The organism is Streptomyces sp. NPDC037271, from assembly GCF_055603605.1.
Map to the genome: position 1 here is coordinate 24564 of NZ_JBVJVN010000014.1, position 57671 is coordinate 82234.

48 protein-coding genes, 8 tRNA genes, 1 other RNA gene and 1 pseudogene (1 of these 58 only partly in view) are annotated in these 57671 nt (G+C 71.1%); 22 read left to right on the forward strand and 36 right to left on the reverse strand.

The features are described 5' to 3' along the window. Window positions 1–122 precede the first annotated feature (122 nt). The 3 genes from ACZ7G3_RS22970 to ACZ7G3_RS22980 form a co-directional block, all read right to left on the reverse strand. Window positions 123–2405: a DEAD/DEAH box helicase gene (locus ACZ7G3_RS22970; RefSeq protein ID WP_470927985.1), complete on the reverse strand. Its 2283-nt coding sequence runs from the start codon at window positions 2403–2405 to the stop codon at window positions 123–125. A 276-nt stretch (window positions 2406–2681) separates the two neighbouring features. After that, a complete protein-coding gene (locus ACZ7G3_RS22975; RefSeq protein ID WP_470927986.1) occupies window positions 2682–3248 on the reverse strand; it encodes a hypothetical protein in 567 nt (188 codons plus the stop codon). Window positions 3249–3544: 296 nt separating this feature from the next. Then, complete coding sequence (locus ACZ7G3_RS22980; protein ID WP_426523027.1) at window positions 3545–3895, reverse strand: metallopeptidase family protein; 351 nt, start codon at window positions 3893–3895, stop codon at window positions 3545–3547. A 145-nt stretch (window positions 3896–4040) separates the two neighbouring features. Here ACZ7G3_RS22980 and ACZ7G3_RS22985 point away from each other — a divergent pair, with 145 nt between their 5' ends. The 7 genes from ACZ7G3_RS22985 (at window position 4041) to ACZ7G3_RS23015 (ending at window position 10820) form a co-directional block, all read left to right on the forward strand. Beyond that, entirely contained in the window at window positions 4041–5747 is a 1707-nt protein-coding gene (locus ACZ7G3_RS22985; RefSeq protein ID WP_470927988.1) for a metallophosphoesterase family protein, read from the forward strand. Window positions 5748–5827: 80 nt separating this feature from the next. Next, window positions 5828–5900, forward strand: a tRNA-Glu gene (locus ACZ7G3_RS22990). A gap of 36 nt (window positions 5901–5936) precedes the next feature. Next, window positions 5937–6011, forward strand: a tRNA-Asp gene (locus ACZ7G3_RS22995). Window positions 6012–6035: 24 nt separating this feature from the next. Further along, window positions 6036–6109: transfer RNA gene (locus ACZ7G3_RS23000), tRNA-Phe, on the forward strand. 117 nt (window positions 6110–6226) lie between these two features. Beyond that, window positions 6227–10177 (forward strand): ATP-dependent RNA helicase HrpA, encoded by a 3951-nt coding sequence (hrpA, locus tag ACZ7G3_RS23005; protein ID WP_470927990.1) that lies wholly within the window; start codon window positions 6227–6229, stop codon window positions 10175–10177. Window positions 10178–10270: 93 nt separating this feature from the next. Further along, a tRNA-Asp gene (locus ACZ7G3_RS23010) sits at window positions 10271–10345 on the forward strand. Window positions 10346–10625: 280 nt separating this feature from the next. Then, window positions 10626–10820: a DUF6274 family protein gene (locus ACZ7G3_RS23015; protein ID WP_426602021.1), complete on the forward strand. Its 195-nt coding sequence runs from the start codon at window positions 10626–10628 to the stop codon at window positions 10818–10820. Between the two features lie 454 nt (window positions 10821–11274). Here ACZ7G3_RS23015 and bldC read toward each other — a convergent pair whose 3' ends face one another. Then, complete coding sequence (gene bldC / locus ACZ7G3_RS23020; RefSeq protein ID WP_003949541.1) at window positions 11275–11481, reverse strand: developmental transcriptional regulator BldC; 207 nt, start codon at window positions 11479–11481, stop codon at window positions 11275–11277. Window positions 11482–12014: 533 nt separating this feature from the next. Next, on the reverse strand, window positions 12015–12866 hold the full coding sequence (locus ACZ7G3_RS23025) for a DUF8083 family protein (protein ID WP_470927992.1): 852 nt from the start codon (window positions 12864–12866) through the stop codon (window positions 12015–12017). A 241-nt stretch (window positions 12867–13107) separates the two neighbouring features. Between ACZ7G3_RS23025 and ACZ7G3_RS23030 the strand changes: the two genes are divergently transcribed. Both ACZ7G3_RS23030 and ACZ7G3_RS23035 read left to right on the forward strand, forming a co-directional pair. After that, the gene (locus ACZ7G3_RS23030) at window positions 13108–14202 is read left to right on the forward strand and encodes a Leu/Phe/Val dehydrogenase (protein WP_470927994.1); all 1095 of its coding nucleotides are present in this window, start codon (window positions 13108–13110) and stop codon (window positions 14200–14202) included. 421 nt (window positions 14203–14623) lie between these two features. After that, complete coding sequence (locus ACZ7G3_RS23035; RefSeq protein ID WP_398134132.1) at window positions 14624–14875, forward strand: DUF3073 domain-containing protein; 252 nt, start codon at window positions 14624–14626, stop codon at window positions 14873–14875. Window positions 14876–15061: 186 nt separating this feature from the next. On the opposite strand, the gene purM is transcribed toward ACZ7G3_RS23035, so the two are convergent. The 9 genes from purM to purS all read right to left on the reverse strand — a co-directional run bounded on the left by purM (window position 15062) and on the right by purS (window position 24357). Continuing rightward, complete coding sequence (purM, locus tag ACZ7G3_RS23040; RefSeq protein ID WP_470927996.1) at window positions 15062–16144, reverse strand: phosphoribosylformylglycinamidine cyclo-ligase; 1083 nt, start codon at window positions 16142–16144, stop codon at window positions 15062–15064. A gap of 52 nt (window positions 16145–16196) precedes the next feature. Next, on the reverse strand, window positions 16197–17723 hold the full coding sequence (purF, locus tag ACZ7G3_RS23045; RefSeq protein WP_426523020.1) for an amidophosphoribosyltransferase: 1527 nt from the start codon (window positions 17721–17723) through the stop codon (window positions 16197–16199). 62 nt (window positions 17724–17785) lie between these two features. Continuing rightward, a complete protein-coding gene (locus tag ACZ7G3_RS23050; protein WP_470927999.1) occupies window positions 17786–18583 on the reverse strand; it encodes an META domain-containing protein in 798 nt (265 codons plus the stop codon). A 45-nt stretch (window positions 18584–18628) separates the two neighbouring features. Further along, window positions 18629–19426: a maleylpyruvate isomerase family mycothiol-dependent enzyme gene (locus ACZ7G3_RS23055; protein WP_470928001.1), complete on the reverse strand. Its 798-nt coding sequence runs from the start codon at window positions 19424–19426 to the stop codon at window positions 18629–18631. A 9-nt stretch (window positions 19427–19435) separates the two neighbouring features. Next, entirely contained in the window at window positions 19436–20272 is an 837-nt protein-coding gene (locus ACZ7G3_RS23060; protein ID WP_470928002.1) for a M23 family metallopeptidase, read from the reverse strand. A gap of 33 nt (window positions 20273–20305) precedes the next feature. Further along, window positions 20306–20815 (reverse strand): ArsR/SmtB family transcription factor, encoded by a 510-nt coding sequence (locus ACZ7G3_RS23065; RefSeq protein WP_470928004.1) that lies wholly within the window; start codon window positions 20813–20815, stop codon window positions 20306–20308. Between the two features lie 337 nt (window positions 20816–21152). Continuing rightward, window positions 21153–23411: a phosphoribosylformylglycinamidine synthase subunit PurL gene (gene purL / locus ACZ7G3_RS23070; protein WP_470928005.1), complete on the reverse strand. Its 2259-nt coding sequence runs from the start codon at window positions 23409–23411 to the stop codon at window positions 21153–21155. Beyond that, window positions 23408–24088: a phosphoribosylformylglycinamidine synthase subunit PurQ gene (gene purQ, locus ACZ7G3_RS23075; protein WP_426602012.1), complete on the reverse strand. Its 681-nt coding sequence runs from the start codon at window positions 24086–24088 to the stop codon at window positions 23408–23410. The genes purL and purQ overlap by 4 nt, the downstream gene beginning before the upstream one ends. Next, complete coding sequence (purS, locus tag ACZ7G3_RS23080; protein WP_053133538.1) at window positions 24085–24357, reverse strand: phosphoribosylformylglycinamidine synthase subunit PurS; 273 nt, start codon at window positions 24355–24357, stop codon at window positions 24085–24087. Before purS ends, purQ begins: the two co-directional genes overlap by 4 nt. A gap of 340 nt (window positions 24358–24697) precedes the next feature. Between purS and ACZ7G3_RS23085 the strand changes: the two genes are divergently transcribed. The 8 genes from ACZ7G3_RS23085 to ACZ7G3_RS23120 all read left to right on the forward strand — a co-directional run bounded on the left by ACZ7G3_RS23085 (window position 24698) and on the right by ACZ7G3_RS23120 (window position 29781). After that, window positions 24698–25015, forward strand: coding sequence for a histone-like nucleoid-structuring protein Lsr2 (locus ACZ7G3_RS23085; protein WP_398134142.1), 318 nt, complete (start codon window positions 24698–24700; stop codon window positions 25013–25015). A 200-nt stretch (window positions 25016–25215) separates the two neighbouring features. Beyond that, a tRNA-Gly gene (locus ACZ7G3_RS23090) sits at window positions 25216–25287 on the forward strand. Between the two features lie 80 nt (window positions 25288–25367). Then, window positions 25368–25440: transfer RNA gene (locus tag ACZ7G3_RS23095), tRNA-Gly, on the forward strand. A gap of 157 nt (window positions 25441–25597) precedes the next feature. Next, complete coding sequence (locus tag ACZ7G3_RS23100; RefSeq protein ID WP_470928008.1) at window positions 25598–26605, forward strand: ABC transporter ATP-binding protein; 1008 nt, start codon at window positions 25598–25600, stop codon at window positions 26603–26605. After that, window positions 26602–27417, forward strand: a complete 816-nt coding sequence (locus ACZ7G3_RS23105) for an ABC transporter permease (protein WP_470928009.1) — start codon at window positions 26602–26604, stop codon at window positions 27415–27417. The genes ACZ7G3_RS23100 and ACZ7G3_RS23105 overlap by 4 nt, the downstream gene beginning before the upstream one ends. Before the next feature lie 104 nt (window positions 27418–27521). Next, complete coding sequence (locus ACZ7G3_RS23110) at window positions 27522–29039, forward strand: sensor histidine kinase (protein WP_470928011.1); 1518 nt, start codon at window positions 27522–27524, stop codon at window positions 29037–29039. Continuing rightward, window positions 29036–29650: a response regulator gene (locus tag ACZ7G3_RS23115; RefSeq protein WP_426602009.1), complete on the forward strand. Its 615-nt coding sequence runs from the start codon at window positions 29036–29038 to the stop codon at window positions 29648–29650. Before ACZ7G3_RS23110 ends, ACZ7G3_RS23115 begins: the two co-directional genes overlap by 4 nt. A 58-nt stretch (window positions 29651–29708) precedes the next feature. Continuing rightward, window positions 29709–29781, forward strand: a tRNA-Gly gene (locus ACZ7G3_RS23120). 58 nt (window positions 29782–29839) lie between these two features. Here the strand turns inward: ACZ7G3_RS23120 and ACZ7G3_RS23125 are convergent. The 6 genes from ACZ7G3_RS23125 to ffs all read right to left on the reverse strand — a co-directional run bounded on the left by ACZ7G3_RS23125 (window position 29840) and on the right by ffs (window position 39388). After that, window positions 29840–30748, reverse strand: coding sequence for a phosphoribosylaminoimidazolesuccinocarboxamide synthase (locus ACZ7G3_RS23125; RefSeq protein WP_426602008.1), 909 nt, complete (start codon window positions 30746–30748; stop codon window positions 29840–29842). A 279-nt stretch (window positions 30749–31027) separates the two neighbouring features. Further along, window positions 31028–32530 (reverse strand): N,N-dimethylformamidase beta subunit family domain-containing protein, encoded by a 1503-nt coding sequence (locus ACZ7G3_RS23130; protein ID WP_426602007.1) that lies wholly within the window; start codon window positions 32528–32530, stop codon window positions 31028–31030. A 294-nt stretch (window positions 32531–32824) separates the two neighbouring features. Then, window positions 32825–35116: a hypothetical protein gene (locus ACZ7G3_RS23135; RefSeq protein ID WP_470928012.1), complete on the reverse strand. Its 2292-nt coding sequence runs from the start codon at window positions 35114–35116 to the stop codon at window positions 32825–32827. Between the two features lie 298 nt (window positions 35117–35414). Then, window positions 35415–36668: a phosphoribosylamine--glycine ligase gene (gene purD, locus ACZ7G3_RS23140; RefSeq protein ID WP_426602005.1), complete on the reverse strand. Its 1254-nt coding sequence runs from the start codon at window positions 36666–36668 to the stop codon at window positions 35415–35417. Between the two features lie 120 nt (window positions 36669–36788). Beyond that, complete coding sequence (locus ACZ7G3_RS23145) at window positions 36789–39191, reverse strand: DNA polymerase III subunit gamma and tau (protein WP_470928013.1); 2403 nt, start codon at window positions 39189–39191, stop codon at window positions 36789–36791. A 102-nt stretch (window positions 39192–39293) separates the two neighbouring features. Further along, window positions 39294–39388: signal recognition particle sRNA small type (gene ffs, locus ACZ7G3_RS23150), an RNA gene on the reverse strand. 74 nt (window positions 39389–39462) lie between these two features. On the opposite strand from ffs, the gene ACZ7G3_RS23155 reads away from it, so the two are divergent. After that, a tRNA-Ser gene (locus ACZ7G3_RS23155) sits at window positions 39463–39550 on the forward strand. A 79-nt stretch (window positions 39551–39629) separates the two neighbouring features. Here ACZ7G3_RS23155 and ACZ7G3_RS23160 read toward each other — a convergent pair. The 10 genes and pseudogenes from ACZ7G3_RS23160 to ACZ7G3_RS23205 all read right to left on the reverse strand — a co-directional run bounded on the left by ACZ7G3_RS23160 (window position 39630) and on the right by ACZ7G3_RS23205 (window position 46694). Further along, window positions 39630–40866 (reverse strand): annotated as a pseudogene (locus tag ACZ7G3_RS23160) (tyrosine-type recombinase/integrase). 15 nt (window positions 40867–40881) lie between these two features. Beyond that, entirely contained in the window at window positions 40882–41121 is a 240-nt protein-coding gene (locus ACZ7G3_RS23165; RefSeq protein WP_470928014.1) for an excisionase family DNA-binding protein, read from the reverse strand. Continuing rightward, window positions 41114–42418 (reverse strand): replication initiator, encoded by a 1305-nt coding sequence (locus ACZ7G3_RS23170; protein ID WP_470928016.1) that lies wholly within the window; start codon window positions 42416–42418, stop codon window positions 41114–41116. The genes ACZ7G3_RS23165 and ACZ7G3_RS23170 overlap by 8 nt, the downstream gene beginning before the upstream one ends. Before the next feature lie 168 nt (window positions 42419–42586). Continuing rightward, a complete protein-coding gene (locus ACZ7G3_RS23175; protein WP_470928146.1) occupies window positions 42587–42820 on the reverse strand; it encodes a SpdD protein in 234 nt (77 codons plus the stop codon). Window positions 42821–42845: 25 nt separating this feature from the next. After that, window positions 42846–43040, reverse strand: a complete 195-nt coding sequence (locus tag ACZ7G3_RS23180) for a hypothetical protein (protein WP_470928017.1) — start codon at window positions 43038–43040, stop codon at window positions 42846–42848. Between the two features lie 15 nt (window positions 43041–43055). Then, a complete protein-coding gene (locus ACZ7G3_RS23185) occupies window positions 43056–43247 on the reverse strand; it encodes a mobile element transfer protein (RefSeq protein WP_470928019.1) in 192 nt (63 codons plus the stop codon). Window positions 43248–43259: 12 nt separating this feature from the next. Further along, complete coding sequence (locus ACZ7G3_RS23190; protein WP_470928020.1) at window positions 43260–43934, reverse strand: DUF2637 domain-containing protein; 675 nt, start codon at window positions 43932–43934, stop codon at window positions 43260–43262. Window positions 43935–44019: 85 nt separating this feature from the next. Beyond that, window positions 44020–45396: an FtsK/SpoIIIE domain-containing protein gene (locus tag ACZ7G3_RS23195; RefSeq protein WP_470928021.1), complete on the reverse strand. Its 1377-nt coding sequence runs from the start codon at window positions 45394–45396 to the stop codon at window positions 44020–44022. After that, window positions 45396–45752 carry an SCO3933 family regulatory protein gene (locus ACZ7G3_RS23200; protein WP_470928022.1) on the reverse strand — a complete coding sequence of 119 codons (357 nt, stop codon included), beginning with the start codon at window positions 45750–45752 and terminating at the stop codon, window positions 45396–45398. The genes ACZ7G3_RS23195 and ACZ7G3_RS23200 overlap by 1 nt, the downstream gene beginning before the upstream one ends. A 156-nt stretch (window positions 45753–45908) precedes the next feature. Beyond that, entirely contained in the window at window positions 45909–46694 is a 786-nt protein-coding gene (locus ACZ7G3_RS23205) for a GntR family transcriptional regulator (protein WP_470928024.1), read from the reverse strand. Between the two features lie 108 nt (window positions 46695–46802). Between ACZ7G3_RS23205 and ACZ7G3_RS23210 the strand changes: the two genes are divergently transcribed. The 4 genes from ACZ7G3_RS23210 (at window position 46803) to ACZ7G3_RS23225 (ending at window position 49951) form a co-directional block, all read left to right on the forward strand. After that, window positions 46803–47210, forward strand: a complete 408-nt coding sequence (locus tag ACZ7G3_RS23210; RefSeq protein WP_190011612.1) for an NUDIX hydrolase — start codon at window positions 46803–46805, stop codon at window positions 47208–47210. 46 nt (window positions 47211–47256) lie between these two features. Further along, window positions 47257–47685: an ATP-binding protein gene (locus tag ACZ7G3_RS23215; RefSeq protein ID WP_470928026.1), complete on the forward strand. Its 429-nt coding sequence runs from the start codon at window positions 47257–47259 to the stop codon at window positions 47683–47685. Next, window positions 47679–48065, forward strand: coding sequence for a hypothetical protein (locus ACZ7G3_RS23220; RefSeq protein ID WP_470928028.1), 387 nt, complete (start codon window positions 47679–47681; stop codon window positions 48063–48065). The genes ACZ7G3_RS23215 and ACZ7G3_RS23220 overlap by 7 nt, the downstream gene beginning before the upstream one ends. A gap of 476 nt (window positions 48066–48541) precedes the next feature. Then, a complete protein-coding gene (locus ACZ7G3_RS23225; RefSeq protein WP_470928030.1) occupies window positions 48542–49951 on the forward strand; it encodes a Fic family protein in 1410 nt (469 codons plus the stop codon). A 2545-nt stretch (window positions 49952–52496) separates the two neighbouring features. Here ACZ7G3_RS23225 and ACZ7G3_RS23230 read toward each other — a convergent pair. From ACZ7G3_RS23230 to ACZ7G3_RS23255, 6 genes are all read right to left on the reverse strand, one after another. Beyond that, complete coding sequence (locus ACZ7G3_RS23230) at window positions 52497–52733, reverse strand: hypothetical protein (RefSeq protein ID WP_470928032.1); 237 nt, start codon at window positions 52731–52733, stop codon at window positions 52497–52499. Between the two features lie 580 nt (window positions 52734–53313). Continuing rightward, window positions 53314–55128 carry a copper resistance CopC/CopD family protein gene (locus ACZ7G3_RS23235; RefSeq protein ID WP_470928034.1) on the reverse strand — a complete coding sequence of 605 codons (1815 nt, stop codon included), beginning with the start codon at window positions 55126–55128 and terminating at the stop codon, window positions 53314–53316. Between the two features lie 324 nt (window positions 55129–55452). After that, entirely contained in the window at window positions 55453–56271 is an 819-nt protein-coding gene (locus tag ACZ7G3_RS23240) for an SDR family NAD(P)-dependent oxidoreductase (RefSeq protein ID WP_470928036.1), read from the reverse strand. Beyond that, window positions 56268–56759 carry a cupin domain-containing protein gene (locus ACZ7G3_RS23245; RefSeq protein WP_470928038.1) on the reverse strand — a complete coding sequence of 164 codons (492 nt, stop codon included), beginning with the start codon at window positions 56757–56759 and terminating at the stop codon, window positions 56268–56270. The genes ACZ7G3_RS23240 and ACZ7G3_RS23245 overlap by 4 nt, the downstream gene beginning before the upstream one ends. Continuing rightward, window positions 56756–57388: a GNAT family N-acetyltransferase gene (locus ACZ7G3_RS23250; protein WP_470928040.1), complete on the reverse strand. Its 633-nt coding sequence runs from the start codon at window positions 57386–57388 to the stop codon at window positions 56756–56758. The genes ACZ7G3_RS23245 and ACZ7G3_RS23250 overlap by 4 nt, the downstream gene beginning before the upstream one ends. Beyond that, a protein-coding gene (locus ACZ7G3_RS23255; RefSeq protein WP_470928042.1) for a penicillin acylase family protein crosses the window boundary here: on the reverse strand, window positions 57381–57671 show its final stretch. 1806 nt of this gene lie beyond the right edge of the window; 291 of the gene's 2097 nt are visible here — the last part of the coding sequence; its start codon lies off the right edge, out of view — the gene reads right to left on this strand; the stop codon is at window positions 57381–57383. The genes ACZ7G3_RS23250 and ACZ7G3_RS23255 overlap by 8 nt, the downstream gene beginning before the upstream one ends.

Sequence of the window (57671 nt, forward strand, 5' to 3'; positions counted from 1 at the left end):
GGGACGGGACCGCTAGACCCCCCCCGCCCCCCCCCCCCCTCCCCCCCCCCCCCCCCCCCCCCCCCCCCCCCCCCCCCCCCGCGTTCAGACGTTCAGACGTTCAGACGTCCTGTCTTCAGGCGTCAGCCGTTGCGCTTCCAGCGCGGCTTGTCGTCACGGCGGCCGAAGGAGGAACCGCGGTGGTCGTCCCGACGGCCGTACGGGCGGTCGTGGCCGCCGGAGCGGAAGCCGGGGCGGTCGCCCTGGCGGTCGCGGTTGAACGGACGGTCGCTGCCGGGGCGGTCGCCCTGGCGGTCACGGTTGAACGGACGGTCGCTGCCGGGGCGGTCGCCCTGGCGGTCACGGTTGAACGGACGGTCGCTGCCCCGGTGTCCACCGCGGTCGCCGCCGCGGTCGTCACGGCGCTCGAACGAACGGCCACCACGGTCGCCACCGCGGTCGTCACGACGCTCGAACGAACGCCCGCCACGGTCGCCACCACGGTCGTCACGACGCTCGAACGAACGCCCGCCACGGTCGTCACGACGCTCGAACGAACGCCCGCCACGGTCACCGCCACGGTCGTCCCGGCGGAAGCCGCCACGGTCGCCACCGCGGTCGTCCCGGCGGTCGAAGGAACGGCCACCACGGTCGCCACCACGGTCGTCCCGGCGGAAGCCGCCACGGTCACCGCCACGGTCGTCCCGGCGGAAGCCGCCACGGTCGCCACCACGGTCGTCCCGGCGGAAGCCACCACGGTCGCCACCACGGTCGTCCCGGCGGTCGTCACGACGCTCGAAGGAACGGCCACCACGGTCGCCGCGGTCACCACGGTCGTAGGAACGGTCGCGGCCGTAGCCGCCGCTCCGCTCGGTCTTCTCCACGTCCCGCGCGCCCGGCTGCTCGGGCACCGAGACCTCGGCGTCGGCCTCGGACGCGGCGGCGGCCACCTCGGCCAGCACCGTCTCCGGGTCCTCGCCTCGCTCCCGCGCGACCCTGGCGACCAGCCGGTCCGCCTCCTCGCGCAGCTCGGTCGCGCGCCGCTGGGCCCGCTCCAGCTCCTTGTTGAGCTGGGCGACCTCGCGCTCGGCCTGCTGCGCCGCGTTGCCCGCGGACTCGGCCTGGACCTCGGTCATCGACCGGGCGCCGGTGATCTCGGCGACCTCCGGGTCGAAGGCCGCGCCGCCCTGGATGATGTGGCGCGCGGCGTCGACGCCCGCGTCCTCCATCAGACGGAAGATCTGGCGCCGCTGGTGCGGCAGGGAGAGGGAGACGACGGTGCCGGTACGGCCGGCGCGCGCCGTACGGCCGGCGCGGTGCAGGTAGTCCTTGTGGTCACCGGCCGGGTCCACGTTCAGGACCAGGTCGATGCCGTCGACGTGGATGCCTCGGGCGGCGACGTCGGTGGCGACCAGGACGTTGACGTACCCGTCCTTGAAGTCGGCCAGCGTGCGCGTACGAGCGCCCTGGGTCATGCCGCCGTGCAGCGCGTCGGCCTTCGCTCCGGCGTCGCGCAGCTGCTCGGCGACGCGGTCGGCGCCGAGCTGGGTGCGGACGAAGATGATGGTGCGGCCCTTGCGGGAGGCGATGGCCGCGGTGACCGGCGCCTTGTCCTTGGGCTTCACGACCAGGATGTGGTGCGACATGGTCGTCACGGCGCCCTGGGCGGCGTCGACCTCGTGGCTGACCGGGTCCTTCAGGTACCGGTCGACGAGGGTCTTGATCTCGTTTTCCATGGTCGCGGAGAACAGCATCCGCTGACCGCCCGCCGGAACCTGGTCGAGGAGCTCGGTGACCTCGGGCATGAAGCCCAGGTCGGACATCTGGTCCGCCTCGTCGAGGACGGCGATCTCCACGTTCTCCAGGGAGCAGGCGCCGCGCTTGATGATGTCGCGCAGACGGCCCGGGGTGGCGACGAGGACGTCGACGCCGCGCTCCAGGGCGTAGATCTGGTTGCCCATGGAGGTGCCGCCGCACACGACCTTCATCTTCAGCCCGAGGACGTCCCCGTACGGCTGGAGCGCGTCCGCGACCTGCATGGCCAGCTCACGGGTCGGCGTCAGGATGACGGCGCGGGGCTTGTGCTTCTCGGTGCGGCCGCCGGCCAGCGTGGCCAGGGTCGGCAGACCGAAGGAGAGGGTCTTGCCGGAGCCGGTGCGGCCCCGGCCGAGGATGTCCTTGCCGGCCAGGGCGTCCGGGATGGTCGCGGCCTGGATCGGGAAGGGAGCGGTCACGCCGTTCTGCGCGAGCTTGCGCACGATGCCCTCGGGCAGGCCGAGCGAGGCGAAGGTGACCTCGGGAGCGGCGGCCTCTACGGCCTCCGTCCCGGTCTCCTCGACCGCCTCGGCGATGTCGGGGGTGTCGGGGGTGTCGGGGGTGTCGGCGTTCTCGGGCACGACGACGTGATCAGTACTGATGATGGACATGCGAATGCGAAACCTTCCGGAGTCTCTCAGTCGGCACGCGCCCGTCAACTCCGTGAATCGCGATTCGCAATACGACCGCCTCAATGCGGTCCACCACGGCAAGGGAGAGAGTACGCGCCACACGGCGCGCTCTGCGGTGGCGCCGGGCAAATGGGATCAGACGATCTACTACCATACGCACCCCGTACCTCTGAAGGCAAACCGGTTAGCACACGCCCAGCTCAGCGGGGGTGCCGACCCGCGCGTCCGCCGGGCCCCCGGACCGCCCCGGCGGCCCTACACCGGTGCCCCCGCCTCGGGGGCCGGCTCCCGCTGCGCCAGCTGGGTCCCCGGAGGCTCGTGCGCCGACGAGGAGGGCTCCGCCACCGTCGGCTCCGGCGTCGGGGAAGCGGGCGGCTCGGCGGTCGGTGTCGGCTGCGGCTCGACCGTCCGGGTGGGCTCCGCGGGCGGCGGAGCGGTGGGGGCCGGTTCGTCGTCCCCGCCCTTCCCCGGCGGGGGCCCGGCCGGGTGTACGGGCGCCGGGGCCGAGGGCGAGGCGTCCTTGCCCTTGCCGCCCTCGCCCTTGTTCCGGCCCTTGTCCTTGTCCTTGCCCTTGCCGTCGCCCTTGCCCTTCTCCCCCTTCCCCCGCCCGCGCCCCTCGTCGGCCGCCGCCGCGCCGTGCCCGGCGGTGCCGCCCGACACCTCGGGGCCACCCCCGGACACCTCGCCGTCCCGTTCACCGGCGGAGTGCGACGGCCTGACGCCCCCATCGGACACGTCGTCGCCGACGCTCATGCAGCCGGCGGCGGCGGCGACGGCCACGGCCGTGACGGCCAGACGGACGGGTACGTACAAGGGGCGCACGGGCGGCCACCTCCGGGGGTCAAGGAGTCACCGTGCCCAACTCTCTTCACCCACAAGAGGACACGCGCCGCGCGCCGCGGACCTTGACCCGAGCGCGTCACCCGTACCCGGAGGAGTCACCCGTACCCGGAGGAGTCACCCGCGCCCGAGCGCGTCACCCGCGCCCGGAGGCATCCCCCGCACCCGAGAAGCGCGCCCAAGCGGCTCACCCGCACAGGTAAGCGCACCCAAGGGGCTCACCCGTCCCCGGAAGGCCCACCCGGAAGGCGCACTCGGGAAGGCCTACCCCGAGAGGCTCACCCGTACCCCAGGGCGTGCAGCCGCTCGTCGTCGATCCCGAAGTGGTGCGCGATCTCGTGGACCACCGTCACCTCGGTCTCCGCGACGACGTCCTCGCGCGACTCGCAGAACCGCAGCGTCGGCCCCCGGTAGATGGTGATCCGGTCCGGCAGCACACCCGCGTACCACTCCCCGCGCTCCGTCAGCGGCGTCCCCTCGTACAGCCCGAGCAGCTCGGGATCGTCGGCCGGCGGTTCGTCCTCGACGAACACCGCGACGTTGTCCATCAGCCGCGTCAGTTCCGGCGGGATCCGGTCCAGGGCCTCGGCGACCAGTTCCTCGAACTCCTCGCGCGTCATCTCCAGCACAGGCCCATTGTCGGGTACGACCGTGGAGTACGACACAGCCGTTCCGCAGGCGCCCCCTCGCGCTTCACGCCGCGTCACCACCACCGTCCGGCAGCCGGAGGCCGCCGCCCGCATACCCGCCCCGGGCCTTGGGCATACGGGACCAATGGCCCGCGTCCCCGCCGCAGCCCTGCACGCCCTGGCCGAGGTGATGAACCCCATCCGCCCCCTTCGCAACGCCTCACACGCCCTCACCCGCCGCCGCCCCGCCCGCCGGGCGTCCACGGCGGCCGGCCTCACCCCCCGCCCGCGCCCCTGGACCCGCGCCGCCGGTCTCGTCGCCGTCGTCCTGCTCGGCGCCTGGCTGGGCCTGCTGGTCGTGGGCGACGTCCGCGTCCCGGTCGGCCCCATGAACACGACGATGACCCTGCGCCCGTCCGTCGCGGGCGGCACGAAGATCAACGTCTCGCCGCTGGGCGCCCTCCAGCTCGACAGCCACGTCGCCCCGGTCCGCCTCGACGTCAACGTCGACCAGCTCGACCCCGGCCGCGCCCAGGCCCTCGTCGATCACCCCGAACGCCTCTCCGGCCTCCAGGACGAGGTCGCGCAGGACGTCGGACGCGGCACCCTCGACCTCGCCGTCCGCTCCTGCGTCGCCGTCGTCACCGGCGCCACCGCCCTCGGCCTCGCCGTCTACCGACGCCCCCGGCCCGCCCTCGCGGCCGGCGGCCTCGCCCTCACCCTCCTGGTCGCCTCCGGCGGCACCGCGTACGCGACCTGGAACCCCGACTCCGTGCTCGAACCGAGGTTCTCCGGACTGCTCTCCTCCGCGCCCTCCCTCGTCGGCGACGCGCGCAGCATCGTCACGGAGTTCGACGTCTACCAGAAGGAGCTGGCCCGCCTGGTCACGAACGTGACCAAGCTCTACGACGCCACCTCCACGCTCCCCGCCTACCAGCCCGACCCGACCACGCTCCGCGTCCTGCACGTGTCCGACATCCACCTGAACCCGGCGAGCTGGAAGATCATCGCCTCGCTGGTGGAGCAGTACAAGGTCAACGTGATCGTCGACTCCGGCGACACGATGGACCACGGCACCGCGGCGGAGAACGGCTTCCTCGACCCCATCGAGGACCTCGGCGCCCCGTACGTCTGGGTCCGCGGCAACCACGACTCCCGCGTCACCCAGGAGTACCTGAAGGGCCTGAAGAACGTGCACGTCCTGGACGACGGCCGGGCCCGGACCGTCGCCGGCCTGCGCTTCGCCGGCATCGGCGACCCGCAGTTCACCCCCGACCGCTCCAGGCCGGAGGGCGCCGAGGCCTCCCAGGAACTCGCCGGCGCCCGGCTGGCCTCCGCCCTGCGCGACCAGCGCGCGGCCGGTACCCCCGTGGACGTCGCCGTCGCCCACGAGCCGTCGGCGGCCCGCGAGGTGGACGGCGAGGTGCCGCTGGTGCTCGCCGGTCACGTCCACCGCGAGGACATGGAGGTCATGAAGTACGGCACCCGCCTGCGCATCGAGGGCTCCACCGGCGGCAGCGGCCTGCGCGCGGTCGAGGGCGAGTACCCCGACCCGATCCAGGCGTCGATCCTCTACTTCGACCGGGACAGCCGGCGCCTCCAGGCCTGGGACGAGATCAAGCTCGGCGGCCTGGGCCTGTCGACGGCGGAGGTCAGCCGCCACCTGCCCAAGGAGAACCAGCCCGGCGCGACCCCCTCCCCGACGGGCACCGGCCCGTCCCCCACCGGCACGGGCCGCTCCCCCGCCGGCCCGTCCCCCACCGGCACGGGCCGCTCCCCCGCCGGCCCGGGACCCACCGGCAGGGGCCCCACCGGTGCCGCTTCGACCAGCCCGTCCCCCAGCCCGCCGTAAACCGTTTTGGCGATACCTCTCGCCATCCCATATGCTTCTCACGTCCCCGACGCGCTGAGAAGCGCCCAGGCGGGCCGATAGCCCTCATCGTCTAGCGGCCTAGGACGCCGCCCTTTCAAGGCGGTAGCACGGGTTCGAATCCCGTTGGGGGCACGCAGTACGGTGTGCGACACTGTCGTACACGAGCTTGGTCCTGTGGAGCAGTTTGGAGTGCTCGCCACCCTGTCAAGGTGGAGGCCGCGGGTTCAAATCCCGTCAGGACCGCTGAGGTTTCACGTGAAACCTCGCGGCTGGGTAGCTCAGTTGGTACGAGCGATCGCCTGAAAAGCGATAGGTCGCCGGTTCGACCCCGGCCCCAGCCACATGCGACCCCCGTCGAGATCATCGACGGGGGTTTTGTGTTGCGCGAGGGACGGCCGGCTCGACCGGACGGAAATCGTTCGCCACGAAATTGGCGGGGATGAGATCCTGGAATCCGTATGTCTACGCACCCCGCCCCCGCCCTCGGCGCCCTCGCACCCCGGCTGACCGAGCTGTCCCTGCGCGACTCGCACCGGCTCGGTCGGAGGCTCGAGGGTGCGCGGAAGATCCGTAAGCCGGAGGCCCGCGCCGCCGTTCTCGCCGAGATCGAGGCGGAGGTGGCCAAGGCCGAGCAGCGCATCGGTGAGCGCCGGGCCCGCGTGCCCGCCGTCAGCTATCCCGAGCAACTGCCCGTCAGCCAGAAGAAGGACGTGATCGCGGAGGCCATCCGTGATCACCAGGTCGTCATCGTCGCCGGTGAGACGGGGTCCGGGAAGACCACCCAGATCCCGAAGATCTGTGTCGAGCTGGGCCGCGGTGTGCGCGGCATGATCGGGCACACCCAGCCGCGAAGGATCGCCGCGCGTACCGTCGCCGAGCGGGTGGCGGACGAGCTGGACACCCCGCTCGGTGAGGCCGTCGGCTGGAAGGTGCGGTTCACCGACCAGGTGAACCCGGACGCCACCTTCATCAAGCTGATGACGGACGGCATCCTGCTCGCCGAGATCCAGACCGACCGCGAGCTGCGCGCCTACGACACGATCATCATCGACGAGGCCCACGAGCGGTCCCTCAACATCGACTTCCTGCTGGGCTACCTCGCCCAGCTGCTGCCGAAGCGGCCGGACCTCAAGGTCGTCATCACCTCGGCGACCATCGACCCCGAGCGTTTCTCCCGGCACTTCGGCGACGCCCCGATCATCGAGGTCAGCGGGCGGACGTATCCCGTGGAGGTGCGCTACCGGCCGCTCCTCGAAGAAGACGGTGACGACGCCGACCGGGACCAGATCACCGCGATCACCGACGCCGTCGAGGAGCTGATGGGAGAGGGCAAGGGCGACATCCTCGTCTTCCTCTCCGGTGAGCGGGAGATCCGGGACACCGCGGACGCGCTGGAGAAGAAGAAGTACAGATTCACCGAGGTACTGCCGCTGTACGCGCGGCTTTCGCACGCCGAGCAGCACCGCGTCTTCCAGCAGCACACCGGACGGAGGATCGTGCTGGCGACCAACGTCGCCGAGACCTCCCTCACCGTCCCGGGCATCAAGTACGTCATCGACCCCGGCTTCGCCCGGATCTCCCGGTACAGCCACCGCACCAAGGTGCAGCGGCTGCCGATCGAACCGATCTCGCAGGCCAGCGCCAACCAGCGCAAGGGCCGTTGCGGGCGGACCAGCGACGGCATCTGCATCCGGCTGTACTCCGAGGACGACTTCGACGCCCGCCCGGAGTTCACGGACGCGGAGATCCTCCGCACCAACCTCGCCTCCGTCATCCTGCAGATGACCGCGGCCGGCCTCGGCGACATCGAGAAGTTCCCCTTCATCGACCCGCCGGACCACCGCAACATCCGTGACGGTGTGCAGCTCCTCCAGGAGCTGGGCGCGCTCGACCCCGCGCAGAAGGACGTACGGAAACGGCTCACGGACACCGGGCGGAAGCTGGCCCAGCTGCCCGTGGACCCGCGGCTGGCCCGGATGGTGCTGGAGGCCGACAAGAACGGCTGCGTCCGCGAGGTCATGGTCATCGCGGCGGCGCTGTCGATCCAGGACCCGCGGGAGCGCCCGGCCGAGAAGCAGGCGCAGGCCGACCAGCAGCACGCCCGTTTCAAGGACGAGACCAGCGACTTCCTGGCATTCCTGAACCTCTGGCGGTACGTCCGGGAGCAGCAGAAGGAACGGGGCTCGTCGTCCTTCCGCCGGATGTGCAAGCAGGAGTACCTCAACTTCCTGCGGATCCGCGAGTGGCAGGACATCTACACGCAGCTGCGCACGGTCGCCAAGCAGATGGGCCTCCATCTCAACGACGACGACAACGCCGCGCCGGACGACCGTGTGCACGTGTCGCTGCTGGCGGGACTGCTCTCCCACGTCGGCATGAAGGACGTGAAGGAGGGTGCGAAGAACGAGTACCTGGGCGCCCGCAGCGCCAAGTTCGCGATCTTCCCGGGTTCGGCGCTCTTCAAGAAGCCCCCGCGTTTCGTGATGTCCGCCGAGCTGGTGGAGACCTCCCGCCTCTGGGCCCGTGTCAACGCGAAGATCGAGCCGGAGTGGGTGGAGCCGCTCGCCGGACACCTCCTCAAGCGCACGTACAGCGAGCCGCACTGGGAGAAGGACCAGGCGGCCGTGATGGCCTACGAGAAGGTCACGCTGTACGGCGTACCGATCGTGGCCCAGCGCAAGGTGAACTACGGACGGATCGATCCCGAGGCCAGCCGCGAGCTTTTCATCCGCAACGCCCTGGTCGAGGGCGACTGGCGTACGCACCACAAGTTCTTCGCCGACAACCGCCGGCTGCTGACCGAGGTCGAGGAGCTGGAGCACCGCGCGCGGCGCCGGGACATCCTGGTCGACGACGAGACGCTGTTCGACTTCTACGACCAGCGGGTACCCGAACACGTCGTCTCGGGTGCGCACTTCGACTCGTGGTGGAAGCACAAGCGGCACGAGCAGCCGGACTTCCTCGACTTCGAGCGCGAGATGCTCATCAACGAGAAGGCGGGGGCGGTCACCAAGGACGACTACCCGGACTCCTGGCGTCAGGGGCCGCTGAAGTTCCGCGTGACCTACCAGTTCGAGCCGGGCGCGGACGCCGACGGTGTGACCGTCCACGTTCCGCTCCACGTGCTCAACCAGGTCAGCGGCGAGGGCTTCGACTGGCAGATCCCGGGACTGCGGGAGCAGGTCGTCACGGAGCTGATCCGTTCCCTTCCCAAGCCGATCCGCCGCCACTACGTACCGGCCCCGAACTACGCGCAGGCGTTCCTGGAGCGGGCCGTGCCCCTTCAGGAGCCGTTGACGGTGACCATGGCGCGGGAGCTGAAGCGCATGGTGGGGGTGCCGTTCGACGCCGAGGACTTCGACTGGGCCAAGGTGCCCGACCATCTGAAGATCACTTTCCGGATCGTCGACGAGCGGCGCCGCAAGCTGGCCGAGGACAAGGACCTGGAGGCCCTGAAGCTCCGGCTGAAGCCGAAGGCGCGCAAGGCCCTCTCCCAGGCCGCGGCGGCCACCGCCGAGCGCAGCGGCGGCGAGTCCCTGGAGCGTGCCGGGCTGACGGACTGGACGATCGGCACGCTGTCCCGGGTCTTCGAGACGCGCCGGGCCGGTCAGCCGGTGAAGGCGTATCCGGCGCTGGTCGACGACGGCGACACGGTTTCCGTACGCCTCTTCGACACCGAGGCCGAGCAGGCGCAGGCGATGTGGAAGGGCACGCGCCGGCTGATCCTGCGCAACATCCCGGTCAATCCGGCGAAGTTCGCGTCCGAGAAGCTGACCAACCAGCAGAAGCTGGGCCTGTCGGCGAATCCGCACGGGACGATCCAGGCCCTGTTCGACGACTGCGCGACGGCGGCGGCGGACCGGCTGATCGCGGACTTCGGCGGGCCGGCGTGGGACGAGGAGTCGTACCGGAAGCTCTACGACAAGGTCCGCGCGGAGATCGTCGACACGACCGTCCGCACCGTGGGCCAGGTGCAGCAGGTCCTGGCCGCCTGGCAGGCCTGCGAACGCCGCCTGAAGGCCGTGCGGAGCCCCGCGCTGCTGGCGAACCTGCAGGACGTGCGGGGGCAGTTGGACGCGCTGGTGAAGCCCGGATTCGTCACGGAGGCGGGGATCGGACGGCTGCCGGACCTGATGCGCTACCTGGTCGCCGCCGACCGTCGGCTGCAGCAGATGCCGACCGGCGTCCAGCGGGACACGTCCCGGATGGAGAAGGTCCACGAGATGCGGGACGAATACGCGTGGCTGCTGGAGCAGATGCCCCAGGGCCGGCCGGTCCCGCAGCAGGTCCTGGACGTCCGCTGGATGATCGAGGAGCTCCGGGTCAGCTACTTCGCGCACGCGCTGGGCACGGCGTACCCCGTCTCCGACAAGCGGATCGTGAAGGCGATCGACGCGCTCGCGCCGTAACGGGACCCGCACGGAGGGTGAGTTCGACCCGGGGGCTCGCCCTCCTGTAGAGTCTCTTCTCGCAGCGCAACGCAGAAAAGCGCGGCAAAACCTGGTCCTGTGGAGCAGTTTGGAGTGCTCGCCACCCTGTCAAGGTGGAGGCCGCGGGTTCAAATCCCGTCAGGACCGCAGCGGAGAAGGCCCGCATCTCATCGATGCGGGCCTTCTCCTTGTCCCTCGCCTTCCCCCGAGGCACCCGCCACCGGGTACGGCCCGCCCCGTCAGGACCGCGGCGAGGACGTCCGCCCATCCATCGGCACGGACCTCCGCTCACGCGCCTCTCCCACCCCGGGCGCACCTCCTCCCCCCGAAAAGCGCTCAGCGGCCCTCTGACGGCCTTGACGGCGTCACATTCACTCGGTACTCCAAAGACAGGGCACGTTCTCCGTGTGGCCCCTGGAGGTGGCGTATGGCGGCATCGGTCAGGCACGAGACGCGGGCCCTACTCCGCGCGCACCTGTCGGCCGCGTCGTCGTACGGCCATCTGACGCGCCACTGCCCGATCTGCCACCGGCTGCTGCGACTGGCGCTGGACTCGCCCGCCACACAGTCCCCTACGGGCCGTCAGGAGGCCGCCGGAGAGGGGAGCACGTCCACCACGTGAAGGCCGCCGGCCCCAACACCCTTGCCACGCCGACCTACTGGAGCCCGCGCCTCCTCTAGCGCAGATGTGCCGACGCCAACAAGCGTCGCGCCATGTGACGGGTGTCACTGTATGAGATTTTGAAACGGTGGCACTTACGACTCCCCTACAACTGGTCAATTTAATATGTGCAATTGCACTGCCCTCCGCAGTGCGCACACAGCGGATCCGACAGCCCTCCCCAGACTCCGACAAGGCCGCTCACAGGACCCGCCCGCAGCCCACCGGCCGGACACAGGATCGGACACGGGCCGGACACGGGACCTGACACAAAAAAGATCGCGCTGGACCCGGCGGAGTCCAGCGCGATCCACGACGCACCCCTGTTGGGGCAGGAACGGCGCCGCTTGAAGCTGTGGTTCCGAGCAGCTGGGCAGATTGGGGGATCCGCCGTTTTGCCCGGTTATTCAGTTGTTCAGGCCTCGCTGCGCTGCTGCGGAATGCCCGCGAGCAGAGCGCGGACCTCGGCTTCGCGGTAGCGGCGATGCCCGCCGAGCGTGCGGATCGACGTGAGCTTGCCGGCCTTCGCCCAGCGCGTGACCGTCTTCGGGTCGACGCGGAACATGGTGGCGACCTCAGCCGGGGTCAGCAGCGGCTCGGCATCAGGGGTGCGAGCGGTCATGAGCGGCCTCCTCGGGAGAACCGAACCTTCTCGGTTCTTTCCTCTAAATTCTGCACCTTGACCCGCGTTGCCCGAAATGGCGGACGCGAGTCGAGTCGGTTATAGGACGAACGGCTTGTCCTCGGCACTACAACTACACCATCTGTCCAGCCGCGTCGGCCAAACCGATGGAATTGCCCTCCCAGGTGTTCATCAGCGACGGAAGCCGATGGACCATGCCATAGCGGACAGTCACGCCACTGTGACGATCAGTCACAGTGGCGTGCAGGAGTCACCAGACCCCCCAAAGCGTGCAATGCTGAGATTCCACCCACAGTGCACCACAGCAGGACGGAAGGAGCCCTCCCCGGGCCCCTTGTCCTATTTTGGCACGAGGAGGGGGAAGCGGCGCAAGAGTGCTGTACGTGCAGTCCGTCACGCTTGACGCTTACGCCCGGATCGGGACCTACGTCCCTTGTTGACAAAACATCAGCCCACACCGGGCGGGTGTCGGATCGGAAGACGAAACCCCACATCGGGCGGTACGTCAAACGTCAGTTCGCCGACCGCCGGTCCCGCACCGCCCGCCAGCGCTCCACGAGCCGCCCGTACGCGGCCCCCGCCGTCACCCCGTCGCCGCGGCGCAGCGCGTCGATGCCCTCGGCCACGTCGGCCGCGGAGTGGTCGTCCTCCAACTCGCCGGCCGGCAGGGCGTGCACGAGTCCGCCGTAGTCGAGTTCCACCAGCGAGCGCGGGTGGAACTCCTCCAGCCAGCGCCCGACGTCCACCAGGCCGTCGATGAGCGGCCCCTCGTCCATGGCCTCCTTCAGGGCCCGCAGGCCCCGGGCCACCCTCCGGCGGGCCTGCGCCATCGGGGTCCGGTAGCGCAGCACCGGCGCGGCCGCCTCTTCGCCGTCCCCGCCCTTGTCGTACTCCCGCTCCGCGTCGGAGACCAGCACGAACCAGTTGATCGGGACCTGCCAGGTCGCGGTGCGGATCCAGGGGCGGGCGTCGGGGTTGCGCTCCAGCCAGCGCTCGTAGTCCTGGGCGGTCTGGCGGCGTACGACCGGCGGGAGCAGGGCGTCCAGCACCGGTTCCGGGAAGTCCTCGGCCAGTTCCCCCAGGGCCTGCCAGCCGCGCAGCCGGGTCCGCCAGGGGCAGACGCAGACCACGCCGTCGACCTCGGCCACGAAGGCGTCGGCGCTCTCGTGCACCGGCACCGCCACGGGCGGGGTGGGCAGCAGATCGGTCAGGGAGCGGCGGAGTTCGTCCTGGTAGGAGGGCAGGTCGGTGCGGTGGGCGTAGCGGGTCCAGTGGCCCCGCTCCTCCTCCGGGAAGGCCGCCAGCGGCTCGTACACACGCAGGTACGCCGCGTACGGGACGATCACCGAGGACACCTTGGGCACGCCTGCTCCCTCCCCCGCACGCCGCCGCGAAAACCCGCGGGAGCGGATCACGGGCGCGCGGGAACCCTGCGAATCGTCGCACCTCCGTACTCCGTGCGGAGGTGATCCTGAGCACTGTGCGGCGGACGGGCGCCCCCAGGCTCTAATCTCATGCCAAAGTCCCCGCCGCCCCATTCCGCCAAAAGCGGGGGGACCCACGGGGACCGTCACCACCCGCCGCACCTACACAGGAGTCACCACCGTGACCGACGTAACCGGCGCACCTGCTGATGTACTGCACACCCTGTTCCACTCGGACCAGGGGGGACATGAGCAAGTCGTGCTCTGCCAGGACCGTGCCAGCGGCCTCAAGGCCGTCATCGCCATCCACTCCACCGACCTGGGCCCCGCGCTCGGCGGTACGCGCTTCTACCCGTACGCGAGCGAGGCGGAGGCCGTCGCCGACGCGCTGAACCTCGCGCGCGGGATGTCGTACAAGAACGCCATGGCCGGCCTCGAGCACGGCGGCGGCAAGGCCGTGATCATCGGTGATCCGGAGCAGATCAAGAGCGAGGAGCTGCTCCTCGCCTACGGCCGGTTCGTCGCCTCGCTCGGCGGCCGGTACGTCACCGCCTGCGACGTCGGCACCTACGTCGCCGACATGGACGTCGTGGCGCGCGAGTGCCGCTGGACGACCGGCCGCTCCCCCGAGAACGGCGGGGCGGGCGACTCCTCCGTGCTCACCTCCTTCGGCGTCTACCAGGGCATGCGGGCCGCCGCCCAGCACCTGTGGGGCGACCCGACGCTGCGCGACCGCACCGTCGGCATCGCGGGCGTCGGCAAGGTCGGCCACCACCTGGTCGAGCCCCTGCTCGCCGAGGGCGCGCACGTCGTCATCACGGACGTGCGCAAGGACGTCGTGCGGTCCATCACCGAGCGGCACCCGTCGGTGATCGCCGTCGCCGACACCGACGCGCTGATCCGGGTCGAGAACCTGGACATCTACGCGCCCTGCGCGCTCGGCGGCGCGCTGAACGACGACACCGTGCCGGTGCTGACCGCCAAGGTGGTGTGCGGCGCGGCCAACAACCAGCTCGCCCACCCGGGTGTGGAGAAGGACCTCGCCGACCGCGGGATCCTCTACGCGCCGGACTACGTGGTGAACGCCGGCGGTGTCATCCAGGTCGCCGACGAGCTGCACGGTTTCGACTTCGACCGGTGCAGGGCGAAGGCCGCGAAGATCTACGACACCACGCTGGCCATATTCGCACGTGCGAAGGAGGACGGTATTCCGCCGGCCGCCGCGGCCGACCGGATCGCCGAGCAGCGGATGGCGGAGGCCCGTACCCGGCGCTGAGCGCACGCTCACCGCGCGCCGACCCGACGGTGATCCGACAGCGAGCCGACTGCGGTCCAGCCGCGATCCGACGGTGATCCGGCAGTGATCCGGCCGTGTTCGGCGGTGATCACGCGCGGGTTCGGGGAAGGTTCTTCGAATGTTTGAGCGGTACCCGCCGGGGCCCGGTTGGAGAGAACTCTCACTTATCCCGGCGGGTCGAGCGTCGAAAGGTGGTTAAAATCGCCGTTGACCAGCGAGGACGGGGCGCCTCGAAGGTCCTGGGCGTGGCCACGTCCTACGGGCGACGTACCGTATGGGCGTGGGCTCAGGTACCGTGGAAGCCCTACGGACCGGTCTCTCCACGGAGAGCCCGTTCCGGACCATGAACGCGTGTCAAGACTCTGGGGCCGTCGAGCCCCGTCGTTGAGGGGGTCGAGCCATGGGGCGCGGCCGGGCCAAGGCCAAGCAGACGAAGGTCGCCCGCCAGCTGAAGTACAACAGCGGTGGGACTGATCTCTCCCGCCTGGCCGAGGAGCTGGGCGCATCGCCGTCGAATCCGCAACCGCCTAACGGCGAGCAATTCGAGGACGATGAGCAGGACGATGACGTGTACGCACGGTACGCCGACCTCTATGAGGACGACGACCAGGACGAGGACGGCCAGTCCCCGCAACAGCGACGCGGCGCTTGACCCTGCACTGAACACTCACCCGGTCGGTGACTCACGTCACCGACCGGGTTCTGTGCTACCACCCGTACGGTCGTCGGGTTGTGCGCTGCCCGAACGGTCGTCGGGTTCTGTGCTGCCCGTACGGCCGTCGGGTTCTGCGCTGCCCGTACGGCCGCCGGGTTCTGTGCCATGTGCACGGCCGTGGCCTCAGGCGGCGTAGTCGCCGACGAGAGCCGCGCCCGTCTCGTGGTCGCCGCGGTCGGTGATCTCGCCTGCCACCCAGGCGTCCACGCCGCGGTCGGCCAGGGTCGCCAGGGCCACGTCCGTCGACTCCTCCGGGACGATGGCGATCATGCCCACGCCCATGTTGAGGGTCTTCTCCAGCTCCAGGCGCTCCACCCGGCCCGTCGTGCCGACGAGGTCGAAGATCGCGCCCGGGGTCCAGGTGGAGCGGTCGACGACGGCGTGCAGGCCGTCGGGGATCACTCGGGCCAGGTTGGCGGCGAGTCCACCGCCGGTGACGTGGCTGAAGGCGTGGACCTCGGTGGTGCGCGTGAGGGCCAGGCAGTCCAGGGAGTAGATCTTGGTGGGCTCCAGCAGCTCCTCGCCGAGGGTGCGGCCGAGGCCGTCGAGGTGCGCGTCCAGGGACAGGCCGCCCTCGTTCAGCAGGACGTGGCGGACGAGCGAGTACCCGTTCGAGTGAAGTCCGGAGGCCGCCATGGCGACGACCGCGTCACCCGCGCGGATGCGATCGGCGCCCAGCAGCCGGTCGGCCTCCACGACACCCGTACCCGCGCCGGCGACGTCGAAGTCGTCCGCGCCGAGCAGGCCGGGGTGCTCGGCGGTCTCGCCGCCCACCAGGGCGCAGCCGGCCAGTACGCAGCCCTCGGCGATGCCCTTGACGATGGCGGCGACACGCTCGGGGTGGACCTTGCCGACGCAGATGTAGTCGGTCATGAAGAGCGGCTCGGCGCCGCACACCACGATGTCGTCCATGACCATGGCGACCAGGTCGTGGCCGATGGTGTCGTAGACGCCGAGCTGCCGGGCGATGTCGACCTTGGTGCCGACGCCGTCCGTGGCGGAGGCGAGCAGGGGGCGCTCGTAGCGCTTGAGGGCGGAGGCGTCGAAGAGGCCGGCGAAACCGCCGAGGCCGCCGAGGACCTCGGGGCGCCGCGTCTTCTTCACCCACTCCTTCATGAGCTCGACGGCGCGGTCGCCCGCCTCGATGTCCACACCTGCAGTTTTGTAAGAGGCTGCGGCGTTGCTGGCACCAGTTGTGTCAGGCATGACGATGAGAACCTTCGTGTCGTACGGCGGGGAGGGCCTGGGAGGCGGACGGCTACGGGCGACGGATGGCGTCGGTGGCGGCCGTACCGGCGGGCCCGGCGGCCAGCTCGGTCTCCAGGAGCTGCTTGCCGAGCAGCTCGGGGTCGGGGAGCTCCATCGGGTACTCGCCGTCGAAGCAGGCGCGGCACAGGTTCGGCTTGGCGATGGTGGTCGCCTCGATCATGCCGTCGATGGAGATGTACGCCAGGGAGTCGGCGCCCATGGAGGTGCCGATCTCCTCGACACTCATGCCGTTGGCGATGAGCTCGGCGCGGGTCGCGAAGTCGATGCCGAAGAAGCAGGGCCACTTCACGGGCGGGGACGAGATCCGGATGTGGACCTCGGCGGCGCCGGCCTCGCGGAGCATGCGGACCAGGGCCCGCTGGGTGTTGCCGCGGACGATGGAGTCGTCCACGACGACCAGCCGCTTGCCCTTGATGACTTCCTTCAGGGGATTCAGCTTCAGGCGGATGCCGAGCTGGCGGATGGTCTGCGAGGGCTGGATGAAGGTGCGGCCGACGTAGGCGTTCTTCACCAGGCCGGCGCCGAACGGGATACCGGAGGCCTCGGCGTAGCCGATGGCGGCGGGGGTGCCGGACTCCGGGGTCGCTATGACGAGGTCCGCCTCGGCGGGGGCCTCCTTCGCCAGCTTGCGGCCCATCTCGACGCGCGAGAGGTAGACGTTGCGGCCGGCGATGTCGGTGTCCGGGCGGGCCAGGTACACGTACTCGAAGACACAGCCCTTGGGCTTCGCTTCCGCGAATCGGGAAGTGCGCAGGCCGTTCTCGTCGATGGCGACGAACTCGCCCGGCTCGATCTCGCGGACGTAGGAGGCGCCGCAGATGTCGAGGGCGGCGGACTCGGAGGCGACGACCCAGCCGCGCTCCAGCCGGCCGAGGACCAGGGGGCGGATGCCCTGCGGGTCACGGGCGGCGTAGAGGGTGTGCTCGTCCATGAAGACGAGGCTGAAGGCACCGCGCACCTGGGGCAGCACCTTGCCGGCCGCCTCCTCGATGGTCAGCGGCTTGCCGTCGTCGTCGACCTGGGCCGCGAGGAGCGCGGTCAGCAGGTCGGTGTCGTTGGTCGCCGCGACCCGCGTGGAGCGTCCGTCCTGCTTGGGCAGGTCGGCGACCATCTCGGCGAGCTGGGCGGTGTTGACGAGGTTGCCGTTGTGCCCGAGCGCGATGGAGCCCTGGGCGGTGGCACGGAACGTCGGCTGGGCGTTCTCCCACACGGAGGCACCGGTGGTCGAGTAGCGGGCGTGACCGACCGCGATGTGACCCTGGAGCGAACCGAGAGAGGTTTCGTCGAAGACCTGGGAAACCAGGCCCATGTCCTTGAAGACGAGGATCTGGGAGCCGTTGCTGACCGCGATTCCCGCGGATTCCTGGCCCCGATGCTGGAGGGCGTAGAGCCCGAAGTACGTGAGCTTTGCGACCTCTTCGCCCGGAGCCCAGACACCGAAGACGCCGCAAGCGTCCTGGGGGCCCTTCTCGCCGGGAAGCAGATCGTGATTGAGTCGACCGTCACCACGTGGCACGCCTCCGAGTGTAGGCGAGGTCGACCACTGGTCCGAATTGGGGACAGGGGCTCACGCGTGGCTCACTGCTCGGCGACGGCCCGGACGGTGTCGCCGTCCTTGCTGGTCAGCGTGAGGATTTCATGATCGATGCGGTACTCGATCCGGTCGCCGAAGAAGCGCAGTATCCGCTTCTCGGCGTCCATGAGTGAACCTTCGCACATCATTCGGGTGGTGGAGGGGGTGCCGAGGGTGATATGTCCGTCGCGGACAGTGGCCTCGGCGTTGACGTGGTTGCAGGGCAGGCGGCCGGCGACGGTCTTCGCGTCGCGGTCGAAGGTGAGGTGCGTGCCGCCCTCCCGGCCGGGCATCGTGACGGTCCACTTCGTGCCGTGCAGGGGCGCGTCCTCCTGCCTGCTGAGCTCGACCGTGTCGCCGCCGGCGGTGGTCAGGGTGAGCCGTTCGCCCCGGGTCCTGGCGGTGAGTTCGGCGTCGAGGGCGCGGCCGAGCGACTTCTCGAAGCCGGCGGGCGTGTCCGCGCAGCCCTTCTCGGTGAACACGGCGTCGCTGAGCCGGACGCGCTCGCCGTCGACGTCGGCGCGGGCGCTGAAGGTGTTGCAGCCGGTGCTGCCGGACGCCTCACCGCGGTCGTCGATCCGGACCCGCGCGGAGGCGGGCGCCTGGTGGGTGGTGCCGTCCACGGTGACGGAGTCGATGCTCCACCGGACGCCGGTGACGGACTCGCCCGCGCCGACGGAGCCACTGCCGCCGTCGGCCCGCTCGCTGCCGCAGGCCGCCGCGAGGGGGACGAGCACGGCGACGGCGGCCACGGTCAGGGACAGGGTCTGGGTCTTGCTGCGCTGCTGCTTCTGCCGGTACATGCCGATCCGACGGAGGAGCGGAGGGTCTGGTTCCCCTCCGCCCGCTCAGCTGAGCAACGGCAGCAGTTCTCCGAGGTCGGCCCGCTCCCCGCTCGCGCTCACCTGCGCGTCGTCCACGGCGTCCTTCCAGGCCAGCCGCCCGGTCGCCAGGCGGACCCAGGTCAGCGGGTCGGTCTCGACGACGTTGGGCGGGGTACCGCGAGTGTGCCGGGGGCCCTCGACGCACTGCACGACGGCGTACGGCGGGATCCGCACCTCCGTCGAGCCGCCCGGCGCCTTCACGGCGAGCGCGTCGGCCAGCAGCCGGGTCGCGGCGGCCAGCGCCTGCCGGTCGTACGGGATGTCGAGGCCGGGCACGGCGTCGTTCAGGTCGCCGGTGTGGACGACCAGCTCGACGGTGCGGGTGACGACGTAGTCGGCGAGCGGCAGGGCACCGGCGCCGGTGGGCAGCAGCCTGCTGCCCGGCTGGGCGTCGAGGCGTTCGGTGAAGCGCCGCTCGACGTCGGCGAGGTGGGCGTCGAGGTCCGGGTGCTCCGCCGCCAGTCCGCGGGCGGTCGCGGCGACGGCGTCCGCGTCGGCGGCGATCGCGAACGGCCAGTCGAGCAGCCGCCCGTCCTGCCGCGCGGGCTCGGGCTCCCCGAGCAGCCGGTCCACGGCCGTCAGCGCCGCCCCGACGTGCGCGACCAGCTCCCGCACGGTCCACTCCCCGAGCCGCGTCGGCAGCGCGAGCTGCTCGGGGGTGAGAGTACGGACGGCCGCCCGTACGCTGCCGAACTGGGCGAGCACGGCGGTGCGGGTGCGGGCGGGGTCGTAGGCGCGGGGGCGTTTTCTGGCCGGGGGCATGGGGTGAGCCTATGCGGGTGCGGTCGTCGGCGAAGGCGCGTCGAACATCTCGCCGTTGCGGGGGACCCCGATGCCGCGCCAGGTGAAGGGAACGCCCCGGGCGGTGTCCGGGTCGGGGCCGTCCATCAGCTGGAAGTGGACGTGCGGCTCGGTGGAGTTGCCGGAGTTGCCGCACCGGGCGAGCATCTGCCCGGCCCGCACCCGGTCGCCCTCGCGGACGGCGAACGAACCGCGCCGCACGTGGGCGTACATCGCGTACGTGCCGCCGCCGAGGTCCAGCACCAGATGGTTGCCGACGATCCGGCGGACCCCGCCCATCTCGCGGACCGAGCCCTCGACGAGCATCAGGTACAGCAGCGCGGGCAGTGAGTTGCGGCTCAGGTGGTCGCGCTGGGTGTCGTCGGTCCGGACGACCGTGCCGTCGGCCACCGCGAGCAGGGGTGCGCCGAACGCCGGGAAGTGGTGGTTGCGGCGGGCGATCGGCCACAGGACGCGGAAGCCGGGACGGGCGCCGGGCTCCGGCTCGGCGACGAGGTCGATGGCGAAGGTCTGGCCGTAGGCGTGGGTGCCGTGACTCGGGGTGCGGTCGGCGGGGCCGTTCAGCGCGGACCAGCGGCCGGTGACGGGCGGACCCACCTCGACGGGCTCCCGGGCGACCCGCGGGGCGTCGGGGGTGCCGCCGCCCCTCCGGTTGACGACGGCGATCAGGACGTAGGCCAGGACGAGCGGCAGGAAGTTCCACCACCACGGGTACCCGAAGCCGAAGACGATGTGGGCGGTCACCAGGGCCAGGAAGCCCAGTTGCAGTGCCCGGAAAGCGATCATGGCCAACTTGCGTGCGGACATGGTTCCCCCTTGGTCGGACCTGGTTCGGACCGGTCAGCCCCGGGCCGCCGACAGCGCCACCAGCAGCGGTACGACCCGCCCCGGCGGCACCTCGTGGCGGCCCCGGCCGGTGGTGTGCAGCCAGCCGGCGCCGGTGAGCTGGCGGAGGTGGTGGTAGATCTGGCCGGTCGTGCCCACCTCGTCCAGCTCGGCCAGCTCTGCGGCGGTGCGCCGGCCGCCGAGAATCTCGCGCAGCAGCCGGAGCCGGACGGGATGGCCGAGTGCCGCGAACGCCTCCGCCGCCTCCGTCCAATCGGCGTCCAGCAGCCCTTCGGTCAGAGCGCCGTACTGACATTCGTACCGCTCACCGGTAGGCAGGCGGACGGCGCCGGTGAACAGGACGCCGCCGTCGGCCGCCCCCTCCCCCGCCTCGGCGAGCTGGGCCTTCAGCCCTTCCAGGGCCCAGAAGTCACCCTCCGAGAGGCGGGGCGCGGGCCGGTCGGCGGCTTCCAGGGCGGCGAGGCGCCGTTCGAGGTCGGTTACGCGTCGTTCCAGTTGCTCCACTCGTCCGAGAGTACGTAATTACGTAATCACATGCAAGAGCGAGACGCGCAAGGCCAGTCACCCGTACGTGTGTCCGGCCGGGAAAACCGCACGCGGAGCGCCGCGGGACTCCTGCGCGGTCACGGTGCACAGCTCCCCGGACCGGCGGGTCGGCGGCTACCGCGACGTCCGTGTCGCGAAGTTCGGGGGGCGGTCGCCCTCCCCGACCCGATGGGCATCGAGCTCGACACGGAGATCCTCAAGAACTACGTCCGCTGAAGCGACGAGAACGGCGAGGTCCCGCCCGGAACCGACCGGACGGGACCTCGGCTCGTACTCGTACGGACTCCCGCGACCGCTACGCGAGCAGCGCCGGGATCGTCTCCTCGTGCGCCGTGCGCAGTTCGGCCAGGGACAGCGAGAACTCGCCCTGGACCTCCACCGCGTCACCGTCCACGACACCGATGCGGGTGGCCGGCAGGCCCCGGGCGCCGCACATGTCGTTGAAGCGGAGCTCCTCCGAGCGCGGGACGGCGACGACCGCGCGGCCCGCCGACTCCGAGAAGAGGAAGGTGAAGGCGTCCAGGCCGTCCGGTACGACCAGACGCGCGCCCTTCCCGCCGAGCAGCGCCGACTCGACGACCGCCTGGACCAGACCGCCGTCGGACAGGTCGTGCGCGGAGTCGATCATGCCGTCGCGGGAGGCGGAGATCAGGATCTCGCCGAGGAGGCGTTCCCGCTCCAGGTCGACCTTGGGCGGCAGGCCGCCGAGGTGGTCGTGGATCACCTGGGACCAGGCCGAGCCGCCGAACTCCTCACGCGTGTCGCCGAGGAGGTACAGCAGCTGGCCGTCCTCCTGGAAGGCGACCGGCGTGCGGCGGGCCACGTCGTCGATGACGCCGAGGACCGCGACCACCGGGGTCGGGTGGATGGCGGCCTCGCCCGTCTGGTTGTAGAGGGAGACGTTGCCGCCGGTCACCGGGGTGCCGAGCTGCTGACAGCCGTCGGCCAGGCCGCGCACGGCCTCCGCGAACTGCCACATGACCGCCGGGTCCTCGGGCGAGCCGAAGTTCAGGCAGTCGGAGACCGCGAGGGGCTTGGCGCCGGTCGTGGCGACGTTGCGGTAGGCCTCCGCGAGGGCCAGCTGGGCGCCCGTGTACGGGTCGAGCTTGGCGTAGCGGCCGTTGCCGTCGGTGGCGATGGCGACGCCGAGGCCGGACTCCTCGTCGATGCGGATCATGCCGGAGTCCTCGGGCTGGGCGAGAACGGTGTTGCCCTGCACGAAGTGGTCGTACTGCTGGGTGATCCACTGCTTGGACGCCTGGTTGGGGGAGGCGACCAGCTTCAGGACCTGGTCCTTCAGCTCGTCGGACGTCTCCGGCCGGGGCAGCTTGTTCGCGTCGTCGGCCTGGAGCTCGTCCTGCCAGGACGGGCGGGCGTAGGGGCGCTCGTAGACCGGGCCCTCGTGCGCGACCGTGCGCGGGTCTACGTCGACGATCTTGCCGCCGTGCCAGTAGATCTCCAGGCGGTCGCCGTCGGTCACCTCACCGATGACGGTGGCGATGACGTCCCACTTCTCGCAGATCTCCAGGAAGCGGTCGACCTTGCCGGGCTCGACGACCGCGCACATGCGCTCCTGCGACTCGCTCATGAGGATTTCCTCGGGCGAGAGGGTCGAGTCGCGCAGGGGGACGTCGTCGAGGGTGACGCGCATGCCGCCGGAGCCGTTCGACGCCAGCTCGGACGTGGCGCAGGACAGGCCCGCGGCGCCCAGGTCCTGGATGCCGACGACCAGCTTCTCCTCGAAGGCCTCCAGGGTGCACTCGATGAGGAGCTTCTCCTGGAAGGGGTCGCCGACCTGGACGGCCGGGCGCTTGGAGGGCTTGGCGTCGTCGAAGGTCTCGGAGGCCAGGATCGACGCGCCGCCGATGCCGTCGCCGCCGGTGCGGGCGCCGTAGAGGATGACCTTGTTGCCCGTGCCGGACGCCTTGGCGAGGTGGATGTCCTCGTGCCGCATGACGCCGATGGCACCGGCGTTGACCAGCGGGTTGCCCTGGTAGCAGGCGTCGAAGACGACCTCGCCGCCGATGTTGGGCAGGCCCAGGCAGTTGCCGTAGCCGCCGATGCCGGCGACGACGCCCGGGAGGACGCGCTTGGTGTCGGGGTGGTCGGCGGCGCCGAAGCGCAGGGGGTCGACCACGGCGACGGGCCGCGCGCCCATCGCGATGATGTCGCGGACGATGCCGCCGACGCCCGTGGCCGCGCCCTGGTAGGGCTCGACGTAGGAGGGGTGGTTGTGCGACTCGACCTTGAAGGTGACCGCGTAGCCCTGGCCGACGTCGACGACACCGGCGTTCTCGCCGATGCCGACGAGCATCGCGTCGGACTCGGGGGCCTTCTCGCCGAACTGGCGCAGGTGGACCTTGCTGCTCTTGTACGAGCAGTGCTCGGACCACATGACGGAGTACATGGCCAGCTCCGCCCCGGTGGGGCGGCGGCCGAGGATCTCCACGACCTTCTCGTACTCGTCCTTCTTCAGGCCCAGTTCGGCCCAGGGCAGCTCGACGTCGGGGGTCGCGGCCGCGTGTTCGACCGTGTCCAGAGGCGTCCGGCTCATGCGTTGACCAGCTTCTTGAGGATCGAGGTGAAGAACGGGAGGCCGTCGGTGCGGCCGGTGCCGATCAGCGGCTCGACGGCGTGCTCGGGGTGCGGCATGAGGCCGACGACGTTCCCGGCGGCGTTGGTGATGCCGGCGATGTCGTTGAGCGAGCCGTTGGGGTTGACGTCGAGGTAGCGGAAGGCGACGCGGCCCTCGGCCTCCAGCTCGTCCAGCGTGCGCCGGTCGGCGACGTAGCGCCCGTCCATGTTCTTCAGCGGGATGTGGATCTCCTGGCCCGCGCTGTAGTCGCTGGTCCAGGAGGTGTCCGCGTTCTCCACCCGCAGCTTCTGGTCGCGGCAGATGAAGTGCAGGTGGTCGTTGCCCAGCATGCCGCCGGGGAGCAGGTGCGCTTCGGTGAGGATCTGGAAGCCGTTGCAGATGCCGAGGACGGGCAGCCCGGCCTTGGCCTGGTCGATGACGGTGTCCATCACCGGCGAGAAGCGCGCGATGGCGCCGGCGCGCAGGTAGTCGCCGTAGGAGAAACCACCGCAGAGCACCACGGCGTCGACCTGCTTGAGGTCCTTGTCCTTGTGCCAGAGGGCGACGGGTTCGGCGCCGGCGACGCGGATCGCGCGCTGCGTGTCCCGGTCGTCGAGACTGCCGGGGAAAGTGACGACGCCAATACGAGCGGTCACTTCACGGCCCCCGCGACTACGTCATCGGACTCGACCTTGACGGTGAAGTCCTCGATCACGGTGTTGGCGAGGAAGGATTCCGCAAGATCGTGGATGCGGGCGAGGGCGGCGTCGTCGACCGGCCCGTCCACTTCCAGTTCGAATCGCTTTCCCTGACGTACGTCCGAGATCCCCTCGAAACCCAGCCGCGGCAGTGCGCGCTGCACCGCCTGGCCCTGGGGGTCGAGGATCTCCGGCTTGAGCATGACGTCGACTACGACGCGTGCCACTGGCACTCCCGGTGTGTGGTGCTGAGCAGGTCCCTTCAGACTACCCGTACAAATTTTCTACGCGCGTAGCCTTGGAGGAAACTACGTGAGCCCTGTCACGATCGGGTATCGGGGGGAGGTGGCCACGAAAAGCTTCGGGAAAGATCCCGGATCGATCCTGGACGCCTATTGCGCGGAGGACACGCGGAGAGATTTAGTCGGGCTTCCCAATGCAATGCCGGGCACTGTACAAATGAAATGTCATTAGCCGATACTTTGCCCAATTACAGGCGAACAGTCGGCATCATCGCGGCGTCTTGGCACGTCATGGCGGAGATGCCGCACGAAGGGACCGATATTCGTGGCGCAGCGTGTCGTAGTCACTCTCTTTGACGACATCGACGGCTCGGAAGCGGCGGAGACGATCGCCTTCGGTGTCGACGGCCGGATGTACGAGATCGACCTGAACGAAACCAATGCCCGGGAACTGCGCAAGGCGCTCGAGCCGTACGTGTCGGCCGGCCGCAAGCGGTCGCGTTCCGGCAAGGCGTACCGGCAGACGGAGGTCGCCCCCGACCCGGCTGCGGTCCGGGCCTGGGCGCAGGCGAACAAGATGGACGTGCCCGCGCGGGGCCGGATCCCGAAGAAGGTGTACGAGGCGTTCGCCGAGGCGCAGTGAGCCCGCCTCGGGCCCACCCCGACGCACGGCACGCGGTCAGCCGTTCCGTGCGGCCGGGGTGGCCGGCCGCTCCTCGGCTGCTCCCTCGGCGGCCGCTCTACCGCCCCTCGCGGCAACCGACTTGCGCAGCACCCCGGGTGATCAGCTAAAGTCTGGAGCACGCCGAGGGGCGGGGCCGAAAAGCCCAGCTCACGGAACATGCGGGTGTAGTTCAGTAGTAGAACATCCTCCTTCCAGGAGGAAGGCGCAGTGTGCAATTCCTGTCACCCGCTCTGCATCGCCGTACCGATCACGCAAGTCGATCAGGTAAGCTGGTGCTCGCACCGATCGGTGAAGGCCGGTCGGGGGCAATGCGGACGTAGCTCAGCTGGTAGAGCGCAACCTTGCCAAGGTTGAGGTCGCGAGTTCGAACCTCGTCGTCCGCTCGGGAATCAGACCCCGGTCCTCCGAGGACCGGGGTCTTTTCGTGTGCCCATGACCGGGATCCACCGCGGGAGTGCGGGCGGCCCGTCTGACATTTGTCATGCCGGGTGATGACGGGCCGCACTGTCGTCCGGCCCGGAGCGCCGGAATGCTTGAGGCATGCAATCAAACGGACACGAACACGTGATCGAGGTCACCGACCTTCGGCGTGTGTACGGGGGCGGGTTCGAGGCCGTGCGCGGGATCGACTTCTCCGTGCGCCGCGGAGAGGTGTTCGCACTGCTGGGCACCAACGGCGCCGGCAAGACGTCGACGGTCGAACTGCTGGAGGGCCTCGCCGCCCCGGCCGGCGGACGGGTGCGCGTCCTCGGGCACGACCCGTACACCGAGCGGGACGCCGTACGGCCCCGCACCGGGGTGATGCTCCAGGAGGGCGGCTTCCCGTCCGAGCTGACCGTCGCCGAGACCGCCCGGATGTGGGCGGGATGCGTGAGCGGGGCCCGCCCGCCGATGGAGGTACTGGGGGTGGTCGGGCTGGAGTCCAAGGCCGGCACCCGCGTGAAGCAGCTGTCCGGAGGCCAGCGGCGCCGCCTCGACCTGGCGCTCGCTCTCCTCGGCGACCCCGAGGTGCTCTTCCTCGACGAGCCCAGCACCGGACTGGACGCCGAGGGCCGCCGGGACACCTGGGAGCTGGTGAGCGCGCTGCGCGACGGCGGCACGACGGTGCTGCTGACCACGCATTACCTGGAGGAGGCCGAGAACCTCGCCGACCGGCTCGCGATCATGCACGAGGGCCGGATCGCCACCACCGGGACCCCGGCCGAGGTGACCGCCGAGCGGCCCTCCCGGATCTCCTTCGAGCTGCCCGACGGCTACTTCGTCGGCGACCTGCCGCCGCTGGACGGGCTGGGCGTCAGCGGCCACGAGGTCGAGGGCCGGACGGTGAGGCTGCGCACCCACGAACTGCAGCGAGCGGCCACTGGGCTGCTGGTGTGGGCCGGGCAGGCAGGCGTGGAGCTGCGCCGCCTGGACGTGCGGTCGGCGTCTCTCGAGGAGGCCTTCCTGGAGATCGCGAAGGAGGCGTCCGCGAGGACGGCCGAGGGAGCGACCGGCGGAGCGGCCGGGGGGACGGCCAAGGGGACGAAGACGAAGGAGCACACGGCATGAGCGCCACGACCACCAGGCAGTCCGCGGCGCGCGCCACGAACACCCCGGGCACCACGCCGCTGGGGCGCATGGCCGCCCTCGCCCGCGCCGAACTGACCCTGCTCGGACGGACCAAGGGCACACTCTTCGCCTCGCTGTTCGTGCCGCTGGTGCTGCCGGTCAGCGTCTGGTCGGCGTCCAAGGAGATGGACCTCGCCGAGGCCGGACTGACCACCGGCACGCTCGTGCTGCCCGCCGCGATCGGCTTCTCTCTGCTGTTCGCCGTCTACACGGCCCTCGTCGGCGTCTTCGTCGTCCGGCGCGAGGAACTCGTCCTCAAGCGGCTGCGCACCGGCGAGCTGCGGGACGTCGAGATACTGAGCGGGTCGGCGATGCCGGCCGTCCTCAGCGGGCTCCTGCAGTGCCTGCTGCTGGCGGTGGGCTGCTTCGTCCTGCTGGACCTGTCCGCGCCCTCCGCGCCCCATCTGGCCGTCCTCGGCCTGCTGCTCGGGCTCGTGATGAGCGCCGCGCTCGCCGCCGTCACCGCGAGCTTCACCCGGACCGGCGAGAGCGCGCAGGTCACGCCGCTGCCGTTCACGATGGTCTCGATGCTCGGCTCCGGCATGTTCGTCCCGCTGGAGCTGTTCCCCGACCAGCTGGCCTCCGTCTGCGAGCTGCTCCCGCTGACGCCCGTCGTCACCCTGGTGCGCGGTGGCTGGACCGGTGACCTGTCGGCGTACGAGGCGCTGGGCGCCGTGACCACGGCGGTGGCCTGGACCGTGGTCGCGGTGTTTGCTGTACGGCGGTGGTTCCGCTGGGAGCCACGGCACTGACGTACGGGAAGACCGGGACCGGGACCGGGACCGGGGCCGGGGCCGGGGCCGGGGCCGGGGCCGGGACCAAGGCCGGGATCAGGGAGAGCGGGGCGAGCGAGGGCATGCGCAGGCCAAGGCGCTGGTGGGGGCGGAAGAGCACACCGGCGAAAGTGGAGACGTACACCCGGTGGTCGTTCCACTTCTTCGGGGTCATCGAGATCCTCACCATCGGGCTGTCGGCTTTCGACCAGGTCGGGCCCCGGCTCGCGACCGGGCTGTCCCTGCTGGTCGTCCTGCACGCCGCGGTCTGCATGCTCTTCTCCTCCCGGGCTCTGGACTGGACGCGCGGCCGGCGTGCGCAGCCCCTGCGGCTGCTGTGGGCGCTCGCCGCGCTCACGGCGGTGATCGCGATCGGCGCGGTCGGGATCGCGGAGCGCGGACCGGGCGGCGACGGGGTGGACACCGCGGCGGGATCCGTCTTCGGAGGCGTCCTGTGCTTCGGCGCCGGCACCCTCGCGCTCGGCGTGCGCAACCGGCGGCGCGTGGTCGCCGTCGTCGGCGGCTTCGCGCTGGGGGCCGGTGTCGTCTCGTTCCCGTTGGGTATGCCGGGCATCGCCTCGGCCGCCGTGGCGGGCCTCGTGCTGGTGGCCGGCGGGTTCCTCGCCTTCACCTCGATCTTCTCCGTCTGGCTGCTCAACGCCGTCTACACGCTCGACGAGGCCAAGGAGACCCGCGCCCGGCTCGCGGTCGCCGAGGAACGGCTGCGGTTCGGCCGGGACCTGCACGACGTGATGGGGCGGAACCTGGCCGTGATCGCGCTCAAGAGCGAACTGGCCGTCCAGCTGTCCCGGCGCGGCCGGCCCGAAGCGGTGGAGCAGATGATCGAGGTGCAGCGCATCGCCCAGGAGTCGCAGCGGGAGGTGCGGGACGTCGTCCGCGGCTACCGAGAGGCCGACCTGGAGGTCGAACTCGCCGGCGCCCGGGGCGTGCTCACCGCGGCCGGGATCGACTGCGAGGTGCGCGGCGAGACGTCCGGGCTGCCCGCCGAGGTGCAGTCGGCGCTCGGCTGGGTGGTGCGGGAGGCGACCACGAACGTGCTGCGGCACGGGGACGCCGAGAAGGTCGCCGTGGTGGTACGGATGTCGGAGGGACGTGTGGTGCTGACGGTGGAGAACGACGGAGTGGCGGACGCGACCGGGACGAGTCCCGCCGTCGGCGCGGGCGGCTCCGCCGCGTCGGACCGCCCCGCCGTGTCGGGCGGCTCCGGGCTCGCGGGGCTGCGGGAGCGGCTGTCCGCCGTGGACGGCACGCTGGAGGCCGGGAGCGCCGGCAAGGGCGTGTTCCGGCTCACGGCCGAGGTGCCGCTGCCGTGGGCCGGGGGCGGCGGGGCTGGGGCTGAGGCCGAGGCCCGGACTGAGGCCGGGGCTGGTGCTGGGCCCAGAGCTGGGGCCAGGGCCGAGGCCGGGACTGAGCCCGAGGCCGGGGCTGGGGCCGGGGCTGAGCCCGAGGCCGGGGCTGGGGCCGGGACTGAGCCCGAGGCCGGGGCTGGGGCCGGGACTGAGCCCGAGGCCGGGGCTGGGGCCGGGACTGAGGCCAGGGCCGAGACCGGGCCCGAGGCCGTGCTGGAGGTCGCGTCGTGACGACCCCTGTCCGCGTGCTGCTCGCCGACGACGAGCACCTCATCCGCGGGGCGCTGGCGGCCCTGCTGTCCCTGGAGGACGACCTCGTCGTGGTCGCCGAGGCGGCCACCGGTCCGGAGGCGCTGGCGATGGCACGGGCGCACGCACCGGACGTCGCCGTACTGGATCTCCAGATGCCCGGCGCGGACGGTGTGAAGGTCGCCACATCCCTGCGGACAGAGCTGCCCGCCTGCAGGGTGCTGATCGTGACCAGTCACGGACGGCCCGGGCACCTGAAGCGGGCGCTCGCGGCGGGTGTGCGCGGGTTCGTCCCCAAGACGGTCAGCGCCCAGCGGCTCGCCGAGCTGATCCGCACCGTGCATGCCGGAAACCGCTACGTCGACCCGGAGTTGGCAGCCGACGCGATCTCCGCCGGGGATTCGCCGCTGACCGCGCGCGAGGCCGAGGTGCTGGAGCACGCCGCCGACGGGGCACCCATCGCGGAGATCGCCGACCGCGCCGCGCTCGCGGAGGGGACCGTACGGAACTACCTGTCGTCGGCCGCGAGCAAGCTCGGGGCGGAGAACCGGCACACGGCGGTGCGGCTCGCGCGGGAGCGGGGTTGGGTATAGTGGCTGTCGCGCCACGGCGAAGTCCATGACCGAGTCAGGACGAAGTCCACGGCGCAGTGCGAACGTAGCTCAGTTGGTAGAGCGCAACCTTGCCAAGGTTGAGGTCGCGAGTTCGAACCTCGTCGTTCGCTCCGTACGAGAAAGCCCCCGGTTCCGGCCGGGGGCTTTCCCGTGTTCGCCTCGGCGTGTCTACGACCAGCTCAGGCCGGTCAGGCGCTCGTAGGCCTCCACGTACTTGGCGCGGGTCGCGTCCACGACCTGCTGCGGCAGCGGCGGCGGGGGCTGCTCGCTCCGACGGTCCCAGCCGGACTCGGCCGAGGTCAGCCAGTCCCGGACGAACTGCTTGTCGTACGACGGCTGCGCGCGGCCCGGCTGCCACTGGTCGGCCGGCCAGAAGCGGGAGGAGTCCGGGGTGAGGACCTCGTCGGCGAGGACCAGGTTCTCGGGGTGCCCGGCCTCGAAGCCGAACTCGAACTTCGTGTCCGCCAGGATGACGCCCCGGTCGCGGGCGATGTCCCGGGCCCGGGAGTAGACGGCCAGGGTCGCCTGGCGCAGCGCCGCCGCGGTGTCCGCGCCGACCTGGCGGGCGACCTCCTCGTAGGAGACGTTCTCGTCGTGCTCGCCGACCTCGGCCTTGGTGGCCGGGGTGAAGATCGGGGCGGGCAGCTCCGAGCCGTCGACGAGGCCTTCGGGGAGGGCGAGGCCGCAGACGGTACGGCTCTCGTCGTACTCGGCCAGCCCGGAACCGGTGAGGTAGCCGCGGGCCACGCACTCCACGGGGACCATCCGCAGGGACTTGCAGACCAGGGCGCGGCCCTCCCAGTCGGCGGGGGCGCCGGGGGGCAGCTCGGTGCTCAGGACGTGGTTCGGGGCCAGGTCGGCGAGCTGCTCGAACCACCACAGGGAGAGCTGGGTGAGGACGCGGCCCTTGTCGGGGATCTCGGTCGGCAGTACCCAGTCGTAGGCGGAGATGCGGTCACTGGCGACCATCACGAGGTCGCCCGCCTCGTTCCGGTACAGCTCGCGCACCTTGCCGGTGTGCAGATGCACCAGACCCGGAACCTGGATCGGCTCGGGCTTTTCAACGAATCCGGACACGGTTCCTCCCCGTGGTTCTGTCCAATGACTCGATTCTCCCGTACGTCCGGAGTGCCGGGGACAGGGGGGCGGGTCCGGGGTCCGGGTCCGGGGCTGTCGGGTCCGGGCCGGACGGGGCGGGGTCGCGGGCCGGACGGGGCGGGATGGTGGGCCGGACGGGGCGGGGTGGCGGGCCGGGCCGGACGGGCCCGGGGTCACGGGGCCGCGGTGGCGGGTCCGGGGTCCGGGGCTATGGGGTCCGGCCGGACGGGCCGGGGGTGGCGAGCCGGGGGTGGCGGGTCAGTCGCGTTTGCAGATGCGGTCCAGGAGGTTGGCGGTGGCGCGCTGGACACGTGGGTCGACGTGGCCGGGGCGGTCCAGGGCCGGAGACCAGGCGAACGTCCCGGAGGCGAAGACCCAGGCGCCCGACGGGGCCCGGTACAGCGACGTCTCCTGGTGCCGCCGGGCGCCGTCGACGTCGGTGTACGGGCTGTGCGAGAGCAGGACCCGTTCGTCGTGCTCGGGGAGCGCGGCGCGCGGGAAGTAGCGGTCGGCCTCGCCTGCGACCAGGTCCTCGATCTCGTCCCCCTCGTGGGCGCCGGTGGCCTCCCAGAGCCAGTGACCGGCGTTGCGGACGATCATCGGGTGCGGTTCGGGGACGCGGCCGGCGTACTGGATGCCGAGGAGTTGCTGTTCGGCGCGGTCGATCTCCCGCCACAGCACCGGACGGCCCGGGCCCCGGCGCTTGCGGCAGGTCAGCAGGCGGTCGGGGACGCCGGACGGGGACGGCGCCAGCTCCACCTGCCAGTACATGGTGTTGGCGGAGAGGAAGACCAGGGACGTGCCGTGCTCGCGGGCGAGTTCCGTGGTGCGGCGCATGGCGGCGGACCAGTACTCGTCGTGGCCGGGGAAGACCAGCCCCCGGTAGCGGGTCGGGTCGACGCGGCCGGAGTGCAGGTCGCGGGCGTCGGCGTAGGCGAGGTCGTAGCCGTAGCGCTCGGCGAAGCGAATGAAGTCGTAGGCGTGGCCGACGTGCAGCGGCAGCCCCGCGCCCGCGTACGGGCGGTCGAAGGAGACGGTCGTCGCGGCGTCCGCCTCGCCCAGCAGCCGGCCGTCCTCGTCCCAGGCGTGGTAGAGGCTGGCGCCGGTGCGGCCGTCCTCCGGGTAGAGGTTGTACGCCTGCCAGGTGATGTCCGGCAGCACGAGGAGCAGGTCGGCCGGGTGGCTGTCGCGGACCGTGAAGGGCACGTGGGAGCGGTAGCCGTCGGCGGTGGTGAGGACGGCCACGTACGCGCCGATGTTCCAGTACGACGGGATCTGCAGCCGCCAGGAGAGCCACCAGTGGTGGCAGGAGACCGTGCGGTCGGCGGTCAGCGGCGCTGGCTGGACGATGCCGGACAGGCGGGGACTGGTGGTGATCTTGGCGGCGCCGTCACCGCCGTAGTGGCCGATCCGGTAGACGTCGACGCTGAACTCCTGGGGCGGGTCGACGGTGATGTGGAAGTCGATGGCCTCACCGGGGGCGGCGGCTCCGGTCGCGGTGAAGCCCTTGATCTGGCGGCGGACGTCGTCGGCGGCGCGTGGGCCGCCGCCGTCGGTGCGCCGCCGTCGGTCCTTCGTACCGGTCCTGCCGTCCGGGTCCGGTACGGCGTCCTGGTCCGCGTACCAGGCGACGACCTGGCCGGTGTCGCCGAAGTACGTCTCGCCGCCGCGCAGCCAGGGGACGGGCCCCTGTCCGAAGGGATCCGTCACGGCGTGCGCGAGCGCTCCCGACTCCCAGCGGCGGATCTGCTCGGGCCCCATGGGACAGTCCCCTCCCTCGTGCCCCCGCGGTCGTGCGTATGACGAACGCCTTTGCCATGTGCGCGATCGGTCCCAGCACATCACATTTCGCGCGCGTGCTGTCACGGTTCGTTGCGAAGTGGCCGAAAGTGGAATCAGGGGGTCCGGTTCGGCGGTCCGACGCGGCTTCGTACGGCGGTGTTCGGGCGGGTGGGACGGGTGGGACCTGGGTCGGGGCCGGGGGGCCGGGCCGGGCGGGGTCGGGCGGGGCCGGGCGGGGCCGGGCTGGTGAGGGCCGGGCCGAGCCGGGGAGGGTCAGACCAGGCGCACGGGCTTTTCCGGGCGTATGCCGAGCTCGTTCATCCAGTCGCGCAGGGGCCCCGGGTCGCCGGTCTCGACGAGGCTGCGGACGTGGGGGGCCAGATCCGCGGCGCGGGCGCCGTTGACCAGGAGGGACGGGCCGTCGAGCCAGTCGAGGCCGGGGGCGGCGCCGACGGTGTCCATCGCCGCGCAGCACACCATCGCCGTGATGTGGGCGGTGAGGATCTCGCGGCCGGTGCGCGGGGGCTGCAGGGGGAAGAGAGGGAGCGCGCCATCTGCCCAGAGAGCGGTGTCGGGGCCGGTCGGTCCCGCGGCTGCCCCGGAGGCGGACGGCTGGGCTCCGGTCGGCTGCGCCTCCGCCTCCTCGCGGGCGAGCTGGGCACTGAGCCCGGCGGCCAGGGCGGCACCGCGGGCGGTGGTGCCGGCGAGGTCGTCATCGTCATGGACGTCGGCGGGGTGGTGGCCCGAGTGGGCGTGGGGGGCGTGGGGGGCGTGGGGGGCGTGGGAGGCGTCTGCGTCGCTTTGGGCCCGGGGGGCATCCGCGTCATCGTGGGCGCCGAGATGGTTGGTGTGAGCGTCGCGCTCGCCGTACGACGCGTACACGGCCCCGGCGTCGTCCCTCGTGTCGGTATCGGTGCCGGAGCCGGAGCCGGTGGTCCGGGAGTCGGTGTGACTTCCGGCGTCGGCGCGGGTCCCGGCCTCGGCGCGGGGCGACTCCTCGGTGCCGGTGCCCGTCCCGGGCTCAGCGCCGGTCCCAGCCCTGGGCGCCCCGCTGGGCTCCGCGCCGGACCCGGCCCTGGCCGCCGGACCGGACCCCGTACGCCCCTCAGCTGTCTGCCGCCCCTCAACGGTCCGCGCGTCGGTCTCGCCACCGGACCCGCACCCGGCCCAGCCGCCAGGCCCGGTCCGGGGCTCGGTTTCCGGTCCGGGTCCGAGCCCCGTGCCGATCGCGGCGACCGTCTCCCGTGGGTCCGAGGGGCCGTCGGCGGCCGGGGTGGACGAGGTCGTGAGGTGGTCCATAACGCGGGCCAGGGTGGGGCCGTCGGTGCCCGGCGCTGCGCCTTCGGCAGCGCGACGGACGCCCAGGGCGTCCAGGACGCGGTGGAGGCGGGCCGCGTCCGTACGCCAGGCCCGGTCGACGACCTCCTCGGGGTACTCGTCCCACCCCACCGGCGCCCAGTCCGGGCCCGTCTCGGCGGGCCCTCCGTGGAAGAGGCGGGCGGCGAGGAGGGAGACCGCCTCGTCCATCGCCCCGGGCTCCTCCAGCAGGTCGCAGGCGGGACGCTCACCCAGCCGGGAGGCGAAGCCCTCCGCCAGGCGGTCGCGGCGGGACAGCTCCGTGAGCGCGGCGACGACGCCCACGTCCAGCCGGGCGGGCCAGCGGCCCATCCGCCAGGCGGGCAGCGCGACCCGGGTCAGCAGGCGGTCCCAGCCCGCGTACGCGAGCCCGACCTGCTCCTGCGCGACGATCCGCAGACCGTAGTCCACAGCCTGTGCACGCTCGGCGGCCGCCGCCGCGACCCCACGTTCCATCTCGGCCGCGTGGACACGGCAGCTGCGCAGCAGGAGCCGGGACACCCAGCCGAGGGCCGCGCGCACCGCGCGGGACAGGGGGCCGCGCCCGCCCGTGGAGGCCACCGCCACCGCGGCGTCCAGCCCGCGTATGAAGCGGCGGGCGGCGGCTATGTCGGGGTGCGCCGAGGGCCCCGTACCCGCGACGACCGGGGCGAGGACGGCGCGCAGCTCACCGACGCGCATCCACCACAGGAAGGGTGAGCCGATGACGAGGACCGGTGCGGCGGTGGACCGGCGGTGGACGGGGCCGCCCGTACCGGCCACGTCGTCGTGCTCCTCCACGGGCGGCGGGCCGTGCGCCCGGTGGGTGCGGTCCTCCAGCCAGCTGTCGCAGTCCGGCGTGAGCGCTATCGCGGAGGGGGCGGGGACGTCGAGCCGGTCGGCCAGGTCACGCACCATCCGGTAGAGGTCCGGCGCCGACTCCTCGGCGATCGTGACCGTCGGGGTGACGGCGGGCCGGGAACGCGCGACGACCAGGGCGACCGAGGCGCCGGCCGCCAGGACGAGAAGCGCGAGCACGGACACGGTCCAGCGGACGACGTCCCAGCCCCCGCCCGCGAGGTGCCCGGTGGAGCCGCCCACGAGCAGGATCACGGCCGCGGCGGCGGGCAACAGGGCGACGGCCAGCGCCCGGCTGCGGATGCGCAGCACGGCCAGTGCCCGGGAGCGCGCGGCCTGCGCGCCCATCTCCACACCACCGATACCGGTCACGGCCGGACCTCACCCCCTCCTTGCTGCCCTGGACGTTCGCGCTGCTCTCCGGCTCTCGTTCATTCCCCCACTGTGGCACCCGCCACTGACATCGCAATGCCGGTGGGCCAAGTGCCGGAACGCTTGCGCGGCACCCTAGTTGGGGCCTTCACGCCCGTCAGCCGTATGGCGCATCGGTCACTCGATGGAATGGCTTTGGGGAAAGGTGGATGACTGAGAGCAAGGATCAGGCCCCGGTTCCTGAGACGGAGCCGGGGCCTGTCGGGTTCGGTGCGCGCGGGTGTCCCGCGGAGCCGGGTCAGGCTCCTGCGGCTGCCTTCGCCGCGATGTCCGTACGGTACTGGGAGCCGTCGAGTCCGATGCGGGCGACGGCCCGGTAGGCGCGGTCGCGGGCCTCTGTGAGGTCCGCGCCGGTGGCCGTGACGGACAGGACGCGGCCTCCGGCGCTGACGACGGCGTCGCCCTCGCCGCGGGTGCCGGCGTGCAGGACGTAGGCGTGCGGGGCGTCCTCGGCGGCCACCTCGTCGAGGCCGGTGATCGGGTCACCGGTGCGCGGGGTGCCGGGGTAGTTGTGGGAGGCGACGACCACGGTGACGGCCGCCTCGTCGCTCCAGCGCAGGGGCTCCAGGTCGGCGAGGTTGCCGGTGGCGGCGGCCATCAGCAGACCGGCGAGCGGCGTCTTCAGGCGGGCCAGTACGACCTGGGTCTCGGGGTCGCCGAAACGGGCGTTGAACTCGATCACGCGGACGCCGCGCGAGGTGATCGCGAGACCGGCGTAGAGCAGGCCGGAGAACGGGGTGCCGCGGCGGCGCATCTCGTCGACGGTCGGCTGGAGGACGCTGTGCACGACCTCGTCGACCAGCTTGGGGTCGGCCCAGGGCAGCGGCGAGTACGCGCCCATGCCGCCGGTGTTCGGGCCCTCGTCGCCGTCGAGCGCCCGCTTGAAGTCCTGGGCGGGCTGGAGCGGGCGTACGTTCTCGCCGTCCGTGACGGCGAAGAGGGAGACCTCGGGGCCATCCAGGAACTCCTCGATGACGACGCGGTCGCACGCGTTCGCGTGCGCGCGGGCCGCCTCGATGTCCTCGGTGACGACGACACCCTTGCCTGCGGCCAGCCCGTCGTCCTTGACGACGTAGGGGGCGCCGAAGGCGTCGAGGGCGGCGTCGACCTCGGTCGGGTTGGTGCAGACGTAGGAGCGGGCCGTGGGGACGCCGGCGCCGGCCATGACGTCCTTGGCGAAGGCCTTGGAGCCCTCCAGCCGCGCCGCCTGCCCGGAGGGGCCGAAGACCGGGATGCCCGCCTCGCGCACGGCGTCGGCGACCCCGGCGACGAGCGGCGCCTCTGGTCCGACGACGACCAGTTCGGCGCCGAGCCTCGTGGCCAGCGCGGTGACGGCCGCGCCGTCGAGGGCGTCGACCTGGTGCAGTTCGGCGACCTCGGCGATACCGGCGTTGCCGGGTGCGCAGTGCAGCGCGGTGACGTCGGGGTCGAGGGACAGGGAACGGCACAGGGCGTGTTCGCGGGCGCCGCCGCCGATGACAAGGACCTTCACGGGGCCAGCCTAATGGGAACGCGCCGGAGCGGTTTGTGCGGGCTTCCGAAGCGGCGGGGCGCGGAGGCTTGTGCGTTCCTCCAGTACAGGCCCCGGGCCCCCGGCCCCGCACGCCCCCGCCTACTCGTGCGGGATCTCCTCGACCACCGACGCGCCCAGCTCCCGTACCAGCAGTTCCTTGCCGGACAGGGCCGACTCGTCGAGGTCGGGGTCGTCGTCCTCGGGGACGTCGTCCTCCGGGGACACCGGGCGCGGCTCGGGCGCCGGGGGCCGGGGCGCGGGGGCGGACGACGGGCCGGACGCCGGTCCCGGCGCGGTGGGCGCGGACGGCGCGGGAGCCGGAGGCGGGGCCGCGGGCGACGGCGCCGACGGGCGCTGTACGGGCGCGCCGACCCCGAAGCCGCCACCGGCACCGCCACCGCCACCACCGCCGAAGCCGCCACCACCGAAGCCGCCACCACCGGCACCGGAACCGCCGTAGCCGCCGGAGGGCCCGGCGGGGGGCGGGGGTGCCGAGCCGCCGGAGGGGTCGACGACCGCCTCGACCTTCCACTGCACGTTGAACTGCTCGGCCAGGGCCTGCCGCAGCACGTCCTCGCTGCCACTGCTCAGGAAGTTGTCGCGAGCGCCGGCGTTGACGAACCCGATCTGGAGGGATGTGCCGTCGAAGCCGGTCACCTGGGCGTTCTGGCTGAGCAGGATCCAGGTGAACCGGCGGCGGTTCTTGACCGCCTCCAGGATGTTGGGCCAGATCGTGCGGGGGTCGACTCCGGCGCCCGGCGACGGTGAAGCGGGGGTGGGGGTGGGGGTGGGGGTGGGGGCGGGTGCAGGCGCGGCGGTCGGCTCGACTGCCGGTGCCGGGGCCTGTGCCGGTGCGGAGGCCGCGGAAGGACCGGGGGCGGCGGGCGTCCGGGGTGGCTGACCGCCGCCCGCCGGTGCCGCCGTGGGCCACCCTCCGGGGCGCCGACCGCCACCGGCGGGAGCCGCGGTCGGCCAGGCGCCGGGCGCGGGCGCCGACGGAGACGCCGCTGCGGGAGCGGCGGGAGCGGCGGCGTCCTGGGGCTGCCGGTCTCCCGTGGGTCCACCCGCGTGCGGAGCGGGCCCCGCGCCGGCACCGGCAGCCGGCTCCGAGGGCTGACCGCTCCGGCCGGCCGCCGGAGCTCCTCCCCCGCCACCGGCCGCTGCGGCACCGCCACCGGGTCCGGGCCCCCGTACCGCGGCCCGGGCCGCGGCGGGCCCGCCACCCGGCGGAACCGGAGCGGCGACGGCCGCGGCACCCCCGGCAGCCCCCACATCGGCACCGGCATGCCCCTCGGGCCCGGGCACGTACCCCATGGCGGGCGCACCGGCACCCGCGGAGAACTGCACACCGCGCTCGATCCGGTCCAGGCGGGCCATCACCGAGCGCTCGTCGCCGTACGCGGCGGGCAGCAGCACGCGCGCGCAGATCAGCTCCAGCTGGAGGCGGGGCGAGTGGGCGCCCCGCATCTCGGTGAGCCCCTCGTTGACGATGTCGGCGGCGCGGCTCAGCTCCGCCGCTCCGAAGGACCGCGCCTGGGCCTGCATCCGCTCGACGACGTCGGCGGGGGCGTCGATGAGCCCCTTCTCCGCCGCGTCGGGCACGGCGGCGAGGATCACCAGGTCACGGAGGCGTTCCAGCAGGTCGGTGACGAAGCGCCGCGGGTCGTTGCCGCCCTCGATCACCCGGTCCACGACCTCGAAGGCGGCCGAGCCGTCACCCGAGACGAACGACTCGACGACGGAGTCGAGCAGCGAGCCGTCCGTGTAGCCGAGCAGGGCGGTCGTCATGTCGTACGTCACACCGTCGGCGCCGGCGCCCGCGAGCAGCTGGTCCATGACGGACATCGAGTCCCGGACGGATCCCCCGCCCGCCCGCACCACCAGCGGCAGCACGCCGTCCTCGACCGGGATGTCCTCCTTGCCGCACACCTCGCCGAGGTAGTCGCGCAGGGTGCCGGGCGGCACGAGCCGGAAGGGGTAGTGGTGGGTCCGCGACCGGATGGTCCCGATGACCTTCTCGGGCTCGGTGGTCGCGAAGATGAACTTCAGATGCTCCGGGGGCTCCTCGACGACCTTCAGCAGGGCGTTGAAGCCCTGCGGCGAGACCATGTGGGCCTCGTCGATGATGTAGATCTTGTACCGGCTGGAGGCGGGCCCGAAGAAGGCCTTCTCACGCAGGTCACGGGCGTCGTCCACGCCACCGTGCGAGGCGGCGTCGATCTCGATGACGTCGATGGAACCCGGTCCGTTGCGCGCGAGGTCGCGGCACGACTGGCACTCGCCGCACGGGGTCGGGGTGGGGCCCTGTTCGCAGTTCAGGCAGCGTGCCAGGATCCGGGCGCTGGTCGTCTTGCCGCATCCGCGCGGACCGCTGAACAGGTACGCGTGATTGACCCGGTTGTTCCGCAGCGCCTGCTGCAGCGGGTCGGTGACATGCCCCTGCCCGATGACCTCGGCGAAGGACTCCGGGCGGTAACGGCGGTAGAGCGCGAGAGACGACACGCATACGAGGTTATAGGCGCCCACCGACAACCGGTCCGCCCCAGGAAGCCAGGACGTCCCAGGACCCCCGGCCGCCCCCGGAATGCCCGGCCGCCCTGAAACGCAGGCGCCCCCCACGCACCCGCCAGAGCCGACCTACCCTTGCTGCCTTCCGGCCCTGGGGGAGTTCAGTCAGATAGCGCCGCGTGAGGGGCTGTGCCACACGTTACCCGATGTGGGGCCCTCGGAACGAGTTCGCAAGCACTCCTCCACGTCATGTAATGTTCTCTGCGGAGGATTCGCCTAGAGGCCTAGGGCGCACGCTTGGAAAGCGTGTTGGGGGCAACCCCTCACGAGTTCGAATCTCGTATCCTCCGCCAGTGCCTCACCGGGCACGATGTCGAAGGGCCCCACCGTTCGCGGTGGGGCCCTTCGACGTGGTCCGTCTCGGTTTCCGTCTCAGTTCGCCGTCGGCGACTCCCAGATGGCGTCCCCGACTTGCCGCGCGACCTTCCGCAGCATGGTCCCCGTCACATGCATGTAGCGAGCGCGCATCCGGGCCGCTCCCCCGGGCTCCCACCCCATGACGAGTCGACCACGACGTCCGGGACGCCGAGGATCAGCAGGACGGTCGCGGCGGTGTGGCGAGCGTCATGGAGACGGCCGTCCCGCACGCCGGCGTCCCGAAGCAGCCGCTTCCAGACGTGGAAGTCGGTGTTGGGGCTCAGCGGCCCACCGGTCGGCGAGGCGAACACGTACCCCTTGCCCTCCCAGTCCGCACCGGCCGCGAGCCGCTCCCGCTCCTGGGCCTCCCGGTGCTGCCGAAGGATCTTGATCAGCGGATCGGGCAGGCCGATGGTGCGCCGCCCGGCCCGGGACTTGGTGGACTTGTGCTCACGCCGGGTCTGCTCCCGCTGGGGGCAGTAGCCCGCCTTTCGGCCACACGGGTCGGCGCCGCAGCCGTGCGCGTACTTGGGGCGCAGCCGGTTCTTACGGATGCGGACGTACCCCGCCTCCAGGTCGACGTCTTCCAGTGCAGGCCGAGCGCCTCGCCCTGACGGAGGCCGAGCGCCAGGGCGACGACCCAACGGGCGCTGTTACGGAGCTTCGCCGCTTCGACGAGCAGGCTCTGTACTTCTTCGATCGTGTACGGCTCGATGTCCTCCTCTTCGAGGCGGGGCGCCTTGGCGATCTCGGCGGCGTTGGTGGCGACGTGCCCGCGCCGGACCGCTTCCCCCAGGGCGACCCGGATCGTGCGGTGAGCGTGGTGCGCGGTGCCGGCGGAGCTCCCGGCCGCCTGCATCTTCCGGTAGAAGCGTTCGAGGTGCTCGGGCTCCAGGCGGTCGAGCTTGTGGGCGCCCAGGCCGGGGACGAGGTGGACGCGTACGTCGACCTCGTAGCCGTCGTACGTGTTCTCGGAGACGTACGGCTTGGCGATGTTCTCGACCCAGTGCTCAAGCCAGCTCTGCACGGTCCAGCCCTTGCCCGGCTTGCGGAGCTTCTTGTCGTCGCGGGCCCGCTCCATCTCGCGGACGGCCCTGGTCACTTCCGCCTTCGTCTTCCGTTCGATGTGGCGGCGGTCGGGCTTGCCGTCATCGCGGACTCCGACCGTCACCCGGCCGTGCCACTTGCCGTCCTTGCCGAGATAGATGGAGGAGGCGCCGTTGGGCTGGCGGGTGCGCTTCTGCTCTGTCATGCCCGTGCCTCCCTCTCAGGCCGCGACAGCGGGACGGTGGCGGAGCTTCGCCACGTAGGCGGGCAGGGCATCAGCCGGGACCCGGCGCAGCCGGCCGACGGTCACCGACTCGATCTCTCCGGCCAGGACGAGCCGGAAGCAGGTCGTACGCCCGATGCGGAGCCGCCGGGCCGCTTCTTCAACGGTCAGCAGCACCAAGGACGGGTCGGCCGCCTCAAGGACGGTGACCGTTGCGGTGGTGGCGGACTCAGCCACGGGTGGGTTCTCCTTCCGTGCCGGGTGCGGGGGCGAGGGACTCGGTGAGCCAGGCTTCGGTGTCGGTGAGGCCGGTGCCGGCGTAGACCCAGTGGGCGAGGACGAGAGTGGTCGTCTCCGGGCCGTCCTCGTGCGCGGCTGCTGCTGCGGCTTGGGCGCGGCGCCATGCGGCGCGGGCGTCGCGGAGGGCGCCGAGGGTGGTGGAGTAGCGGCGGGACTTGGTGGAGAAGTGGCCGCGGAAGCCGAGCATGTGGGCCCAGGCGCGCAGGCGGAGGTGTTCGAGGTCTTTACGGCCGCCGAGAGTCCAGGCTGCGCGGATCAGGTGGCGGGCGTGGTCGGTGATGTCGAGCTGGGCGAGTTCGGCGAGGAACTTCAGCGGGCGGTCCAGGGCGCCGGTCGCGGTTTCGGCGCCCTTGGTGGCGTACTTGGCGATGTACGCGGCCACGGCGCGTTCGGTCAGCTCCTGGCCGTCGTTGAAGTCGGCTGAGCGGATGGTGCGGACGTCGAGCTGTCGTCCGAAGGCGAAGGTGTGGGCCCGGCCGTCGATGGTGGGGCCGTCGACGCGGGTGGCGGTGGTGGCGGCGCGGATGGCGTCGATGAGCAGTTCGGCGGTGGCCCAGGCCGGGGGCGGGGTGTCGCCGCCTTCGGGGCCGTCGATGCGGATCACGGCGTGGAAGTGGACCGCGCCGCGCTTCTGATACTCGGCGACCTTGGCGAAGGACACCCGCGCGTGTTCGCGGAAGTCGCGTTGGGTCAGGCCGGCGCGCTTGGCGAGCTCCCGGCGCAGGTAGATGGAGAAGCGCCGCCACAGGAGGCCGGCGTGTGCGTTCCACAACACGGCCGTCTCGTAGTCGTAGGTGTCCGGGTCAAGGGCGGTGCCGAGGGCGGGGTCGTCGAGGTCGTGGAGGGTGCCGCAGCGGCAAGGGCGGACGGTGCGGGCCGGGCCGGTGGGGCGGTTGTGGACGGGGCCGAAGCCGGGGGCGGTGAAGGTGGCGAAGACGCGGGGGTGTGCGGCGACGTGTTCGGGGACGCCCTTGCCGCCGCGCAGGCCGGAGGTGATCAGGTGGAAGGTGTCGCGGCGGTAGACCTCCGCGCAGGCCGGGCAGCGGGTGGTGCGGCGGTTGTTGCAGCGCACCAGGAGGTGACCGGCGGGGAGGGTGGTGGAGTGGAGGTGGTGGAGGCGGTTGCCGATCTCGCCGGTGCGGGTGTTCACGGCGTACTCGGTGCGGTGGCCGTCGAGGCGGATCGGGTGGGTGCAGCCGCCCAGACCGGAGAGCTGGCGCATGAGGGCGGGCATGGTGCCGAGGGCGACCAGTTCGCCGAGTTCGGCGAGCGGGGGCGGGGTGGTGCGGGTGATGATGGGAGTTCTCCTTCTGGCTTCGGTCAGGAGGGACAGGGCCCCCGGGGCGGCGGATGCTTGGCGGTGTCGGTCCGCTCCGGGGGTCTGGTGTCGGTCGGTGGTGTGTCAGCGGCGGTGCTGGTCGCGGAGCAGCGAGCGCAGGACGACAGCGGCGACGGCCACGGAGACGGCCGCGACGGCGACGGCGGTCAGGACGACGCCGCCGACGAGAACGGCCGCGACCGCTCCGGTGCTGACGGATATCCGAGGTGTCGGCCGCCGCTCGGGGAGGGCGCCCGTCGCGGTATGGGTGTGTGCGGGCAGCGGCGTCGGGGTCTCGGGGTACTGGGGCAGGAACACGGCGGATCTCTCCTTGCCTACTCGTCTAGTCATGTGAGCCGTTGATGATGTCCACGCCGGAGCGCGTACCGGATTCGATGGCCGGGGCCATGAAGGTGTGCGAGAGCCAGAAGCCGAACAGGGCGATGACGACGACGATCCAGGTACGGACGCCGAGGAACTTGACCGCTCCCCAGGCGAAGAGGCCGAGGACGAAGACGAGCGGCAGGCTGACGGTCACGGGTGCGGAGTCCTTTCAGCGGACGGGGCAGCAGTGGGTGCGGGCGGCCAGCTCGGCGGCGGCGCGGCTGTCGTAGTCGGCGGAGAAGCCGCAGCGCGGGGCCGTGCAGGCGGCGGTGTGCTTCTCGCGGCCGCGACCGTCGTAGAACGTGCCGACCTGGACGGGGCCGATGCGGGTGACGGAGCGGAAGCGGCGGTTGGGGCTCATGTCGGTCTCCTCTCAGAGTTGGGCGGCGATGGCGTCGGCCAGGGGCGGCGGGACGCCGAGGCGGGCGCGCAGCGTCGGGGTATCGATGGCTGTGCCGGTGCGGGTGTGGTGCTCGGTGGCGACTTTGCGGGCGTGTTCGAGCAGGGCGGCCGGGACGGGTATGGCCGACGGAGCCGGCACGTTCGGGGTCGGATCGGTGACCGGTGGGGCGGGGAGTCGCGGTACGGGGGCGAGGGCGGGCTCTTGGTCAGCGGTCGTGCCGGGGTGCGCCTCGGTCTCTTCGTCGTGTTCCTCGACGAGGTCGAGGTCGAGGTCGTGCGGTGTCGGTGTCGAGTGGGCGAGGAGGGTTCCGCCGAGGAAGGCGACGGCGGGCCAGCCCGCGACGAGGATGCGGAGCCAGGCCGATACGTCGTCCAAGTCGAGGAGGCCGGCGGTGGCGACGTTGGCGCCCAGCGAGGCGGCGAGCGCGATCACGAACCAGCACCATCCCGCGGCTTTCGCGTCACCGGAGCGCAGGCGACGCCAGGCGGCGACGAGCAGCAGGTCGACCGAGACGGGATAGGCCCACGCCTTCCAGCCGTCCTGTCCGGCCGCGAGGGCGATGTCGTGCAGGTGGGCGAAGGACAGCGCGGCAGCGATGACCGCTTGGACGAGCACCGCGTCGACGCGGGCCAGCAGGGCGCGCATGCTGCGGCTCCTTCCGGTTTCGGGCATGGGAGGGGTAGGGACGCGGCGTGAGGCGGTCACGCCGACCGGGTGGGGAGGGGGTGGCTCAGGTCACCGGGCGGGGCCGGGGGACCGGGGCCGCCGGGGACGTGGTCGGCGGTGCGAGCGCGATGGGCTGGAAGGGCTTGAGCGCGGGCAGGTCGGGGACCAGGTGGGCCGAGGCGTGACAGGTCGCGGCGGCGTCGGCGAGGGAGAGGTACGGCGTACGGATGCGGGACCAGCCGCCGGAGGTGTCACCGGCCACGGCGAGACCGGGCCGCTCGGGAGCGATGGTGCAGGCGGCGGAGACCGCTTCGGGGGCGATGTCGCCGAGGGCCATCTTGGCGGATGCCTCGTCGTTGACGCGGTGGCAGACGCGGCCGGTGAGCTGGGCGCGGAGCATGGTGGCGCCCTTGCCGAGTTCGGCGCCGAAGCGCTGCCCGCAGACCTCCAGGTAGATGCCGGCGGCGCGGCCGAGCTGGGCGAGGCGGATGAGCTGGGTGACCATCTCGTCGCGCCGGTCCTCGTCCTTCCTGCTCGCGACGAGGAAGAGTTCGGCCACCTCGTCGATAAAGAGGACGACGGGAACGGGGCGTTCGTGCTCGGGCAGGCCCCAGATGTCAGAGGTGATGTCCTCGTACCGGGTGCCGGGGGCGATGCCCTGTTGGGCCTTGATCAGGTCGTAGCGGTCCTCCATCTCCTGGATGAGCACGGGCAGCAGAGCGGCGGCCTGTGCGGGGTCAGTGGCGAGTGCGGACAGGCGGGCGGCGAAGGGGGCCAGTTCGACGCCGCGTTTGCAGTCGATGCCGACCAGGGCGACGGGCTGAGGGGCGAGTCCGGCGATGAGGTGGCGCAGGTACATGGACTTGCCCGAGAGGGTGGCGCCGAGGGTGAGGCCGTGCGGGACGGTCCGGTAGTCGCGTACGAACACGGTGGCGTCCTCCCGCAGCGCCACCGGTATTCGCAGCGGACCAGCCGCGGTCTTGCGCGGCATCCGTACCCGCTTGAGTACGTCGAAGCCGACGAGTCGCAGGTCGACCACGCCCGGCTTGACCGTGGTGACGTAGACGGCGTGGACGCCCCAGGCGTGCCGCAGCCGTTCGGCGGAGGCGGCCACGTCGGCGGGTTCCTGCCCGGGGGCGAGACGCAGGCGCAGCCGCAGGCCGGTCGTGGTCGGGCGGATGAGGCCCCGGCGGGGAGGGACGGGCCGGACCTCCCGGCGGGTGGTGGCCTTGACCGCCAGGACCCGCAGCCGGGACGGCGCCACGGTCAGGCCGCACGCCTCCATGACCGAGCCGTACGAGCCGAGCAGCCGGGCCGTGGATATCGGCAGGCCGACCGTGGACCAGTAGACGCCGGGGTGACGGGCCCGGGTGTAGGCGGCCCCACCGCCGAGTGCGGCGACGGGACCACCCACCTCCAGGAGGGTTGCCAGGTCGGTCATCAGGCCGTGGCCCCCATCGCGGCCGGGAAGGCGGCCGGGGTGACGGCGGCGGCGCGGTAGGCGATGCCGTGGCGCTGCTGCCCGTTGAACACCGACTCCCACGGGCGGGCGGCCAGGCCGGGCAGCGAGACGGGTGCCCCGAGGCTGAGCCCCTCGGACACCCCGCTCTCCGGAACGGTCACCTTGATCAGGGACGACTCCCCGTCCTCGATGTAGACGACGCCGAGGGTCATCAGAGCCTCCCCGCTGACGGCGTCCTTCGCGATCTCTCCGGTCTGCCGGTCGCGGACCTTGGGCTCGGGCGCCTCGGTCAGCAGGATCGTCGCGGCCGAGGTCTCCACGCGGATGGTGCGCAAGGCTTCTTCCTATCTACTCGTCTAGGCAAGTTGCAGCCTGTGTGCCCGAGTTCGCCGGACACGTTGACCACCTTGCCACACAACTTGCCCACTCGTCTATACGAGTATGCGTGCTGAGGTGTACGAGTCCGGGGAAGTGGCCTCGCGCACCATCGGTCAGGTCGCCGGGAGTTGGTAGGAGAGGACGTACGCGTCTGCCGCCATCACCGTGTCGCAGACCTCCACGGCCCGCTTCTCGGTGTCGTAGGCGGTGCGGATCAGGTGGATCACGGGGACGCCGGAAGCCAGTTGAAGCGTCTTGACCTCGGAAGGGGAGGGCATCCGGGCACGGATCTCCTCCTCGAAGTGGTCCAGGCGGTGGCCGAGTTCTTCGAGGCGGGCATAGATGCCGCCGGGACCGGGATTCGGTTCGGCGATGGGGGTGCCGCGGGCGATGTCGAGCGGGAGGTACGAGGTGGCGAACTCGACCGGCCGGCCGTCGAGGAGGTAACGGCGCCGACGGGCGAGGACACGGCGCACCGAGCCGAGCCGCGCGGAAATGTCCTGACTCGCCTTCTCCTCCTTGACCTCCAGGCTGTCCACCTTGGGGTGACTGCCGGCGGCGTCGGCCTCCACGATGAACGCGGACTTGCCCTGCTCGCGGTGGCGCCGGGCGAACCGGTCGGAGGCCAGGCGCCGGACGGGCGGCCGGGGGCGGACGAAGACGCCCTTGCCGTGCTCGGCGTGGACCAGGCCCTCGCCCTGGAGGATGGAGAAGGAGTTCCGAACCGTCATCCGGGAAACGCCGTAATGCTCGACCAGCTCGGCTTCCGACGGAAGCTTCTCCCCCTCTCCGAATCGCCCACGGTCGATGGCGTCGCGCAGCTGGTCGGCGATCTGCCGGAACACCGCACGATCGCTCGTGGGGTCCAGCCCCCCGAGGATGCTCGGTAGAGACGTCACGACGTACTCCTTTAGGTATCTAGACGAGTGGGCGAGTGTTGTTGCTACGGTGGGCAGCCTAGTCAGCCGAGAGGGCCGAGGAACGTGAGCACAGAACGCCCGCACTCCGTGAGCGTCGCCGGGGTCGTCGTCGACGACCAGGGCCGTGCCCTCTTGATCAAGCGCCGTGACAACGGCCACTGGGAGCCCCCGGGCGGCGTCCTCGAACGTGAGGAAACCATCCCCGAGGCCCTGCAACGCGAAGTCCTCGAAGAGACCGGCCTCAAGATCGCGCTTCCCGCGACCCTGACCGGCGTCTACAAGAACATGACCGGCCTGATCGTCTCCCTCGTCTTCCGCTGCGAGGCGGCCGACGGCACCCTGACCACCGGGGACGAGACGCGCGCACTGCGTTGGGCCACCCGCGAAGAAGTCATCGAACTCGCCGACGAGGCATACGCGATACGCGTCCTGGACGCACTCGACGCGGCGTCCCCGCCGGCCGTCCGCGCCCACGACGGCGTGAAACTCGTCTAGCCCGAACCCGCTGCACATGGCGGCCTACCAGCATGAAGGAACTTGTATGCACGAGTATACGAGTAGGGCACGGGTCTGGGGGCTCAGTTGCCCAGGTTTCCCGGAAGAGGTGAGCAGGGCCCGCCGCTGGACACGGGACATCCTGCGCGGCTCCCCCGTGGCGGAAGACGCCGAACTGATCGTGAGCGAGCTCAGCGCGAACGCGGTCCTGCACACGGCGAGCGGCCGGCCAGGGGGCGGCTTCTACCTGGCGGTGGCGGTCTCCGCACGGATCGTCGCGCTGTCCGTCACGGACGCCGGCGGCACGGACACCGCGCCCGCAGTCGAGCACCAGGACCAGGAGGCCGAGCACGGCAGGGGACTGGGCATGGTCAGCCTCATCGCGGACCGGGTGGCCGTGCACAGCAACGCGGACGGCCACACCGTGACCGCCCACCTCTTCGCCGACGCCAAACGCGGAACTCACCCATGCTGACGGACGCGCCCACCCGCGGCTTCTGGTGTGAGTGCTGGACCGAGGACCTTGAGGACCCGGAGAAGCGGCCGGCCTTACGGGCATCGTTCGATGCCTACTCCGCACACCAGGCGGACAGATGGGTAGCGGTTGCGCTCCGCACCCTCACTCCGGCCCTGGACGCGAACGCCTTCGAGGAGGCGTGGACGTGGCTCTACGAGGACCGCGCCGACACCCGCCGGGCCCTGCTCCATGAGGAACCGTGCACGATCACCGTCACCCAGGCCGGCATCCGCATCACCTGGACGATCCGCCCAGTCATCTTCCTGCCGCTCGCACACCGACTACGGCAGGAACTACCAGCCTGCATCGACGACTTGACGCCCCACACGACCGACTGAGTTACAACCTTCTCTACTGGTTCAAGGCGGCTCGCTCCGCTCACCGCGCGCGGCCCGGCCCCCGGCCGGGCCTGCGCTTGCCTCCGCCCCGCTCCAGCCCGGCCGGCGGCCGTACCGCGCACAGCAATCAGCCGCCTAATGCCAGAGAATGGGTACGTCGTGGCTGGGGCGGTCGGCTCCGCGGCTTTACGGAGCCACTTTGGCGCGAGCCTCGAAGATCATGGCCCCAACGTCGTGCTTTACCGGGCAGGTCCACAGACTGCCCGACGCGCCGCAAGCTTACGGGGCCATAATCACTCGCGCCAAAGCAGCTCCACCCCAAAGCCGCTCCGCCGACCTTTCGTGATCAACCAGGCAGTACCTCCATCAAAGCCGCCCACACCTCGTTCTGCCGACGTTTCGTTGAATCTCTGCCATTCCGCCCCCTTCATCAGTATCATCTGACTGGCGATCAGACAGCGTCAGGGGGCGTAATCGTGGAAATTTTTGACCTGCACGGCATTTCCCTGGATTCCTCAGCGAAGCAGCTGGAAGAAGAAGTCAGCGGAGAACTTGAGTCGCTCCTCAACCTCGGTGAATTCTCGCCCGAGGTGCAGGAAGAAATTGCCCGCAGTTTTCTTCCCGATCGAATTAGCGACACTCTCAACATCGAGGGCGTACGAGTAAATGCGCGCCTGACGCGTGCCGTACTCGATGGGCTTGCAGTTTCAGAGTCGGACCGCTACTCCGAACAGGAGATCCTGAATGTAAGCGAAGCGAACGAATTGATTGAAAGCGAGGCAAGGGCACAGGCAACACTTACCGTCGACCTGATTAAGGAGGTGCATCGAAGGGTTGAGAAGAACTTGATTCAAGAAGCTGGGTCTTTTCGCCTAGCTGACGTTTCGATCACGGGAGCAAATCATCGCCCCCCATCGTGGGCGGATGTCCCAGATCTTGTTCGCGCTGTATGTGATCAATATGTCGCGGGCGGGAATAGCGACCTAACTCGTGCCGCTTGGCTGCACGCTACGACTGCCAAGATTCATCCATTCATGGATGGAAACGGGCGCACGGCCCGCATGCTGCAGGACTTCTCGCTCGTACGTTCAGGCCTTCTCCCTATTGGTATCCCAATTAGTCGACGAGGTGAGTATTACGATGCACTAGAGGTTGCCGACGAGGGAAACTTCGGACCTCTGGTATCAATCATGGCAAGTGCCGAACTTGCAGCCCTGGATAAGGCGAGAAGAATTGCGCGGGCACCTCAAGAGCGTCGCGAGCGAATTCGCCGCCTAGTCAAGGCTGCCGGGAAAACGACGCGTCAAACCGAGTACAACATTTACGAAGTCTGGCGTCGCAGGCTTGAAGGATTTATTACAGAATTCACCAAGTGGCTGGACGAACTAAACGAAGAGTCTTCCGATTTCACCTTCCGATATCGCACCTATGAAGCGAAATCATTCGAGAAGTGGAAGGAGATCCGGGACCGAGGCTGGGCGCACGGCACGTGGGAACTGACAGTTGATGTCGTCGTCAGAGGGAAAGTCATCTGCAAGTTTCTCTTCTACTCGAAGAGGCATCAGCTGAATTGGACAACAGATCCCGATAACAGCCTTCGAGATGAGGTTGGGCTCTTTATTTCATCAGTGAGCGACCCTGATGAGAGATTCTCTTTCAATCAGTTCTCTGATCCATACATCTCACTGCGCGAGGTACTACCTTGCAAGGACGGGATTATGGTTTATAGACATCCCGATGTGGCCCTTGAAACTGAAGAATCCCCTGGGGTGACTGTCGTCTCGCAAAGCGACCTATGGGAAGGGCAGACAGTAGTGTCACCGGGTGACGTCATCGAAGAGTTCATCCAACAGGTACTCCTGAAGCTGGGTCTCATCGACCTGTGACTGTGAGAGCTGTCTATCTGTTGTGACTGGGTAGACAGCTCCACAAGCTGTGCCAGAACCGTGCCAGATCCTGCGGGGAACCACGTGGAACACCGGAGACCGCGCCTATGACCGGTCAGTAACCGTCGCCGCTTCACCACAGGTCAGCAGAGCAATCAGTCCTAGATCACCTTAGCTTCCCAAGCTGATGCTCCGGCCTCTCGTGAGCAGTTACCCCGGTCGGCCCCCTGCCCGCGCAAGCTCTGCCAGACTCCCTTCATGGGGCATTGCGCTGGGGTGACACGGCAGGGGCGAGCGTGCGGAAACCCTGCCGGATGGAACGGCTACTGCCATCTGCACGGTGGTGGAGGTCGACGAAGCCGAAGTCCACGTGCCTCTACTCCTCCCCGACTTCCGCGCATGCCGGCGCGTCCGGAACCACAGCCGCAACGCAGGCGCAGAGGTTGGTTCTGGTGGTTGAGGTGGCTCTTCATGGGGTGGTTCGAGGCGCTGCGTAACGCGGTAAGCCGACGCTCATGACGGTGCTGGCTGGGCCGTCCGAGGCTGCTCGGCAGCGACCAATGACGACCAACGACGATCACCAGGCGCACGGGCCCACCGCTCCTGACCAGCAAAAACGCAGATCAGCAAGATCCGCGGCAAGACCCAGGGAAGAAGAAGTACCTTTCCGATCAAGGCATGAACCTGCGCCTATAGCGCCAGATGCTGTAAACCCATCGCATGGATGGTGGACTTGGCGCAGCGGCCGTGCGCGCCGCCGGCAGCGCCGCGAGCGCGGCTATGTCTCGGTATCGCCCCGTTGGAGTGCCTCGGATCGGTAGCGCAGAAGATCGAGTCCAGGCGTACAGGCGCTACTTAGACGCCGTGGCTCAGCTCATCGCCTCAGGCCTGTACTTGGGCGGGCTTCAGCGCGCATGCGAAGAAGAGACCGACCTGGATCGTGCAGCCACTTTGGAACGACGTTTGGACGAACTGGGGTTGCGAGGGCGCTACCTAGAAGCCCAGACGGAGATACGTGCCGCTTTGATGGGCATGCGTCTCTGTGCTCCGCCCCGCGTGTTGGACGCGGCCGACGCGCTCCTCAGCGCCATTGGCTCTCCCAACGATCACGATGAATCAGACACGAAGTACTTCAACGCTCTCGGTAATCATGAAGCGCACTTCTTGGACGTCGCGCGCGCTGATCTTGCGTACGGACCAAGATGGTGGCAGTTCCTACGTAAGCGCCGCGAACGTCAGCATCGAGCAGTAGCCCAGCGCCGAGCTCTATTCGACCTGGCACGGGAAGCCGTCATGAGAGAAGACATGGGCACTCCGCAAGTGGAGCAAGCGGAGAGTCGCCCCAGCAGTGGATGAAGCACTAGGCGCCGGTTCGGCTGCGGTCCAGCACCGAAGTGCAACAACCCCAGCCTCGTACCCAACGTCGGCCACCCTCTTGACTATCCCCCCGCTTCTGTCTCCAAGGACCGACTTCCGTAGCCACGGATCAGAAGGCTTTTGACATCCACGGCTGACATCAACGACGCCGGACGGGGGCGTACACCAGCACCCTTGTCTGGCCCTGGCATCAGCCGACGGCCGCAGCCCGAGCGGGCCCAGATCGAACTCCTAATGCGGGGGTCACGACAGAAGGCCGAGCAGCGCAGAGAGCCCTGCTCCTCAACTACAGCAGCAGGGCTCGACCCGTCACGGTGGCGCACGACCCGTGCGTCTAGGAGTCACCGGCGCCTCCGCTCAAACACCCGCAAGATGCGTTCGGAGAGGAGACGTGCGTCTCGCCTTCGCGCGGGCCTGCGCGACCACACAGCTGGCAGGAAGATCGCAGCTAGCACGATCAGTGGCAGGCTCAGAAGGGAGACGGTGATCCACCAGGGAGCGGCTACGATCGACGCTGATGCAGTTCCTGCGCCCAGCGTGATCAGCAGCCCGCGGGTCACGGGCCGGGGGTGCTGGCCATCGCACATAGTCCTTTCGGTCAGACCGGAGTTGGCGGTCTCCAGTTCGGGGCGGTCATGGCTCCACGCCGTGGCGGGGCGACGCGAGTGGAGAGGCCAGGGACCCATAGTCATGTCTGCGAGTTCCGGACGACGGCTTGGCCTCGCCCCCGGCCGGTAACTCGTTTCTGGACATGCCGTTTGGTATAGGCACTTCCAATGCAAAATCCTGCGCGATGGCTCAAGACGAGTAGGCCAGGTCTTGGCAGCTGTTACAGAGTTGTGAAGCCTCAACGAGGCAGATTCCTACGCTGGCACCTAGCGGGGCGACGGTCTCGTGACGTGAGCGTCGTTATGTGCTGTGTCCGAGAGGTTGCACCACAACCGCACCAGATCGAGCGGGGAACAGCGGGGACTCACGGTGAGAGCCGCCGAGTCCAGTGAGCCAGTCGTCCGCCGTTCGCCCAGGTCAGCGGCCGGCCAGCCCCGAGTGATCGCAGCTTCCCAAGCTGATGGCTCCGGATGTCCGCGCCTTGCTGCGACCAGATGCGTGGAGACATGACAGAGGCCCTCCCGGAGATCTCGCGTCGGAAGGGCCCCTCCGTCAGTCGTCAGAGGCCTCGGTCTCGGTTCCAGCGGCTCACGTGCATCGCATAGAAGACGTTGCCGATGCCCGCGGTGAGCATGAGCAGCCAGAAGTGGGCCCACAGCGACTGACGCCGACGCCTCAGGCCTACTCCGCCGATAACAGTTGCGGCAGACGCTGTCGCGGAACTGCTGTTGTTGATGATGATCGTCGGCGGCTGCCCATACGTCTGAGCCGGCTGCTGATCCTGCGGTGTCGCCATGCTGCGTCGACTCCTCGGTGAGCTGAGTGTGCAAGAGCGAGACGCACCATAGGGCGCCCCTGCTCGTCACCGATGTCGAACCAGTTGAACGTCACCCGGTCGGGGCACCATGCCTCCGTCCGTCTCAGTTTCCGTCTCATTCAGCCCCGTTCATGGCCGTTCAGGCGAGTCCCGGAGCCGCCCCCGCACCGGCCGCCGGCCGCCCATGAACCCAGGTGAACGCCCCTGCACTCAACCCAAGCCCTCACCAACACAGTTGGAAAGCGTGTTGGGGGCAACCCCTCACGAGTTCGAATCTCGTATCCTCCGCCAGTGCCTCACCGGGCACGATGTCGAAGGGCCCCACCGTTCGCGGTGGGGCCCTTCGACGTGTCCACGCCACAGCGTTGGGTGCGGCAAGCGCCGGCTCGAGGGTGATGGGGCTCACGCCGTGTGGTCGCGGTTCCCGGGCGGGATCGTCGAGCGGCGACCGGCCGCCCGCATGCGCCGGTGGCAGACGCTGCCCGCGCCGAAGCGCCGGGCAGTATTGAGAACGTGGTGCCCGGCACCTCTGCGCGGTGCGGTGCGGTGCGCCGACTCGCTACCGCTCGATCCGTATCCGCCGCGTCTCGCTCACCTGGTCGGTCTCCGACACCCGGACCGTCGTCCTCATCGTCCAGGTGCCGGGGAGGGGCAGGGTGAGGGAGTTGGCGCTCCAGTAACCACCCCGGTCGACGAGTTCCGCGGTGATCGGGCCGACCGTGCGGTCGGGCAGCGTGAAGGAGAGGCGCAGTTCGGGTACGGCGGCCAGGCTGCCGTCGGGGCCGAAGACCACGGCCTGCACCGCGTTGTCGCCGGTGCGGCCGGGGTCCAGGGTGATCTGGACCGTGCCCCGGCCGGAGGTGCCGATGTCGAAGGGGACGGTGGTGACGGAGGCGGGCAGCACCCCGCCCGCCGGTACGGCCCGTGCCGCCTCGTCCGCGGCCCTGCCCGGCGGGGTGCCGGTGAGCACGGTCGTGATCGCCAGGACGACGGCCGCGACGACGGCCTCCACCACGACGGGTCGGCGCAGCCCTCGGTGGCGGGCGGCCACGTCGGTGGGCGGTTCCGGCTCGGACGGCTCCGGTTCGGACGGTTGTGGCTCGGACGGTTCCGACGCCCGGGCCGGTGGTCCGCCCGCCGGCTCCGGTGTCCGCTCACGTACGTGCGCGCGTACGGCCGTGTCCGCAAGCGCCCCCGCCGTCACCCACGCGGTCGTCCACCGTCGCGAGACCGCCGCCGCGGCCAGCAGTACGGCCACCCCGGCCAGCTTGGCGAGCAGCAGCCTGCCGTACGTCGTCTCGGTGAGCGCCGGCCAGGAGCCGAGGCCGCGCCAGGACTGATAGACGCCGGTGACGGCCAGGACACTCACGGAGGCGAAGGCGGTCCGGGAGAAGCGTGCGACCGTGGCGGCGTCCGGGGAGGAGCGGAGGGTGGTGAGCAGGGCCACGAGACCGCCGAGCCATACCGCCGTGGCCAGCAGGTGCAGTACGGAGGACGCCATCGCGACGGGCACCTGGATCCCGGCGGACGCGTGCTCGGCGGCGGACCAGGTCAGGGCGAGGCCGACGGCCGACGCGGTGCCCGCCGCGGTGGCGAGGGGGGTGCGCTGCCGGTGTCGGTCGCCGCGGGTCACGCCGACGAGGAAGAGCCCGGCCGGCACCAGCAGCGCCAGTCTGACCAGCAGCAGCACACCGGGCCGGGTCGCCACCGTGTCGCCGAGGGCGGCGACGTCCAGGGCCGCCGACGGCCCCGCCCCCGCCTCGTACGGGGCGCGCAGCACCAGCAGGGCGACGGTGGCGCCCAGCAGGGTCCACCAGCCCGCCGGCAGGAGCCGGCGCAGCGGGGCGGGGTCCGGCGGGCGGCACAGGGCGACGAAGGCGGCGGTGCCGATGAGCAGGGCGGCGGCGAGGTAGGAGAGGTAGCGGGCGATCTTGTGGAGGGTGGCGGTGAGCGGGTCCTCGGTGGGACCGGTGTCCACGGAGGCGGTCTTCGTGGAGGGCTTGCCGACCGAGAAGGTGAAGGCGCCGGAGACGGGGTGGCTGTCGGCCGACACCACCCGCCAGGCCACGGTGTAGGTGCCCTCGCCGAGCTCGCCCGTCAGCGCGACGCGGGCCGTGTCGGAACGTCCGCCGGCGCGCCCGGCCTCCCCCGTGCGTACCCGGCGGCCGCCGGGGTCGAGGACGCGGAAGGAGTCGTCGCGCAGGCCGACGGACTCGGTGAAGGTCAGGGTGACGTGGCGGGGGGCGCGCTGGAGGACGCTGCCGTCGCCGGGGTCGGTGGAGCGGAGGGCGGCGTGGGCGGACGCCGGTCCCGCGCCTCCGAGGACGAGGCCGAGGACGAGGCCGAGCAGGACCAGCACGGTGCCCAGCAGCACCGGCCCCTGGGCTCCCCGTCGGCCCCGTCCGTTTCCACGGCCCCCTCGCCCCCGGCCTTCAGTGCGCGCACCGTCACCACACCTCACGTCGCATCTCCGTCGTCGGGGCCCACTGCCTCGGGGATACGTACGGACGCGGGCGCCACCCCGCTCACCGGAGACGCCCCGGGGACACACCGGAGACGCACCGGAGCCGACGGGGACGCACCGGAGCCGACCGGGGACGGCACCGGAGACGCACCAGAACCGACCGGAGACGCGCCGTAGAAGCACCCGGGACACCCCGGAGACGCGCCGGGACTCACCCGATGCCGGACCGGGCCCTCACCACGACGGGCGTGCCGTCACCCCGCCGTCCACCACGAGGTCGTGGCCGGTGACCCAGGACGCCAGCCGCGACGCCAGGAACACGCACGCGTCGCCCACGTCCTCCGGGCGCCCGAGCCGTCCCGTGGGCGCCGCCTCACGCCACCGCCGTACGCCCTCCGGCCAGGCCCGCGTGAGCCCGTCCCGGTCGATGAGGCCGGGCGAGACGGTGTTGACCCTGACTCCCCACGGGCCGTACTCCAGCGCCGCGGAACGGGCGTGTGCCACGACCGCCGCCTTGGAGGCGCCGTAGTGCGCGTGGGCGGGTGCGGGGGCGCCCGCCTCGATCGAGGCGATGTGGGTGACCGTGCCGCCGTCGTCCTGGGCCCGCATGATCCGGGCGGCGGCCTGCGTGCACGCGAAGACGCCGGTGAGGTTGGTGTCCACCACCGTCCGCCACTCGGCGGCCGTCATGCCGGGCAGGTCCCGCAGCGGCTGCACGCCCGCGTTGTTGACCAGTGCCGTCAGCCGTGCCCCGGTGCCACCGCCTCCACCGCCTCCACCGCGTCTCCCGCTTCCCCCGCGTCCCCCGCCCCAGTCGGCGGCCTGTTCCACCAGGCGCCGGCAGGCGTCCTCGTCGGTGAGGTCGGCCCGCAGGACCGTGGCCCGCCCGCCCCGCTCCCGGATCCGCGCGGCGACGTCCCGCGCCGCCTCCACCGCCGTACGGCAGTGCACCGCGACCGCCGCGCCCTCCTCGGCGAACCGCAGGGCGATGCCCCGTCCGATGCCGCCGCCCGCGCCGGTGACCAGGGCGACCTGGCCGTCGAGGAGGTTCATGGCCGGCACAGTTCCACGATGCGCTCGGCCGCCGACGGGTACCGCGCCGTCAGGTCGGCCGCGTCACCGTGCTCGTAGTCCCCGTAGGTGAATCCGGGCGCCATCGTGCACCCGAAGAGCGACCACGCGCCGCCCGCCGCCACCGTGCCGCCCATCCAGGTTCCGGCGGGGACGGTGAACTGCACGTGCTGCCCGCCCAGGACGTCCGGTCCCAGCACGGCCGTACGGGCGCCGCCGTCGGGTGGGAGCAGCAGCAGTTCCAGCGGATCGCCGAGGTAGAAGTGCCAGACCTCGTCGGTGGGCAGGCGGTGCAGGGCGGAGAAGTCACCCGGACGGGCGGTCAGCAGGGCCACGATGGCCGAGCCGGCAGGGCGTCCGTCCGGGCGCTCGGAGCCGGCCCAGGTACGCCGGAACAGGCCGCCCTCGCGCGGGATGGGCTCCAGCGCGTAGTGCGCGATCAGGTCCTCGGCGGTCGGCGGGGAGGTCACCCCGGGAACGCTACCTCCCGGCGGAGGAACGCGAGTTGCGCCTTCTTCTCCGGCAGGTACACGTCCGGCAGGTCGATCTCCGGCAGGACGACCGCCGGTCCGGGGGTGAAACCCTGTTTGAGGAAGCGGGCGATGGCCTTCTCGTTGCCGACGTCCGGGTCGACCACGATCCGCTTCCGGCCCAGCCCCAGCAGCACGTACGCCATGAGGGCCCCCGCCAGCGCGGCGGTCCAGCCGGGCCGCGCGCCCTCGGTGCCGGCGGGGGCGAGCAGCAGGTGGACGCCGATGTCGCCGGGTTCGGCGTCGTAGCACTCGCTCACCCGGTCGGCCTCGGGGTCGTAGGTCTGGAACACGGCGACGGGCGCGTCGTCCTTCACCACCAGGAAGGCGTGGTGGGTGTCGAGCGCGTCCATGTGGGCGTAGATCCCGGCGACCTGGTCCCGCGTGAGGCCGTTCATGCCCCAGAAGGCGGCCCGCTCCTCGCTCACCCAGCCGTGGATCACGGCGGCGTCGGCGGCGGCGTCGAGGGGGAGGACGCGGACGGTGCCGAAGCCGTCGAGTTCCTGCTCGTGGACGGGGACGCGGGAGGCGTACGGGGAAGGGGGCGCGGGCGTGTGCGGGTCAGTCATCGGTTTCCTTCGTGAGCCGGGCGAAGTCGGTGATCACCGGGGCGAGTTCGCCGTCGAGCCAGAGCTGCTGCTGGTCGCGGTGGTGGGGCGTGCCGGGGACGCCCCGGGCGCCGTGGGGCACCACCCAGCCGCTGTCCTGGCGGTCGGCCAGGTCCCAGACGTAGCGGGCGGCGGGGCCGCGGGCGGCGCGGTCGGTGAGGCCGGGGACGGCGGAGGTGCACAGCACGCAGTCGTGGTCGCCGGACAGGCCGGGTTCCTCCTCGGGGGAGGTGTCCGGCAGCGC

What these genes read in the sequence shown, in the direction of transcription:
- ACZ7G3_RS23220 (WP_470928028.1), top strand. Translation starts at nt 47,679, where the DNA reads ATGCTGACGGACGCGCCCACCCGCGGCTTCTGGTGTGAGTGCTGGACC.
- purL (WP_470928005.1), bottom strand. Translation starts at nt 23,411, where the DNA reads ATGAGCCGGACGCCTCTGGACACGGTCGAACACGCGGCCGCGACCCCC.
- purM (WP_470927996.1), bottom strand. Translation starts at nt 16,144, where the DNA reads ATGCCTGACACAACTGGTGCCAGCAACGCCGCAGCCTCTTACAAAACT.
- ACZ7G3_RS23170 (WP_470928016.1), bottom strand. Translation starts at nt 42,418, where the DNA reads ATGCCCGCCCTCATGCGCCAGCTCTCCGGTCTGGGCGGCTGCACCCAC.
- ACZ7G3_RS23230 (WP_470928032.1), bottom strand. Translation starts at nt 52,733, where the DNA reads ATGGCGACACCGCAGGATCAGCAGCCGGCTCAGACGTATGGGCAGCCG.
- ACZ7G3_RS23035 (WP_398134132.1), top strand. Translation starts at nt 14,624, where the DNA reads ATGGGGCGCGGCCGGGCCAAGGCCAAGCAGACGAAGGTCGCCCGCCAG.
- ACZ7G3_RS23105 (WP_470928009.1), top strand. Translation starts at nt 26,602, where the DNA reads ATGAGCGCCACGACCACCAGGCAGTCCGCGGCGCGCGCCACGAACACC.
- ACZ7G3_RS23015 (WP_426602021.1), top strand. Translation starts at nt 10,626, where the DNA reads ATGGCGGCATCGGTCAGGCACGAGACGCGGGCCCTACTCCGCGCGCAC.
- ACZ7G3_RS23195 (WP_470928021.1), bottom strand. Translation starts at nt 45,396, where the DNA reads ATGACCGACCTGGCAACCCTCCTGGAGGTGGGTGGTCCCGTCGCCGCA.
- ACZ7G3_RS23130 (WP_426602007.1), bottom strand. Translation starts at nt 32,530, where the DNA reads ATGGGGCCCGAGCAGATCCGCCGCTGGGAGTCGGGAGCGCTCGCGCAC.
- ACZ7G3_RS22985 (WP_470927988.1), top strand. Translation starts at nt 4,041, where the DNA reads ATGGCCCGCGTCCCCGCCGCAGCCCTGCACGCCCTGGCCGAGGTGATG.
- ACZ7G3_RS23110 (WP_470928011.1), top strand. Translation starts at nt 27,522, where the DNA reads ATGCGCAGGCCAAGGCGCTGGTGGGGGCGGAAGAGCACACCGGCGAAA.
- ACZ7G3_RS23250 (WP_470928040.1), bottom strand. Translation starts at nt 57,388, where the DNA reads ATGACTGACCCGCACACGCCCGCGCCCCCTTCCCCGTACGCCTCCCGC.
- ACZ7G3_RS23190 (WP_470928020.1), bottom strand. Translation starts at nt 43,934, where the DNA reads ATGCGCGCCCTGCTGGCCCGCGTCGACGCGGTGCTCGTCCAAGCGGTC.
- ACZ7G3_RS22970 (WP_470927985.1), bottom strand. Translation starts at nt 2,405, where the DNA reads ATGTCCATCATCAGTACTGATCACGTCGTCGTGCCCGAGAACGCCGAC.
- ACZ7G3_RS23100 (WP_470928008.1), top strand. Translation starts at nt 25,598, where the DNA reads ATGCAATCAAACGGACACGAACACGTGATCGAGGTCACCGACCTTCGG.
- ACZ7G3_RS23215 (WP_470928026.1), top strand. Translation starts at nt 47,257, where the DNA reads ATGCACGAGTATACGAGTAGGGCACGGGTCTGGGGGCTCAGTTGCCCA.
- ACZ7G3_RS23060 (WP_470928002.1), bottom strand. Translation starts at nt 20,272, where the DNA reads ATGTCCGCACGCAAGTTGGCCATGATCGCTTTCCGGGCACTGCAACTG.
- ACZ7G3_RS23050 (WP_470927999.1), bottom strand. Translation starts at nt 18,583, where the DNA reads ATGTACCGGCAGAAGCAGCAGCGCAGCAAGACCCAGACCCTGTCCCTG.
- ACZ7G3_RS23055 (WP_470928001.1), bottom strand. Translation starts at nt 19,426, where the DNA reads ATGCCCCCGGCCAGAAAACGCCCCCGCGCCTACGACCCCGCCCGCACC.
- ACZ7G3_RS23240 (WP_470928036.1), bottom strand. Translation starts at nt 56,271, where the DNA reads ATGAACCTCCTCGACGGCCAGGTCGCCCTGGTCACCGGCGCGGGCGGC.
- ACZ7G3_RS23185 (WP_470928019.1), bottom strand. Translation starts at nt 43,247, where the DNA reads ATGAGCCCCAACCGCCGCTTCCGCTCCGTCACCCGCATCGGCCCCGTC.
- bldC (WP_003949541.1), bottom strand. Translation starts at nt 11,481, where the DNA reads ATGACCGCTCGCACCCCTGATGCCGAGCCGCTGCTGACCCCGGCTGAG.
- hrpA (WP_470927990.1), top strand. Translation starts at nt 6,227, where the DNA reads ATGTCTACGCACCCCGCCCCCGCCCTCGGCGCCCTCGCACCCCGGCTG.